Below are 57,671 nucleotides of genomic sequence, written 5' to 3' on the forward strand. Positions count from 1 at the left end.
CTTCGTTGGGCCCGGGATCGGGGATGGTGATCGTCTCGATGGAGACGGGCTCGCCCTTGCTCTTGGCGACGACGGCGCGGACCTGCTGCGGCATGTGTTCCTCCACTGTAAATCGGGTGTTTCGTGCTCTGTTCAGCCTTGCACAACGCATCAGCACGTGGCGACATCTGCATGGGTTCGATGCACCGAATCGCGGAGTTCACAAGGTTGTGACCGGGCGGGCACGCAGTCTTTGCGTACGAGCGGTACCTATGACGAATGTCTGAACCCATGGAGTACGACCTGGTGGTCATCGGCTCCGGCCCCGGTGGCCAGAAGGCGGCCATTGCGGCTGCGAAGCTCGGCAAGCGGGTGGCGATCGTGGAGAAGGGCCACATGCTCGGCGGGGTCTGTGTCAACACCGGCACCATTCCGTCCAAGACACTGCGCGAGGCCGTTCTGTATCTCACGGGCATGAATCAACGTGAGCTGTACGGGGCGAGTTACCGAGTGAAGGCCGATATCACTCCGGCCGATCTGCTGGCCCGAACCCAGCACGTGATCGGCAAGGAGATCGAGGTGGTGCGTTCGCAACTGCTGCGCAACCGCATCGAGTTGATCACCGGCGTCGGCAAGTTCCTCGACGCGCACACCATCGTGATCGAAGACGAGATGCGGGGAGAACGCATCACGGTCAAGGCCGCCAACGTGGTGATCGCCACCGGCACCGCTCCCGCCCGTCCGGCCGACATCGCGTTCGACGACTATCGAGTGCTCGACTCGGACGGAATCCTCAACCTCGAGTTCATTCCGGCATCCATGGTGGTCGTGGGGGCCGGTGTCATCGGAATCGAGTACGCATCGATGTTCGCTGCCCTGGGCACGAAGGTCACCGTCGTCGAGAAGCGTGATTCGATGCTCGACTTCTGCGATCGCGAGATCATCGAATCGTTGCAGTTCCACCTCCGCGATCTCGCGGTGACGTTCCGATTCGGGGAGGCGGTGACCGCTGTCGACGTCGGCCCGAACGGAACGGTGACGACGCTTGCCAGTGGCAAGCGGATCCCTGCGGAGACGGTGATGTACTCGGCCGGGCGTCAGGGGTTGACGACTGCACTCGATCTCGAGAACGCCGGTCTCGAGGCCGACGCGCGAGGCCGCATCTTCGTCGACGAGCATTTCCAGACCAAGGTCGATCACATCTACGCGGTCGGCGATGTCATCGGCTTTCCGGCGTTGGCCGCGACGTCGATGGACCAGGGCAGGTTGGCGGCGTACCACGCGTTCGGCGAGTCCAGCGCCAAGCTGACCGACGTGCAGCCCATCGGCATCTACTCCATTCCCGAGGTCTCGTACGTCGGAGCCACGGAGGTCGACCTGACGAAGGGATCGGTCCCCTACGAGGTCGGGGTGTCGAGGTACCGCGAACTCGCCAGGGGTCAGATCGCCGGCGACTCGTACGGAATGTTGAAGTTGCTCGTCTCCACCGAGGACCGCTCCATTCTGGGCGTGCACATCTTCGGGTCGGGTGCGACGGATCTGGTGCACATCGGTCAGGCGGTGATGGGGTGCGGCGGCACCGTCGACTACCTCGTCGATGCCGTGTTCAACTACCCGACGCTGTCCGAGGCCTACAAGGTCGCAGCTCTCGACGTCACCAACAAGATCCGCGCGCTGGCGAACTTCGACCGCTGATCGTCTCGGTGTCACCGAGCAGCGACGCGACGGCAGCTCGAACGACCGTCGGGGAATGAACCGCGGGCAACCGGTTGTTCTTCTCGGGTAGTGATTCGCCACGTTCGACGTCGGCGCGTACACGGCGCGAGCCGAGGGTCGGCGTATTCTGGCTCGAATCTCGCGTCGAGGTACCGACGAGTCGATCCGAAAGGGGCCCGGCCATGACCGAACAGTCGAAGATGTACGAGCTGGAGTTTCCGGCACCGCAAACGTTCTCCGACGACGGCGTCGGACCCGTCCTCGTGCACGGCCTGGAGGGCTTCTCCGACGCAGGTCACGCGGTCAAGTTGGCGACGACTCATCTGCGCGAGAGCTTGGAATCGGAGCTGGTCGCGTCGTTCGACGTCGACGAGTTGATCGACTACCGGTCCCGACGGCCCACGATGACGTTCAAGTCCGACCATTTCTCGGACTACGACGCTCCCGAGCTGAACCTCTATGCCGTCAAGGACCGAACCGGCACCCCGTTCCTGTTGCTGGCCGGTATGGAGCCGGATCTGCGGTGGGAGAAGTTCACCACCGCTGTGCGCCTGCTGGCCGAGCAGCTCGGAGTCCGTCGGACCATCGGCCTCGGCTCGATCCCGATGGCCATTCCGCACACCCGGCCACTCGGTGTGACGGCCCACGCCAGCGACAAGGAGCTGGTCAAAGAGGGCAACAGCTGGGCAGGCGACTTGCAGGTTCCCGGCAGCGCCTCCTCCCTGCTCGAGCTTCGGATGGCGCAGCACGGTCACGAGTCGATGGGCTTCTCGGTGCACGTCCCGCACTACCTCGCCCAGACGGACTACCCCGGTGCAGCCGAGACGTTGCTCGAGAACGTCAGTGAGGCCGCCGAGTTGGATCTCCCGCTGGCCGCGTTGGGTGAGGCCGCGGCGCGAGTCCGGGAACAGGTGAACGAGCACATCACCGGAAACGAGGAAGTGCAGTCGGTGGTGCAGGCGCTCGAGCGTCAGTACGACACCTACGTTGCCGCGCAGGAGCAGCAGTCGACGTTGTTGGCCAGTGACGAACCACTGCCCAGCGGCGACGAGCTCGGCGCAGAGTTCGAGCGCTTCCTCGCCGAGCAGGCAGGTCTCGACGAGGGAGAGGACACCACCGAGCGGTAACAGTGTGAGTGGTCACAGAACTCGATCGCTTCGGCGGGCATATCGGACAGCCCGGGCCGATCGAAACATACCTGTAACCGCAAATACGCTCGATGTTCTGCCCCGAGCGCGATCTCGTGCAAGAGTCGTAGCAACACGTACTCCGGTACGTACGTCTACACACTCGTGCACGGCGTCGCCGTTCTGTGCCGCCGCGCGCGGTGCACCAGGGAATTTCAGGAGGCGCAGGTGAGCACCAATCCGCGCAGTCGCAAGCTCCGCCCGGTTCCCGACGAAGAACCACGGCTGATCTTCCGGACCATTCACGGATACCGGCGGGCATTCCGCATGGCCGGCGAAGGTCCCGTTCTGCTGTTGATCCACGGTATCGGCGACAACTCCGAGACGTGGAACGAAGTCATCCCACACCTGGCGAAGAACTACACCGTCATCGCTCCGGATCTGTTGGGGCACGGTCGCTCGGACAAGCCGCGTGCGGATTACTCCGTCGCCGCGTACGCCAACGGGATGCGTGACCTGCTCTCGGTGTTGGGCATCGAGCACGTCACCGTCGTCGGGCACTCACTGGGCGGCGGCGTCGCCATGCAGTTCGCCTACCAGTTCCCGGGCATGGTCGACAGGTTGGCTCTGGTGTCCTCCGGTGGCGTCACCAAGGACGTACACCCCATTCTTCGACTGGCGTCCATGCCGTTCCTGAGCGAGGCGGTCAAACTGCTCCGCCTGCCCGGCGCGATCCCCGCGGTGAAGTTGGCAGGCGGCCTCCTGAGCAAACTGCACAGCTCTCCCCTACGGCCCGGTTCGCTTCTGCACGACACTCCGGATCTGATCCGAGTGCTGAGCGAGCTCCCGGCCCCGACGACGTACGAGGCGTATCTGCGGACCCTGCGCGCCGTCGTGGACTGGCGTGGCCAGGTGGTCACGATGCTGGATCGGTGTTATCTCACCGAGAACCTTCCCGTCCTGCTCGTCTGGGGTGATCAGGACTCGGTGATCCCGGTCAGTCATGCTCGCCTCGCGCACTCGGCCATGCCCGGTTCCACGTTGGAGGTGTTCGAGAATTCCGGACACTTCCCGTTCCGGGACGATCCGATGCGCTTCTTGCAGGTCGTCGAGGACTTCATCGATTCCACACCGTCGCTTACCTTCGACGAGGTGCGGTGGCGCAACCTGCTCATCACCGGTGTCGGTGAGGACATGATCACCGGAAGCGCCAGTACCCGGATGGCCGTTCTCGGTGCGATGGGTTCGGACGAGCGCAGCGCCACCTGACGCGTCGACTCGGCACCGGACGCTCGGTGTCGATGCGGGTCCGGCCGTCCATTCCACATAGCCTGTAGAGGTGCTTCTCACCGAACTGATTCCCGATGCCTCCGCCGATCGGTCCGACGGCGTGGACCCGGATGTCCTGTTCGACACGTTCACCACCTGGACTGCCGATCGCGGTCTCACCCTGTATCCCGCACAGGAGGAAGCTCTCATCGAGCTGGTCTCCGGCTCCAACGTCATCCTGGCGACGCCGACGGGATCGGGCAAGTCGATGGTGGCCATCGGAGCCCATTACGCCGCGATGGCCGCAGGCATTCGTAGTTTCTACACCGCGCCGATCAAGGCACTCGTCAGCGAGAAGTTCTTCGCCCTGTGCGAGATCTTCGGTGCGCAGAACGTCGGCATGATGACCGGCGACGCGTCGGTCAATTCCGGTGCCCCGATCATCTGCGCCACCGCCGAGATCGTCGCGAACCTCGCCCTGCGTCAGGGTGCCGGCTCCGACATCGGCCAGGTGATCATGGACGAGTTCCACTACTACTCCGAGCCCGATCGAGGGTGGGCCTGGCAGGTGCCGTTGATCGAGCTGCCACAGGCCCAGTTCCTGCTGATGTCTGCGACCCTGGGCGATGTCTCGTTCTTCCGCGACGATCTGACCCGACGCACCGGACGGACGACCACTGTCGTCTCGGGCACCGAGCGTCCGGTTCCGCTGATGTTCTCGTATGTCACCACTCCGATCAGCGAGACCATCGAAGAACTGGTGGAAACGCATCTCGCGCCGGTGTACGTCGTGCATTTCACGCAGGCCGCGGCACTCGAACGAGCGCAGGCGCTGACGAGCGTCAACGTCGCGTCCAAGCAGGAGAAGGCCGAGATAGCCGAGGCCATCGGCAACTTCCGCTTCACCACCGGTTTCGGCAAGACGCTTTCGAGGTTGGTTCGGCACGGCATCGGCGTGCACCACGCGGGCATGCTGCCCAAATATCGACGGTTGGTGGAGAAGCTGGCGCAGGACGGACTGCTGAAGGTGATCTGTGGAACGGACACCCTCGGTGTGGGAATCAACGTCCCGATTCGCACCGTGCTGTTCACCGGACTGACCAAGTACGACGGCATTCGCACTCGCAAGCTACGGGCCCGCGAGTTCCATCAGATCGCCGGTCGTGCGGGACGGGCCGGCTACGACACACTCGGGACCGTGGTGGTCGAGGCCCCCGAACACGACATCGAGAACGCGCGTCTGGTGGCCAAGGCCGGGGACGATCCGAAGAAGCTCAAGCGCGTGCAGCGCAAGAAGGCACCCGACGGTTTCGTCTCGTGGGGCGAGCCGACGTTCGAGCGGATCATCGCCGCGAGTCCGGAGCCGCTCACGTCCCGATTCTCGGTGAGCAACGCCATGCTGCTCAATGTCATTGCCCGGCCCGGCAATTGCTTCCATGCCATGCGCCACCTGCTCGAGGACAACCACGAGACCCGGCCCGCTCAGCGCAAGCACATCCTGCGAGCACTCTCGCTCTACCGCGGTCTCGTCGATGCGGGCATCGTCGAGCAACTCGACGAGCCGGACGCCGACGGTCGACATGCTCGACTGACGGTGGACCTGCAACCGGACTTCGCGCTCAATCAGCCGCTGTCGACGTTCGCGGTCGCGTCCTTCGATCTGCTCGACGCCGAATCACCGACCCACGCCCTCGATGTGGTGTCGATCATCGAGTCGACCCTCGACGATCCGCGTCAGATCCTGATGGCGCAGCAGCACGCCGCGCGCGGCGAAGCGGTCTCGCAGATGAAGGCCGACGGCATCGAGTACGACGAGAGAATGGAATTGCTAGAGGAGGTCACGTGGCCGAAACCTCTTGCAGAGCTGCTCGTTCCGGCGTTCGAGATCTATCGTGGCACCCATCCGTGGCTCTCCGAGGTCGGCCTCTCCCCCAAGTCCGTGGTACGAGACATGGTCGAGCGCGCGATGACGTTCGCAGAGTTGATCAGCCACTACGGCCTGATGCGGTCCGAGGGACTCGTCCTGCGTTATCTCGCCGACGCCTATCGCACACTGCGCCAGACGGTTCCGCCCGAGTCTCGAACCGAAGAGGTACAGGACATCACCGAGTGGCTGGGTGAACTCGTCCGGCAGGTGGATTCGAGCCTGCTCGACGAGTGGGAGAACCTGACGGACCCCGGTGCCGAGCCGGAAGCGCTCGTGGAGGCGTACGGATCCGATGTGCCACGTCCGATCTCGGCCAACCCGCGGGCCTTCCGAATTCTCGCGCGCAACGCGATCTTCCGCCGAGTGGACCTGGCGGCGCGCCGACAGTGGAATACTCTCGACGAACTCGACGACGGCCCCGACTGGGAGGCGGAACTGGAACCGTTCTTCGCCGAGTACGGCTCGATCGGAACGGGCCCGTCGGCCCGGGGCCCTGCGTTGTTCACCCTGAGCGTCGGTGCGGAGTCCACCACGGTGCGTCAGGTGTTGGAAGATCCCGACGGTGACCACGGCTGGTCGCTCGACGCAGTCGTCGATGTGCCGGAGTCCGACGCGGCAGGCGAGATCGTGTTCGACGAGATCGTGATCACGCCCGGCTGAGACCACCTGCGTTGTCGGTGAGAACCTCTGCGGCGAGAAGACCTGCCAGCGCACTGTATTCGGCCGAGCGCGCACTCGAGGCTCGGTACACGAGACCGATGGTGCGGCCGGGAGCAGGGTGTGCGAACTCGGCGGTGGACAGGCCCGCGCGAGCGACCTCGACATCGACGGCGCGGCGCGGCAGCAACGTCAGGCCCAGCCCTCCTGCAACGCACTGCACCACCGTGGTCAACGACGTTGCCCGCGTATCGCTCGCATCGGGCGCGATGTCGACCGAGCGGCACAGGTCCAGGGTCTGCTCGCGCAGGCAGTGCCCCTCGTCGAGCAGGAGCAGAGGGAGGCCGCGGAGGTCGGCGACCGACAGATCCCGACGCCCGGAGAGGGGATGCTCGGCAGGTAGCGCGAGCACGAAATCCTCGGTGTACATGGATATTTCGATCATTCCCGGATCGGCGATGGGGAGAGCGAGAACGGCGACGTCGATCGCACCGGACCGGAGTGCGTCGAGCAGTCTGGCCGTGTGATCCTCGACGATTCGGGGCACGAGGTCCGGAAACTCGGCCCGCATGGCAGGAAGCACCGTCGGCAACACGTACGGTGCCACCGTCGGAATGATCCCGAGCCGCAGGCCACCGGTCAGACGGCCGCCCAATCCCGCTGCGGCAGCGACCAATCCGTCCACGGCGTCGAGTGCCGCAGTCGCACGACCGAGCAACTGACTGCCGGCCGACGTCAGCAACACCCTGCGGGTGCTGCGTTCGATCAACTGCACCCCCAGCCCCTGCTCGAGCGCAGCGAGGGCCTGCGACAGAGACGGCTGACTGATGTTCGATCGTGTTGCCGCAGTGCCGAAATGGCGATGTCGGGCGATCGCCACGAAGGCCCGCAGATGCGACAGGGTCGGCTGATAGCTTCGATCGGTCACGCCTATCAGTCTAGTGCCACTCATCACGTTTACCTTTCACGACATTTTTGGCACACTCGTACCGGTCGGCCGGGCCCGCGCGGCTGTTCACACGCCACCGGACCGCCCACATACGAAACCGACACAGTCATTCGACACGAGGAGAACACATGGCACTGCTGACAATTGGCGATCAGTTCCCTTCATACAACCTCACCGCCGTCATCGGCGGAGATCTGTCCAAGGTGAACGCACAGCAGCCCGACGACTACTTCACCACCGTCACCAGTGACGATCACGCAGGCAAGTGGCGCATCGTCTTCTTCTGGCCCAAGGACTTCACGTTCGTCTGCCCCACCGAGATCGCCGCGTTCGGCAAGCTGAACGAGGAGTTCGAGGACCGCGATGCACAGGTCCTCGGCGCGTCCGTCGACAACGAGTTCGTTCACTTCCAGTGGCGGGCACAGCACGACGAGCTCAAGACGCTCCCCTTCCCCATGCTGTCCGATCTCAAGCGCGAATTGGCTGCTGCCACGGGCGTTCTCAATGCCGACGGCGTTGCCGATCGCGCCACGTTCATCGTCGACCCCAACAACGAGATCCAGTTCGTGTCGGTCACGGCAGGATCGGTGGGGCGCAACGTGGACGAGGTCCTGCGAGTTCTCGATGCCCTGCAGTCCGACGAGCTGTGCGCCTGCAACTGGAAGAAGGGTGATCCCACCATCGACGCAGGCGAACTGCTGACGGCGAGCGTCTGACATGACGATCGACAACCTGAAGAACGCCGTACCCGAGTACGCCAAGGACCTCAAGCTCAATCTCGGTTCCATCGCCCGTTCCACGGTGCTCAGCGAGCAGCAGCTGTGGGGCACCCTGCTGTCGGTGGCCGCAGCGTCGAAGTCCGCGACGACGTTGAAGGAGATCGCCGAGGACGCAGCCGATTCGCTGTCGGCCGAGGCGTACAACGCGGCCCTCGGTGCCGCGTCGATCATGGGCATGAACAACGTCTTCTACCGAACCAAGGGATACCTGGACGGCAAGTACGACGACCTTCGCGCCGGTCTGCGCATGAACATCATCGGCAACCCCGGTGTGGACAAGGCCGACTTCGAGCTGTGGTCGCTCGCGGTGTCGGCCGTCAACGGGTGCAACCACTGCTTGGAGGCACACGAGAAGACTCTGCGCGCCGAGGGCGTCGACCGCGAGAAGATCTTCGAGGCCATCCGCGCCGCGTCGATCGTCGCGGGTGTCGCGCAGGCGATCGAAGCAGGACGAATCCTCGACGGTGCCGCCGTCTGAGCGTCGACTCGACCTGTACGTCGAACGAGGGATTCGCGGTCGCGGGTCCCTCGTTCGGCGTTTGGTAGCGTCCGGGCATGGCTACCGACGTGTCCGTCGTCCGAGTGTTCACCGATGCCGAAGGCAGATTCGGCAACCCCCTCGGCATCGTGACCGCGGATGACGTCGACGAGGCGGACAGGCAGCAGTTCGCCGCCGAGCTCGGCTTCAGCGAGACGGTGTTCGTCGATCGCAGCGAATCCGGTACGGCCTCGGCATCCATCTACACCCCCGCCGTCGAGCTGCCCTTCGCCGGGCATCCCACGGTCGGACTCTCGTGGTGGCTGCGCGAGCAGGGACACCCGGTCGATGTCCTCACCGTCCCTGCCGCACCGCTGGACATCCGCTACGACGAGGACCACACCTGGGTTCGCGCCCGCGCCGAGTGGACTCCGCACTTCACCTTCCATCAGGTCCGCGATGCGGCCGAGGTGGCGGCAGCAGACCCGAGTGCGTACGACAGCGGGCACCACTACGTCTGGGCCTGGACCGACGAAGAGCACGGCGCGCTGCGATCGCGCATGTTCGCACCGATGATGGGTATCGTCGAGGACGAAGCGACCGGTGCTGCCGCCGTCCGGCTGACCGGCGAACTCGGTCGGAGCCTGAACATCGTGCAGGGAGCCGGATCTCGATTGCGCACCACCATCGACGGCGACTGGGTTGAATTGGGCGGACGCACCGCGGCGGACGCGTCGATCAGCTTGTGACGGGCACGTCCACTTCGATCTCCTCGCCCAGACGCACACCGGCGGCGAGTGGGAGCCGGTCGCCGCTCCAGAACTTTCCCGGGTCGAACCAGTTGGCTTTCTTGTTGCCCGTGAGCAGACCCATCGCGTCGTAGGTCATGGCGACCACCTCAGCGCAGTAGGCGGTTTCAAGGGCTGCTTCCTCGCGTTCGCTGCGCCGCAGTGCGGGGACTCGGCCCCGGAACCATCGACCGGCGAGCGCCGCCGTCGTCGGAAAGGCTGTTCCGTCCATGCGGGCGATGGTGCGCAGCAAGGCGTCTTCCTGCTCCTTCGTCACTGCCGGAGCGGAGCCTGCGGAACGATCCAGGTCTCCGCCCAATTGCCGCAGCCAACAACGCTGTTGGTACTTCGTGGACCACTGGGTGACGGCCGCACGCAGGTCGTGGAGCTGCACGCCGCGCTGGAAGTTTCCGGTCCACATGTCCTGCAACGACTTTCCCAGTTCGGCGTGCCACATCAGCGGCGGCAGGTCGTCGATCACGACGGCCATTCCGACGTGATTGACAGGACTGTTGGTCAGTGCCTGGATTGCCCGATCGGAGCTCGACTTGCCGCGGAAGATCCAGATGTCGCCCGTTCTGGTGGCCTCGACTGCGGTATCGAGGCTGATTCGCGACGGATTCATGGTCCACACCCTAGATCTCGTGACGGTACGGTGGCCGGATGAACGTGTGGAAGGCTCTCGGTCTCGCCGGGATGGTCGGTGTCGCGGCCACCGGGGCGTTGGTGGTTCGATCTGAGCGCAAGCGTCGTGCCTATGCGCCCGAGGAAGTCCGCGAGCAGTTGCATCGACGTTTCGCAGCCGTCTCCGACGAGCCCGTACCGGCACCTGCTCCCCCGCCCTCGCGGGGGAAGCAGCTGCTCGGCAGACTTCGGTTCAGCCGAGCGCGCTGAGGATCCGCGCGGCCAGCTCTTCGATCTCGGCGTCCGTCATGACGAATGCCGGCGAGATCTGCATCGCACCCTGACCGGCCGCGCGGCCGGAGACCCCGTGTGCTCGCAGCGTTTTGACGAAGGGTAGTGCCTCGGCCGGATCGGCGAGCTGCACGGCGGCAACAGCACCGATCCCGCTGCGAATCTCCGAGACTCGTTCGTGTGCGGCCAAGGGCGCGAGGTGGGTGTGCAACGCCGCTTCGATGCGCTTGGAGTGAGAGAGCAACTCCTCGCGCTCGATGATGTCGAGGTTTGCCATCGCCGCGGCGGCCGCGCCTGCGTGACCGCCGTAGGTGTACCCGTGCCGCCACCACACGCCGCCCGCGAAGAACGGCTCGGCGATCTTCGGGGCGATGAACACGGCACCCATCGGTACGTATCCGGACGTCAGGCCCTTGGCGGTCGTCATCAGGTCGGGTTCGAGCTCGAATCGGGTGGAGGCGAACCAGCTGCCGCCGATGCGGCCGAATCCGGTGACGACCTCGTCCGCGACGAACAGCACGTCGTTGTCGCGGCAGATCTGCCGAACCTCGCGCAGGTAGCCCTCCGGCGGCAGGTAGATTCCGCCTGCTCCGATCACCGGCTCGCAGAAGAAGGCAGCCACGTTCTCTGCACCGACCTCCTCGATCAGCGCCAGCAGTGACTTCGCGTCGTCCCACGCCACTGTCCTGGCGTCGGGCATCAGCTCGCCGTAGTTCTCCTTGTTCACCGGGATACCGGCCAGCGCGGTGCCGGCGACGTGCATGCCGTGGTAGGCCTTCTGCCGGCCGACGATCATCTTCTTGGCCGGTTGTCCCATTTCGACCCAGTAGCGGCGCGCGAGCTTCGCGGCGGTGTCGATGGAGTCCGAACCACCCGAGGTGAAGAAGATCTTGCTGCCCGGCACCGGCGCGATGGCGGCGAGACGATCGGCCAAGGCCAGCGTGGTCTCGGGAACGAAGTCGCCGAAGTTCGAGTAGTGGGCGAGCGAGCTCAGCTGTGTGGCAACGGCATCGGCGATCTCGCGGCGGCCGTGACCGACGTTGGTGAACCACAGACCGGCGGTCGCGTCGAGATACTTCGTTCCCTCGTTGTCGAAGATGTACGCGCCCTCGCCTCGCGAGACGACGAACGGGCCACTGGCGGTGACGGCGCCCATGTCGGCGAAGCCGTGCCACAGCGCGGAGGAGTGTGTGGTGGCGGCTGGATCCAGGTCGGAAGACATGCGCTACACAGTAGTGGAGTCCGATTCGATCGAGTCCGATCCGTACCTCCACCGTCCTGCGAGCCGTCCGAGAGCATTGACTGCCAGCGCCATCAGCGCGAAAGCGACGGTCAGCACGACCAGACCGATGACGAGCGCGAGGTATCCCTGCGAACGTGGATCGAGGAACGGGTAGGGGTACCAGTCGACGACGGGTCCGCGGATCAGGGTGTAGGTCCCGTAGAGCAGTGGGAAGAGCAACCACGTCAGGCTGCGCGACTCCGAGATGTGCCGCCGCGGTGGAGCGAGGATCCAGTCGAGCAGAAGGACCACGGGCATGATGCGATGCACCACGTTGTTGGTCCACGGATCCGCCACACCGACATCGATGTTCGAGAGCAACACCGCGTAGATGATCCCGGTGATCACCATGTAGAGCGTCACCGCTCCACGGAAGAGTTGCAATCCCGAAGACCGCGGATCGATCACGCCGCCGATCGTGAGCACGAGCACCGTCAGGACGTTGCTGATCACGGTGAAGTAGCTGAAGTAGTTGACCAACGAGAACGTCGGGGTGGCAAGTCCGTCCACGACGATCGATACGAGCGCCGCGGCGGTGAGCGCAGCGAACAGCACCCGCAGCGTCCTGATCGGTGCCGGCGTACGCGGTTCGACAGTGACATCGTGCGAGATGCTCATTCGCCGATCCTGGCACAGTCGCGGCCGGCATTCACGACGGTTGCGTCGATACGGATATCCTGATGTGAGTATGTCTACCTCGAATCCGTCCGGTCAGCGAAAATCTCTCGCCACACGTCTGGCAGACGTCACCATCCGCGACGAGAACCGGCTACGGCGGCGACTGGACAAGGCCCGCACCGACGACGCGTTCGCCGCCCTCGAACGCGATGTCGCCCGCGCCGAGACGGTTGTGGCCAACCGCCGGGCCGCGGTGCCGACCCTCGAGTTTCCCGAGTCGCTTCCGGTCAGTCTCCGCAAGGACGACATCGCTGCCGCCATCGCCGAACATCAGGTCGTCATCGTCGCCGGTGAGACCGGCTCGGGTAAGACCACTCAGATTCCGAAGATCTGTCTCGCACTCGGTCGCGGAATTCGCGGGTCGATCGGTCACACCCAACCGCGCCGGCTCGCAGCGCGCACGGTGGCCGAGCGCATCGCCGAGGAGGTCGGCGAGCCCCTGGGTGAATCCATCGGCTACAAGGTGAGATTCACCGATCAGTCCTCGGATTCGACGCTCGTCAAGCTGATGACCGACGGCATCCTCCTGGCGGAGATCCAGCGAGACAGACTGCTGCGCCAGTACGACACCCTGATCATCGACGAGGCCCACGAGCGCAGCCTCAACATCGATTTCATCCTGGGCTACCTCGCGCAGCTTCTCCCCCGACGTCCTGACCTGAAGATCGTCATCACCTCGGCGACGATCGATCCCGAACGGTTCGCCCAACATTTCGCGCGGGACGGCGTGCCCGCGCCGATCATCGAGGTCTCGGGCCGCACGTTCCCGGTCGAAATGCGCTATCGACCACTGACCGTCGACGCCGGGGACACGACGATCGATCTCGACCCCGTCGACGCGACCTGTCAGGCGGTCGACGAACTCATGGCCGAGGGCGACGGGGACATTCTGGTCTTCCTGTCCGGTGAACGCGAGATTCGCGACACCGCCGATGCTCTGAACGACCGCAACCTCCGCAACACCGAGATCGTTCCGCTGTACGCGAGACTCTCTGCGGCCGAACAGCATCGAGTGTTCTCACCACACTCGGGCCGACGCGTGGTGCTCTCGACGAACGTTGCGGAAACATCGCTGACGGTCCCCGGCATCCGCTACGTGGTGGACCCGGGTACGGCCCGAATCTCGCGATACTCGTTGCGCACCAAGGTTCAACGCCTCCCCATCGAGCCGATCTCACAGGCATCGGCGCGGCAGCGGGCCGGCCGCTGTGGCCGCGTCGCCGACGGCATCTGCATCCGGTTGTATTCCGAGGAGGATTTCGAGTCGCGGCCGCAGTTCACCGAGCCGGAGATTCTGCGTACCAACCTGGCGTCGGTCATCCTGCAGATGACCGCCCTCGGGCTGGGCAAGATCGACGCGTTCCCGTTCGTCGAACCGCCCGATCCGCGCAGCATCAGAGACGGCATCGGACTGCTGGAAGAACTCGGGGCGCTGAAGCCGGCCACCAAGGAGGGCACTGCAGAACTGACCCCGATCGGCCGGGAGCTCTCGGCGCTGCCGGTCGATCCGCGGATGGCTCGGATGCTGGTCGAGGCCAACGGCAACGGCTCTCTTCGCGACGCGCTGGTGGTCGTGGCGGCGCTGTCCATTCAGGATGTTCGGGAGCGACCCGCCGAGCATCAGCAGGCGGCGGACGAAAAGCATGCGCGTTTCGCGGTGGAGAACTCCGACTTCCTCGCGTACGTGAAGCTGTGGACCTATCTGCGCGAGCAACGGAACGAGTTGTCCTCCAACCAGTTCCGACGCATGTGCCGAACAGAGTTCCTGCACTACCTTCGTATTCGTGAGTGGCAGGATCTGCACGGCCAACTGCGTCAGATCACCCGCGGGCTCGGGTGGACGGTGCCCGACGCCGATTCCACCGAGACCGCCCTGCATCAGTCGCTGCTGTCCGGATTGCTCTCGCACGTCGGGCTCAGGGAGGGTGACAAGCGCGAGTTCCTCGGCGCGCGCGGTGCGCATTTCGCGATCTTCCCGGGCTCGGGTCTGTTCAAGAAGCCGCCGCGCTGGGTCATGGCCGCCGAACTGGTCGAGACCGGTCGACTGTGGGGCCGCATGGCCGCCCGCATCGAACCGGAATGGGCCGAACGACTCGCACCCCACCTGGTCAAGCGGACCTACTCGGAACCGCATTGGTCGATCAAGCGTGAATCGGCGATGGCCTACGAACGAGTGACGCTGTACGGCATTCCCCTGGTGACGCAACGCCCGGTGAATTACCACCGCATCGACCCCGAGGCGTCGCGGGAGTTGTTCATCAGACACGCGCTGGTGGAGGGCGAATGGAAGACCCAGCATGCCTTCTTCCACAAGAACCGGGCACTGCTCGACGACGTCGGCGAACTCGAGCATCGCGCTCGACGGCGCGACATCGTCGTCGACGACGACGCTCTGTTCGACTTCTACGACGCCCGCATCGCCCCGGAGGCCGTCTCGGCACGGCACTTCGACACCTGGTGGAAGAAGGCCCGCAGACAGGACCCGCACCTGCTCGACTTCACCACCGACACCGTCGTCAACTCCGACGCGGCCTCTGTCCTCACCGGTGCATATCCCGACGCATGGCGACAGGGCGAGATCCAATTCCCCCTGACCTATCAGTTCGAGCCCGGCACTGCGGCCGACGGTGTCACCGCGCGGATTCCGATTGCCCTCCTCGCTCAGGTACAGCCGGTGGGTTTCGACTGGCTGGTTCCCGGGATGCGACTGGAGCTGGTCACGGCACTGATCAAGACACTGCCGAAAGCTTTGCGGCGCAATGTCGTTCCGGCACCGGACTTCGCCGCCGCGGCGTTGGCCGTCATGAAGCCTCGCGCGGAAACCCTGATGACGGCCCTGGCACGTGAACTCTCGCGGGCTGCGCAGTGCCACATCACTGCGAAGGACTTCGATGGTGCGGCACTGCCCGAGCACCTGAAGATGACGTTCGCGGCCGTCGATCCGTCCGGAAAGGTGTTGGGCAGCAACAAAGATCTCGCTGCTCTACGCACCGGATTGTCCGGGGAGGTCGGTCGCCAGGTCGCGAGCGCGGTCGGTGACGCGGAGCGTGCGCCGTCCCTGGCATGGACCTCGAGCACTCTGGGGCGGTTGGAGTCGACCGTCACCCGTGATGTGGGCGGACAGAAGGTCACCGGGTACCCGGCATTGGTGCCGGAAGGACCGGGCGTCGCGGTTCGAGTCCTGAGCACCCCCGCCCAACAGCGAGCAGCGATGAGGTCGGGAACCAGAGCTCTGCTGCTGTCGACGGCACCGAAGGGAACCAAGGCACTGCTGGCCGGGCTGCCGACCGCCGAACGTCTTGCTCTCGGCCAGAATCCGTACGGCGGAGTCGATCCGCTCCTCGAGGAATGCCGGGTTCTCGCGGTCGAGGAGGCAATGGATGCACACGGTGGACCGGTTCGAGATCCCGAGGCTTTCGACAAGCTCAGGGCGCTCGTCCACGCGGAGGTTCCGCAGCGCACCGCCGCGGTGCTCGCCCTGGTTCGCCCTGTGCTGACCGCTGCCCTGGCACTGTCCGCGCAACTCCAGTCCTCCTCGGGTGAGCCGGCCGACGATGTTCGGGAACAGCTCGACGGCTTGATCTTTCGCGGGTTCGTCACCGAGTTCGGTTCTCGCAGATTGGCAGACCTACCGCGCTACCTCGCGGCTGCGACGAAGCGTTTGGCAACCCTGCCGAGCAGCGCGGGCCGTGATGCGGCGGCGATGGATGTACTCGATCGGGTGTATGCGTCGTACGGACGACTGTTGGATTCGCTTCCGGAAAGCAGAAAGAACAGTTCCGGGGTACAGGAACTGTTCTGGATGATCGAGGAGTTGCGGGTGGGATTGTTCGCCCAAGGGATTCGTACGGCGTATCCGGTCTCGGAGAAGCGCATCGAGAAGGCGATCTCGGACCAGAGTCGCTGACGGGCGGAACTGTCAGTCGATGTCGGCGGACTCGCGGTGCTTGCGCAGTTCGTGGATCTCTTTCTCGAAGTCCTCGGCCGAACTGAACGAGCGGTAGACCGAAGCAAAGCGCAGGTAGGCCACTTCGTCGAGATCACGGAGCGGACCGAGAATGGCCAACCCCACTTCGTTGCTGGGGATCTCCGCGGATCCCGCGGCACGGATGGCGTCCTCGACCTGCTGCGCCAGCAGGTTCAGCGCGTCGTTGTCGACGTCTCTGCCCTGGCAGGCGCGTCGGACTCCTTTGACGACCTTTTCGCGGCTGAACGGCTCGGTCACGCCGCTGCGCTTCACGACCGCGAGCACTGCGGCCTCGACGGTGGTGAATCGACGGCCGCACTCCGGGCAGGAGCGACGACGCCGGATTGCTTGGCCCTCGTCCATCTCACGCGAGTCGACCACGCGTGAGTCGGGATGCCTGCAGAACGGGCAATGCATGAGGGGTCCTCCGTCGTAGCCGATGCTCCGACGACGAGCACGCACATCGGGGCAGTCTGTCGAGGATACTCAGTCCTCGCGAACCCGACGGGGCCGGTGGTCATCTGCCGGGCGTGTACTCGACGAGAGCTTCGTCGTGCACTTCCACCACACCGACCGGCTGCGCACCTGCATCGGGAGCAGCCGCCCGCAGGTTCGCGATGCCGATCAGGCCACCTGCGACGACCAGGACCGCCAACACCGTCAGCACGAGCGATCGCAGCCGAACCGGCTGGCCCGCGAAGTGCGCGGAGGTCGCGTCGAACTCGCGATCGGCGTCCTCACGATCGGTGACGTCGGTCCACGACGGATCGAGGACCGGAAGGCACGGTGCGCTCTGCGTACGGGGTGCCGTGACGCCGTGCATCCCGATGGGACTCTGCAGAACGGGACGCGCCCGGCGACGACGCTCGACGACAGTGGACCGGGCACGGACACCGGCGGCGGTGGGGCGATCGGTGATGATGGTCATCGGAACCTCGACTTCGCTCGTTGGATCGATTGTTCGATCAGGCGTTCGATGGACGCTTGTTCGAAGTTCTATCACGAGCCTCCGACAAAGTCTGCAGAAAACGCGACACGAGTCGAACAGATGTTTGATTCAACAGCTGATACACGCTAGATTCGTGTCAGAAACCACACGCCACACGAGTCGACACCATCAACTCCAGTCCGCGCAGACCTACCACGCAGACCGGATCCCAGGACACCAGCAGGAGGCCGACAGCATGAAGGACGAGACCTCGACGAGGTCGACCACGCGTTCCACGACGACGGGTTCCAGGACGACCGGAGCCAAGGCCACCGCCACCAAGTCCGCGGCGGGAAAGCCGGCCGCGGAACCGACCTCCAAGGCCATGGAGGTCGGCACCGATATCAGTGCGGGTCTGACCGAGCGGCAGCGGAAGGTACTCGAGGTCATTCGCGCGTCGGTCACCGAGCGCGGCTACCCGCCGAGCATCCGGGAGATCGGAGACGCGGTCGGTCTGACCTCGACCTCCTCCGTTGCCCACCAGCTGCGCACCCTCGAACGCAAGGGCTTCCTCAGGCGCGACGCCAACCGTCCCCGAGCCGTCGACGTCCGCGGTCTCGACGAGGTGCAGGCCGATCAGGCTGCCGCCGCGGTCGACGGTTCGTCGGCGTCCGAGGAACAGGATCGGTTGCCGACCCCGACGTTCGTTCCGGTACTGGGCCGGATCGCCGCAGGCGGTCCCATCCTGGCCGAGGAAGCCGTCGAGGACGTGTTCCCACTCCCCCGCGAGCTGGTCGGTCAGGGTTCGCTGTTTCTGCTGAAGGTGGTCGGCGAGTCGATGATCGATGCGGCCATCTGCGACGGTGACTGGGTGGTGGTTCGTCAGCAGTCCGTGGCCGACAACGGCGACATCGTCGCTGCGATGATCGACGGCGAGGCCACCGTCAAGACGTTCAAGCGGTCCAAGGGCGAGGTGTGGCTGCTGCCGCACAACCCGCTGTTCGAGCCGATTCCGGGCAACAACGCCGCGATCCTCGGCAAGGTCGTCACCGTGATGCGCAAGCTGTAGGGATCGTCACCGAAGACACACGCGAAGGGCCGCAGCACAGTGTGCTGCGGCCCTTCGCGTGTTCTTCGGATCAGCGGATCACAGATTCAATCCGCGGCCGATGATCTCCTTCATGATTTCTGTGGTGCCGCCGTAGATGGTCTGCACACGAGAATCCATGTACGCCTTGGCGATCGGGTATTCCTTCATGTAGCCGTAGCCGCCGTGCAGCTGCAGGCACCGGTCGATCAGTTTGACCTGATTCTCGGTGGTCCACCATTTCGCCATCGCGGCTTCCTGGACGGTCAGGGTGCCCGCGTTGAGCAGTTCGATGAACTTGTCCACCATGATGCGGGTGGCGGTGGTCTCGGTCGCCAACTCCGCCAACACGAATCGGGTGTTCTGGAACTTGCCGATCGACTTTCCGAAGGCCTTGCGATCGCGGCAGTACCGGATCGTCATGTCCAGCGCAGATTCCATGGCCGCAGCGGCGACAACAGCGATCGAGAGCCGTTCCTGAGGAAGATTCTGCATGAGGTAGATGAAGCCCATGCCTTCTTCACCGAGCAGGTTGGCCGCGGGCACGCGAACGTCGGTGAAGCTGAGTTCGGCTGTGTCCTGGGCCTTCATACCGATCTTGTCGAGATTGCGGCCACGCTCGAAACCGGGCATGTCGCGCTCGACGACCAGCAGGCTGAAGCCCTGGGCACCCTTCTCGGGGTCGGTGCAGGCTACGACGATGATCAGATCGGCGTTGATTCCGTTGGTGATGAACGTCTTCGAGCCGTTCAATACCCAGTCGTCGCCGTCGCGAACGGCCTTGGTCTTGATGCCCTGCAGGTCGCTTCCGGTACCCGGCTCGGTCATGGCGATCGCGGTGATCAGCTCACCCGAACAGAATCCGGGGAGCCAACGCTGCTTCTGCTCGTCGTTGGCCAGCTCGATCAGGTACGGCGCGACGACGTCGTTGTGCAGGGTGAAGCCGATGCCGCTGTAGCCGCCGCGAGTGGTTTCCTCGGTGACGATGGCGTTGTAGCGAAAGTCCTTGACTCCGCCGCCGCCGAATTCCTCGGGCGCTGCCGTTCCGAGGAAGCCCTGCTTACCGGCCTCGACCCAGACACCGCGATCGACGATGTTCTGCTCTTCCCACTTCGCGTGGTTCGGTGCCACGTGCTGATCGAGAAATTTCCGGTACGACTCCCGGAACAGCTCGTGCTCGGGCTCGAAAAGTGTGCGTTCCACGAATGTCTCCTTGTTCGGTGCATACCGACAGCGACCACGCGAAATCTCTACGGATCTCGGTCGCCGGTACGACTGACGTCACAGGCAAACACTACGTCCGCGGTGTCGAGGCGGTCGATGACCAAAACGCGCGCGATCCGTGACCGACCCCGCTAACGACCTCGTTTGCCTGCACTCCTCGCGAGCGCCGAGACGATCGGGTAGCCGACGAGGATGCCGACCGAACCCCACGCGATACCGCCGAGCTCGACCGATCCGACAGCCAGTGTCAGGTCACCGATGCCGGCGACGAGCGCCGCAGCAACGACCATGAGATTGACCGGATCGGTGAAGTCGACCTTCGCGTCGGTCCAGATACGAACGCCCAGTAGCCCGATGAGTCCGTACAGCACCAGGGTTGCTCCCCCGATGACGCCGTCGGGCACGGTGAAGATCAGGGCTCCGAACTTGGGCGAGAACGCGAGCACTATCGCAGTGATGGCCGCGACCCAGTACGCGGCCGTCGAATAGACGCGGGTGGCGGCCATGACCCCGATGTTCTCGGCGTACGTGGTGGTGCCCGAGCCACCGGCGGCTCCGGCCAGGGTGGTCGCCAACCCGTCGGCGATCAGTGCGTCACCGGCCACGTCGTCGAGGTTCTTGCCGGTCATCGCCGCGACGGCCTTGACGTGTCCGACGTTCTCGGCGACCAGGACGATCACCACCGGTAGCGCTACCAGGATCACCGACAGCTCGAACGACGGTCCACGGAACTCGGGCAGGCCGATCCAGCTCGCCGCACTCAGCGCGTCGAGGCGTGGTTGCGCGATTCCGCCGGTGACAGCGGCGAACACCCAACCGACGACGACACCGACCAGAATTCCCAGTCGCCCGAGCAGTCCGGGTCCGATCGCCGTGGCCAACAGGATGGCGACCAGCGTGACTGCGGCGATGAGCGGCTGCGCCTCGAACGACGTCGTCGCGGCCGGGGCCAGATTCAGCCCGATCAACACGACCACGGCACCGGTCACCACGGGCGGCATGGCGGCGTCGAGTACGCGCCGACCGGCGAATTTCACCACGAAGCCGATGGCCGCCAGCACGACACCGACGCACAGGACGGCACCGAGCTGCGCGGCCGGGCCGTTGGCCTGCGTGGCACCGAGCGGAGCCAGGAATGCGAAGGACGACCCCAGATAGCTGGGCACCCGCCCCCGGGTGATGAGCAGGAACAGCACCGTCCCGAGGCCCGAGAACAGCAGAGTCGTCGACACCGGGAAGCCGGTGATCGTCGGAACGAGCAACGTGGCACCGAACATGGCGACGACGTGCTGCATCCCGATGCCGACGGTGCGCGGCCACGTCAATCGCTCGTCCGGTGCCACCACCGCTCCGGCCTCGACGGTCTTTCCGTTTCCGTGCAGCGTCCAACCCAGATTTCTCATGATGGGAAAAAGACTATTGCGTCAGCCGAGGATCGCGCTCACTGCCTCACGGGCAGCGGCGGTGCTGTCCGTTTTCAGCGCGGCGGCGGCCGCTGCCTTGCACTGAGCAAGCGTGACCGTGGCCAATTTGGAACCCACATGCGCGACGGCGGCCGACGCTGCAGACAGAGAGGTGATGCCGAGCCCGACCAACACACAGGCCAGCAGTGGATCGGCAGCGGCCTCGCCGCAGACTCCGACCGGCTTGCCTGCCTTGGCACCCGCGGCAGCGGTGTGGGCCACCAAAGCCAGCACGGCCGGCTGCCACGGATCGGTGAGACCGGCGAGCTGTGCAGACATGCGGTCGGCGGCCATCGTGTACTGCGCCAGGTCGTTGGTGCCTATGGACAGGAAGTCCACGTGCTCGAGGATGTGCTCGGCGAGGAGCGCGGCTGCGGGCACCTCGATCATGACGCCGGGCGTCAGTCCTCGTTCACGGACGTCGGCGGCGAAATCCTTCGCCTCCAGCGCGGTTGCGATCATCGGAGCCATCACCCACGGGGAGGAATCGGTCGCCTTCGCGGCTGCTGCGATGCCGTCGAGTTGGCGGTACAGAATCCCGCGGTCGGCCTCGGCGATACGGATGCCGCGAATGCCGAGGGCCGGATTGGCCTCGTCGGGATGGGTTGCGAACCTCAGCGGCTTGTCCGAGCCGGCGTCGAGAGTCCGCACGACGACCTTCTTGCCTGCGAACGCGTCGAGTACCTGGGCATAGATCTCGGCCTGCTCGTCGACGGTGGGTTCGGAGTCGCGGTCGAGGAAGCACAGTTCGGTACGAAACAGTCCGACGCCGTCCGCTGCGCTGGACCGCGCTGCGCGAGCACCGGCACCGTCCTGGACGTTGGCGAGAATGTCGACTGCATGGCCGTCGGCGGTGGTACCGGGACCGACCCACTGCGATACCCGGTCGAGCTCGTCGCGGGCAGACACGACGGCAGCGCGGGCCGAGTCGGCATCGGGTTCGAGGTCGATGCGGCCGCTGGTTCCGTCGACCGATGCGTTCGTACCGGCAGCGATGTCGTCGAGCCCTACCACGGCGACGATGCACGGGATGCCGAGCTGGCGGGCGATGATCGCGGTGTGGCTGGTCGGACCTCCGAGCGAGGTCGCCAGTCCGACGATCAGGGTGGGGTCGAGGCCCGCGGTGTCGGCCGGCGCAAGGTCGTCCGCGAACAGGATCGACGGTTCGTCAGGCACGGGAACACCGGGCTCCGGAACACCCAGGATCTCGGCGATGACGCGGTCGCGGATGTCGCGTAGGTCTGTCACTCGCTCGGCCATCAGACCGCCGAGCTGGGTGAACATGGCAGCGAATTTTTCGGTGGCCGCAGCGGTTGCGGTGACGGCAGAACTGCCCTTGGCGATCGAGGAGCGAGCGGCACCGAGCCACCCGCGATCGGTTGCCATCGCGGCGTTGGCGGACAGAACCTCCGAAGCAGCGCCGGTCGCGAGTTCTGCTCGGCCGCGCAATCGGGTGGCGACGGCGTTTGCCGCGGCATCGAACACAGCCTTCTCCGACTCCCGATCGGCCTCGGCAACCTCGCCGGTATCGGCGGGAATGGACGGACGGGCACCGGGACGAATGACGGGACCGTATCCGACACCGGGCACGACGGGCGTGCCGCGCAGTGTCGTCTGCGCTGATCCGGTCCCGGCAGCGTCGACTGTCGTGTCTGCGTGTCCGGTCGACGCGGTGCTAACCGATCCCGTCATGTGGTCCTCCTCGAATCCTGCGTGAACAAAAGGTCATCGCATCTGTTCTGCGAGCTGTGGCGCACTCAATCGCTTGCCTGTGTTGTGACCGAGATTACTCCAAAGCCTTGACATGTCAACACACACGGGCGTAAAACAACATAAAGCAACATCAACCGGGAAGGAGACGCAGGTGTACGCCGAAGAACGACAGCACGCGATTGCCGAACTGATCAGTACGCACGGCCGCGTCTCCGTCAACGATCTGTCCGCCACGTACGGCGTCACCACCGAAACCGTGCGGCGCGACCTCGCCACTCTCGACCGAATGGGAGTCGTCCGTCGCGTCCACGGTGGAGCAGTACCCGCATCCGCACTGACCACACTCGAGCCCGGCGTCTCGGAGCGAGAGTTCACCCGCGCGGATCAGAAGGACGCGATCGCAGCCGCGGCGTTGTCCTTCCTGCCTCCCGTCGGCGGTAGCGCCGTGTTCGATGCCGGCACCACAACGGGCAGGCTCGCCGGTTTGCTTCCCCACGATCGTGAGCTGACGTTGGTGACGAACTCGGTCCCGATCGCCGCTCGCGCCGCGACGATGTCGAACGTCAGCCTGCGATTGCTCGGCGGGCGTGTACGCGGTACCACCCAGGCCGCCGTCGGCGACGAAGCTCTGAGCGCCCTCGAATGGCTCCGCGTGGACGTGGCGTTCATCGGCACCAATGCCATCAGCGTCGGACACGGATTGTCCACACCCGACAGTGACGAGGCAGCAGTGAAACGCGCCATGGTCGAAGCGGCCAACCATGTTGTGGTGCTTGCAGATTCGTCGAAGATCGGCCGCGAGCATCTGGTGAGCTTCGCCCGAGTTGGATCCATCGACGTCATCGTCACCGACAGCGACATCTCGACAAACGACCGTAAGAATCTCAGCGACAAAGGAATCGAGGTGGTGATCGCATGATGGTCACACTCACGGCCAACCCGAGCATGGACCGCACGGTCACACTCGACGCACCGCTCGTCCGCGGTGGAGTACACCGCGCATCGACGTCGGCCACCGACCCGGGCGGCAAGGGCGTCAACGTCGCTCGCGTCCTCGGTGGATCGGGAGTCGAGGCGTTGGCCGTTCTCCCTGCCAACGTCGGCGACCCCCTGCTCGACGCGATGGCCGCGAAGGGAGTGCGGTATTCCGCGGTTCCGACGTCGGGGCCGGCACGGACCAACATCACGGTGAGCGAGGTCGGTGGCACCACCACCAAGATCAACGAGCCCGGTGCGACGGTGTCGGAACAGACCCGCGCCGAGCTGCGGGAGCGAATCCTTTCTCTCGCAGTCGATGCCGAATGGGTGGTGCTCTCCGGTTCGCTTCCGCCCGGTCTGCCCCTCGACTGGTACGCCGAGCTCGTCGTTGCACTGCGGGCCACCTCTGCGAAGGTCGCCGTCGACACCTCCGACGAGCCGCTCCTCGCTCTCGCGTCGGCGTTCCCGGCATCTGCTCCGGACTTGATGAAACCCAATTCCGAGGAACTTGCCCAACTGACCGGCTACGATTCCGAGGAGCTGGAAAGCGCTGCAGCACAGGGTGACCCCACTGCCGCAATCGCCGCCAGCACAATCCTTCTCGGCCGAGGCGTCGGCGCGGTACTGGCCACTCTCGGCAGTGCCGGAGCCGTACTGGTCACCGAGGACGGTTCCTGGTACGCCAGCCCGCCCCCGATCACCGCGGTCAGCACGGTCGGCGCAGGCGATTCCTCGCTCGCCGGCTACATCCTCGCCGATGCCGAGAACTGCTCCGACGCAGACAAACTTCGCCGCGCCGTCGCCTACGGAACGGCAGCCACCGCGCTTCCAGGCACCACGCTTCCACTGCCCGAGCAGACCCACCCGAATTCGGTGACGGTCCGTGCGCTCGACATCCCCACGTCCGTCACCCCATCCACGCTCTCCCCTTCTTCGAATCGTCTCTAGGAGTCTGCAATGTCCACCCCCACCGAAGATCAGCAGATCATCGCCGAGGATCTGATCCTCCTCGACGCCGATCTCGGCGAATCCAAGGAAGCCGTCATCGAACGCCTCGCAGGCGTTCTGGCTTCCGCGGGTCGCGCAACCGAGACCGATGCTCTGCGCGACGCCGCTCTGGCCCGCGAAGCGCAGTCGGCAACAGGCCTGCCCGGCGGAATCGCCATCCCGCACTGCCGCTCCGAAGCGGTCACGAGCGCTTCGCTCGGCTTCGCCCGCCTGAACCCCAAGGTCGATTTCGGTGCCCCCGACGGCCCCGCCGACCTCGTCTTCCTCATCGCAGCGCCGGCCGGTGCCGGTTCGGCCCACATGAAGCTGCTCTCGAGCCTGGCGCGCGCACTGGTCAAGCCGGAGTTCGTCACCTCGCTGCGCAACGCGTCGTCGGCAGCCGAGATCGTCTCGCTCGTCGACGGCGTCATCAACCCCGCTGCGAAGCCCGCCGCGACGGCTCCGGCAGCAGCAGCCCCTGTGTCCACCGCCAAGCACAGCGCTGCCGCCACCCCGGCCGAGGCGTCGGCGTCGACTGCCCCCAAGCACATCGTCGCAGTCACCGCCTGCCCCACCGGAATTGCGCACACCTACATGGCTGCCGACTCGCTCGTCGCCGCAGGCGAGCGCGCCGGAGTCACCGTTCACGTCGAGACCCAGGGCTCGAGCGGCAGCACGCCGCTGGACCCCTCGATCATCGCCGGAGCCGAAGCAGTCATCTTCGCCACCGACGTGGGCGTCAAGGGCCGCGAGCGTTTCGCCGGCAAGCCCGTGATCTCCTCCGGCGTCAAGCGCGCCATCAACGAGCCCGACGTCATGCTCACCGAAGCCCTGCGCGCTGCACTGAACCCGGACGCAGCTCGCGTCGGAGGTACCGCAGTGGCCGCCGGCTCGAACGACTCCGCAGGTGAACTCGGCTGGGGCACTCGCATCCGCCAGATCCTGCTCACCGGCGTCAGCTACATGATCCCGTTCGTCGCTGCCGGTGGTCTGCTGATCGCTCTCGGCTTCCTGCTCGGCGGATACGAGATCTCCGGAGTTGCCGAGGACATCGTCGTCAACAACTCCATCACCTCGCTGCCCGAAGGTGGAATCGCCGCCTACCTCGGTGCCGTGCTCTTCCAGATCGGCGCTCTGTCCTTCAGCTTCCTGGTGCCCGCACTGGCCGGCTACATCTCCTACGCCATTGCCGACAGACCGGGTCTGGCACCAGGATTCACCGCAGGAGCGGTGGCCGTTCTGGTGGGTGCAGGCTTCATCGGCGGTCTCGTCGGTGGTCTGATCGCCGGCTTCGTCGCACTCTGGATCAGCAAGTGGAAGATCCCCGCAGTTCTGCGCGGCCTCATGCCGGTCGTCATCATTCCGCTGTTCGCCACACTCATCGTCGGCGCAATCATGTTCCTGCTGCTCGGCAAGCCCCTCGCCGCGATCACCAGTGGACTCACCGACTGGCTCAACGGCCTCAGCGGTTCCTCGGTCATCATCCTCGGCATCATTCTCGGCCTGATGATGTGCTTCGACCTCGGCGGACCGGTCAACAAGGCAGCCTATGCATTCGCAACGGCAGGCCTGTCGGTCACCGACACCGCATCGCTCCGCATCATGGCAGCGGTCATGGCCGCAGGAATGGTGCCGCCACTGGCCATGGCACTCGCCTCGACCGTTCGCGCACGCCTGTTCACCGAAGCCGAGCGCGAGAACGGCAAGGCTGCATGGTTCCTGGGAGCTGCATTCATCTCCGAGGGCGCAATCCCGTTCGCCGCGGCCGATCCGTTCCGCGTCATCCCCTCGATGATGGCCGGCGGCGCCGTGACCGGCGCGATGATCATGGCGTTCGACGTCACCCTCAGCGCACCCCACGGCGGAATCTTCGTGTTCTTCGCGATCGGCAACATCCTGTGGTTCGTCCTTTCGCTGGCAGCGGGCACCATCGTCTCCGCGTTCCTGGTCGTCTCGGCCAAGCAGTTCGTCAAGGGTAAGAACGCCCCGTCGGACGCCGAACTCGATCCCGCACTCGCCACCGTCTGACACTCGCTACGATCGCAACAACCCCACTACGAAGGAGCACCATGCCCAGCACCACAGTCGCCGTCGGATCCTCGATCGGTCTGCACGCCCGCCCCGCAGCACTGATCGCCGACGCCGTCGCCGAAGCCGGAGTAGACGTCACCCTCGCAGTGGCCGACTCGGAGCCGGTGGATGCAGGTTCGGCCCTGATGATCATGACGCTCGGAGCCACCAAGGGCACCGAAGTCACGGTCACCAGCGACGACCAGGCAGCACTCGACAAAGTGGTCGCACTCGTCGAAGCAGACTTGGACGCCTAACGAGAACGCATCGATCGCCGGACGGTGAATCCCACCGCTCCGACGATCAGCACCACCCCGGCAGCGACGGCCGCTCGGAATCCCCATTCCGAGTAGTCCGTCGCTGTCGGCGTCTGCGCCGGCTGTTCGGGAACTACGGTCGGCGATACCGGAACCACGGCAGCGGGTTCGGGGGCGGACATATCGAGTGCTACCGCGTCGGGGATCCTCAGAATGGGCGGAAGCGCAGCCTCTGTGGGGCCGAATCCTGCCTCGGATGCGATCAGCAAGGAACCGTCGTCGGTGAACACCACTGCCTCGCCCTGCGGCTGATCGGGCAGTGGCACCACGGCACGAGACGCTGTCGGATCGACCAATGCCGACGCGATGTCCCCGTCCGACGGGCGGAACAGGTAGGCGTCGGTGTAGGTGCGCACCGCGGCGACGGTGCCGTCGGCGCTCACCGCTCCCCCGGTCGCCAGAATCGAGCCGACCACGAACGGCGGCCCACCGACCGTGTCCGTTGCGGTGAACGCCAGATCTCCGACCTTGCGCATCGGCGTCGGCCCGGGGCTGTCCAGATCGGCGACGGATTCGTCGCCGGCAGGTACGTACACCCCGCTCACGCCCGAGAGCTCCTTGGTGACGATCACCGGCCTACCACCGGGCTCGATCAGTATCGTCTCGGCGTCGTGCGGGCCGTCGGGGTAGGTCAGTCGGTACAGCTCGCCCGCACCCGATGCCGGGTCCATCCGCGTCAGTGCCACTGTGTCGCGGCGCATCTGATTGTCGCCGATGTCGGCCAACCACAGCGAGCCGTCGTACGAAGTCAGGTCCTCCACGTCGTACGGGTCGACGGGAACGTCGATCCATCGCTCGACGGCGCAGTCGGCACCGAGCACAGCGACCCGATCATCGGCTCCGCTGTCTCCGATTGCGTAGAGGACCCCGTCGATCGAGGTCAGCCCCGACAACTCGGCGAGGCCAGGATCGGTTGGTCGACAGTACGTTTCGGTCTCGATCGGCGCAGCGAAGGCAGTTCCCGAGAACGCGATCGTCGTAGCGACCGCAGCCGCGACCGCTCCGCACACCACCAGCCGTGGCCCCACCGAGTTCAGACGCTGGGAACGGTCGCCGTGAACTCGACGAGCGCTGCCGCAAGCGATTGCGGCACACGAGCTTCCACGCGCGTGCCCTCTTCCTCATGGGTCGATTTCACGATCCGGCCGTCGGTGTGGATTCGCGCGACCAGATCACCACGCGTGTAGGGCACGAGGACGTCGACCAGCACGTCCGGCTCGGAGAGGATCTCGGCCAGGTGATCGCGCAGGGCGTCGATTCCCTCGCCGGTCTTGGCCGAGACGAACCGCGCGCCGTCGAGCAGTCCGCGCAGCTGGGTCAGCTGCACCGGATCGGCAGCGTCGATCTTGTTGACCACCAACAACTCCGGCGGCATCTTCGCATCCTGCTCGCGGACCACCTCGGTGATCACCTCGCGCACGGCCTTGATCTGATCGATAGGAAGAGGATCCGATCCGTCGACCACGTGCAGCAGCAGATCTGCGTCGGTGACTTCCTCGAGCGTCGAGCGGAACGCTTCGACCAACTGAGTCGGAAGATGCCGAACGAAGCCGACGGTGTCGGTCAGCACGATCTCGCGGCCGTCTTCGAGCGTCGACTTGCGCGTGGTGGGATCGAGGGTGGCGAACAATGCGTTCTGAACCAACACTCCGGATCCGGTCAGCGCATTCAACAGACTGGATTTGCCTGCGTTCGTGTACCCCACGATCGCGATGGACGGCACCGTACCGCTCAGGCGCTGTTCGCGTTTGGTGTCGCGGGCCTGCTTCATGCCCTTGATCTCGCGGCGCAGCTTGGCCATTCGCTCACGGATGCGTCGACGGTCGGTCTCGATCTTCGTCTCACCCGGTCCGCGCAGACCCACACCACCGTTGCTGCCTGCGCGTCCACCGGCCTGCCGCGACATGGATTCGCCCCAGCCGCGAAGCCTGGGCAACATGTATTCCATCTGCGCGAAGGCGACCTGCGCCTTGCCTTCTCGCGAGGTCGCGTGCTGGGCGAAGATGTCGAGGATCAGCGCGGTGCGGTCGATGACCTTGACCTTGACCACCTTCTCCAGCGCATTGAGCTGAGCAGGCGTCAGTTCACCGTCGCAGATCACCGTGTCGGCACCGGTCGCGAGGACGATGTCGCGTACCTCCTTGGCCTTACCGGAACCGATGTACGTCGCAGCATCGGGCTTGTCGCGTCGCTGCATCAGCGCTTCGAGTACCTCCGAGCCGGCGGTCTCGGCCAGAGCAGCCAATTCGGTCATGCTGGACTCGGCCTGCGCGGCCGTGCCGGTCGTCCAGACTCCGACCAATACGACGCGTTCGAGGCGCAACTGCCGGTACTCGACCTCGGTGACGTCGGTGAGCTCGGTGGACAGTCCGGCGACTCGACGTAGCGCGGTGCGGTCTTCGAGCTGCATGTCGCCGGAGGATGGCGAGTTCTCGTCGTTCAGCGGAGACCGAGCCAGTCGCCTCGACCACGCGTCGGACTCTTCGCGTGTCCAGGCGGATTCGGTATCGGGAGCACCGTCGACCTCGTCGCGACTGTCGTCGACCGGTTCGCCCGCAGGGGATGTTTCATGTGAGTTCGTCATACGAGCTCCATGATCCACGAAAACCCCAGCGTATGCACGCGGGTTTCGGTCCACGCCGAGACCGAGGTCCGTGCGATCGTCAGGACTGCGCCTTCAGCCACCGGTCGTCGATCTCACCGCGGGCCAGCAGCACCGATGGTCCGCGCAGGGTGGCCCCGACGTGATCGATGTTCACACGTACCCGACCGCCGAGCACACCGACACTCACCTCACCGGTCTCGAGGCCCTCGAAGGACAGAGCGGCCGCGGCCGCCGCCACTGTTCCGGTGCCACACGATCGCGTCTCCCCGACACCGCGCTCGAACACGCGCATCTCGACGCCGCCGTCGTCGAGCCTGGTCAGGATCTCGACGTTCGCGCCGTGGGGAAAGAATTCGGAGTCCAGTGTCGGCGGCGCGGACAAGTCGAGAGCGCGGAGAGATTCGCGCGTCAACGCACCGTCGACACAGGCCAGATGAGGATTCCCGACGTCGATGCCGACGCCCTCGTACGTTCCGCCTGCAAGCGTCACCGAGCTCGAGCCCATCAGCGTGACGTCGCCCATCGCCACGGTGACATCGGCGTCGGTGTCGTCGAACGAGTGGACGGTCACAGCGCGTGCGCCGGCCCGTGAACCCACCACGAACTGGTCGCGTTGTTCGAGATCGTGCACCCGAAGGTAGTGCGCGAACACACGGACACCGTTACCGCACATCTCGGCGATGGTGCCGTCGCCGTTGCGGTAGTCCATGAACCAGTCGTCGGGCTCGACACCCGACGGAATTCGATCGAGTACGCCTGCATCTCGGAGCACACCGGCCCGCGCGACGCGCAGAATGCCGTCGGCACCGAGACCCTGGCGTCGATCGCACAACACCGAGACCGCCGACCTGGTGAGTTCGAGCTCGGCTGCCGGATCCGGCAGTACGACGAAGTCGTTCTGCGTTCCGTGGCCTTTGGCGAATTCCATGGCCGCGAGTCTACGTGGGCTCGGCTACGAGGGGTCGATCGCGGACAGGGCGTCCGACATCAGCGTGGGCGAGGTGCCGTCGAGCCAACGGACGCGTTCGTCGCGGCGAAACCACGATCGTTGGCGTCGCACGTAGCGTCTGGTTCCGATGAACGTCCGTTCGCGAGCGAACTCGACGTCGTACTCCCCCGCCAGCACATCGAGAGCCTGCGCGTACCCGATCGCGCGCGACGCGGTGACGCCCTCACGCAGTCCCAGGGCGAGCAGCCCGTCCACCTCGTCGAGCAGTCCGGTCTCGAACATCAGCCGAGTGCGCTCGGCGATCCGCTCGTCCAGTTCGACGGTGTCGCGATCGACACCCAATATCACTGTGCCCCAACGTGGTTCACCGATCTTCGGTGCCGACGCCGCGAACGGCTGCCCCGTCAGCTCCACCACCTCCAGCGCGCGGACCATGCGACGACCGTCGGTGGGCAGAATGGACGCGGCGGCTTCGGGGTCGGCCGCCGTCAACGCGCGATGGATCTCCTCGACACCGTCGCGTTCGAGGACTGCTTCCCATTTCGCTCGGACGACGGGGTCGGTGGCCGGAAAGGCCCACTCGTCGAGCAGCGATTGCACGTACATCATCGATCCGCCGACGACGATCGGTCGCAATCCGCGCGATCTGATGTCCTCGACGTCGGCGACCGCAGCTTCTTGATACCGCGCGACGGTAGCGATGTCGGTGACCTCGAGCACATCGAGTTGATGGTGCGGAATTCCTCGCCGCTCCGCGACGGGCAGTTTCGCGGTGCCGATGTCCATCCCCCGGTACTGCTGCATCGCGTCGATGTTGACGATTTCGCCGCCGAATTCCTCGGCCAGATCGAGAGCCAGATCGGATTTTCCCGTGGCCGTCGGCCCGATGATCGCGATCGGAGTCGTGGCACGATCGCTCGCCCCGTCAGTCACGAGACCAGGTCCCCACGAAGTATCCGACCCCGAAGGGCGCACCGCGGTAGAGCTCGGTCGTCGTGGTCGCATCGGTTCCGGCGAGCGCTGCCAGCACCTGCCACGCCGCTCGGCCGCCGACACCGAGCGATGCGCACAGGTCCACATCCAGACCCGCCAGAGTATCGACGTCGGCCGTCGCGAGGGCATCGTCGATGCTGCGCTGGAGCTCCTCCGCGCGCTCGTCGAACGATCCGGGGGCCTTCGGAGTCAGGGTGTTCGCCCCGTCTGCCAGCACCAGAACGCCCCAGCTCTCCGCAGATGCGTCGAGCTCTCGGCGCAGCTCCTCGCCGAACTCGGCGCACCACCCGGTACTCGCATCGGCCGGGATCGTGCGGACCTCGACCGCATCGTCGGGCGCAGCCACTCCTCGTAGCCACCCGGCGATCAGAACGGCCAGCGGCAGATCCGGGTCTGCTGCAGTCCGCGCTGTGCCGCCCGACAGTCCCACCACCACGTCGACTCCGAAGCCCCGCAACGTGCCGACCGTGGCCTCGCCGTACGTGGAGGACGTGCGATCGACGCCGACTGCCATCCAGCGGTCGACCGTCGACGCCAGGTGTGTCGTCGCGCCGACGGCGGCGGTCCGAAGATCGGCTGTTTCGGCCGCCCTCGCGCCCATCAATTCGGGGACCAGCAACGGTGGAGAGGGCACCAGGGCCGCGACACGAAACACGAGCACCACGCTAGTCGGTGACGCGACTTGGCCGGACGAGTCCACCTCGAGTCGTCTGAGCTGTTTCAATGGTCCGATCGGTCGTCACCTAGTTCAATGGTGTCCAGATCGCGATTGAGGCAGCCGTGACGCGCGGCAGAGATGAGGAACAATGACCGACCCGAACGCCGGCACCCCCACCACCCCCGAGGCTGCACCCTCGGATGCACCCGCCCAGAACCCCGGTGCCACCGCGCCCGATGCGGTGAGCCACGGCGGACCAAGGCCCGGAGGTGGCCCCAAGCCGGGCGGTGGACCGAAGCCAGGTGGTGGACCCAAGCCCGGTGGCCCTGGTGCAGGTGCTCCGCGTCCCGGTGGTTCGGCCGGTGCCAAACCTCACCCGACCCCCTCGCACGTCCCCACCGCGATCCCGACGGTCGCGCCGGTGAGTGATCCCAGCAAGTTCGGCCGAGTCGACGACGACGGCACCGCGTGGGTGACCACCTCAGACGGCGAACGTCAGATCGGGTCCTGGCAGGCCGGAGACGCAGCGGAAGGACTCGCACATTTCGGTCGGCGCTACGACGATCTGGCCACCGAGGTCGGTCTGCTCGAAGCCCGATTGACCTCCGGTACGGGCGATGCCAAGAAGACCAAGGCCGCAGCGTCCGCACTCCTCGAGAGCCTGCCCACTGCGGCGGTGATCGGCGACCTCGATCTGCTCGCCAGGCGACTCGACGCGGTCGTCGAGCATTCGGACGCTGCAGCAGCGGTGGCCAAGCACGAGAAGGAGCTCGAACGCGCCGAGCACACTGCACGCAAGGAAGCACTTGCAGTCGAAGCCGAGCAGATCGGCAGCGAATCGACCCAGTGGAAGCACGCGGGAGATCGACTGCGCGAAATCCTCGACGAGTGGAAGACGATCCGCGGGGTCGACCGCAAGATCGACGACGCTCTGTGGAAGCGCTACTCCAAGGCACGGGAGAACTTCAACCGTCGCCGCGGCGCACACTTCGCCGATCTCGATCGTGAGCGCGGTGCGGCCAAGACCCGCAAGGAAGAACTGGTCGAGCGGGCCAAGGCCTTGTCGTCGTCCACGGATTGGGGTCCCACCGCAGCCGCGTTCCGCGATCTACTGGTGGAGTGGAAGGCATCCGGTCGTGCCCCACGCGATGCCGACGACGCTCTGTGGAAGAACTTCAAGGCCGCGCAGGACGTGTTCTTCGCTGCCCGCAACGCTGCGGCGTCCGAGCGGGACGCCGAGTTCGAGTCCAACGCCGAGGCCAAGGAAGCTCTGCTGGCCAAGACTCACATCGATCCGAGCAAGGACCTCGATGCTGCTCGTTCGGCACTGCGCGACCTGCAGGACAAGTGGGATGCCATCGGCAAGGTTCCACGCGAGAAGATGCAGGAACTCGAAGGCAAGCTGAGGGCGATCGAGAAGTCCGTCCACGACGCGGTGGAGTCGCAGTGGCGTCGTTCCGACCCCGAGGCCGTCGCCCGCGCCGCGCAGTTCCGCGAGCGGGTGGCTCAGTTCGAGGATCAGGCCGCGAAGGCGACTGCAGCAGGCAAGACCAAGGACGCCGAGCGTGCGCTTGCACAGGCGCAGCAGTGGCGCGAGTGGGCCGACGCAGCCGAGAGCGCCGTCGACGAGTTGTGATTCGCCGGCGGCCTCGATTCGGCCGGAGTCGTTTCGCTGACTCCACTCCTGGCCGGGGGCGGCCGTTCGGGCCTACGGGGCCGAGTGGCCGTCCCACAGTCGCAACTTCTGCTCACCCGACGCGGCGGCGATGCGCCGCTGCTCCTGAGCGGCGAGCTGGGCGTTAGTCTTGTTCCACACGGCCTTGAGCCAGTGGAACGTCAGTGCGATGACGGCGATCCACGCGATGATCAGGCCGATCCCCGGTCCGGCACCCTGCAGGTTGTCCGGCACGGTCTGCCGCGTCCAGATCGAGAACATTCCGTACACCGACGACACCGCACACCCAGCGAGGGCGGCCCAGGCCAGCGCCCATATACGGGTGACGAGCGCGAGCACCGACATCACCACGCCGAACGTCAGCACCAGCATCACGAAGACGCGCGACGGCAGCGCGATGGATTCCGCAACTGCGGCATCGCTGCCCGTGAGCACGTCGAACCCGCTGGCCGATCCGGTGTGCGGCAACGCGAACGTGACCAGCAGGACCAGCACCAGCCCGGCCACGACCATGGCCCGGGCTCCCGGGTCCAGCTCGGTCATCACCGCTCTTTCCGTTCGTCCGAGTTCCTCTGCGGATCGAGAGGGTACGACGCGATCGGGTCCGTCTGTGTTGGTCATGCGGTGCATCCTGTCTCTACCGGTAGCGGCGCCGGTGCGCCGATCGAGGGAAGTCCGAGGCCGACGCCGATCGGTGCCGTCTTGGGCATCACTCCGCGTTCGTGGGCGTCTCCTGCTGCCGTGCGGCGGTGGGTGAGCACGCCGGCATCGGCGATGAGGTGGTACGGAGCGGCGGCCGTCAGCGTGGTCGTGACGACGTCACCTGGGCGAATCCCGCTCGCCCTGTCGGCGTCGACGGCGAAGTGCACGAGTCGACCGTCCCGTGCTCGGCCGCTCATCCGATGCGTTGCCGCGTTCTTCCGGCCTTCACCGGTGGCGACGAGCAGTTCGACCTCGGTACCGATCAGCGCCTGGTTGGCAGCGAGAACGATCTCTTCCTGCAACGCGATCAGGCGTAGATACCGTTCCTGCACAACCTCTTTGGGTACCTGGTCGGGCATGTCGGCGGCCGGGGTGCCCGGACGCTTGGAGTACTGGAAGGTGTAGGCGTTGGCGAACTTCGCTCGGCGCACCACGTCGAGGGTCTGCTGGAAGTCCTCTTCGGTCTCGCCCGGGAAGCCGACGATGATGTCGGTGGTGACGGCCGCGTGCGGCATGGCCTCGCGGACCTTGTCGATGATGCCCATGAACTTGCTCTGCCGGTAGGACCTACGCATCGCCTTGAGGATTCGGTCCGATCCGGACTGCAGCGGCATGTGCAGGGTGGGGCAGATGTTCGGGGTCGACGCCATCGCCTCGATGACGTCGTCGGTGAACTCGGCCGGGTGCGGAGACGTGAAGCGCACGCGCTCGAGACCTTCGATCGAACCGCATGCGGTCAGCAGCGAGGCGAACGCGCCGCGATCACGGGGCATGTCCGGATCGGCGAACGAGGCACCGTATGCATTGACGTTCTGGCCGAGCAGCGTCACCTCGAGCACGCCCTGATCCACCAATGCCTGTACCTCGGCCAGGATGTCGCCCGGCCTGCGGTCGATTTCCTTGCCGCGCAGGGCCGGAACGATACAGAACGTGCAGGTGTTGTTGCAGCCCACCGAGATCGACACCCAACCCGCGTATGTCGATTCTCGTTTCGCGGGCAGGGTGGACGGGAAGGCCTCGAGGGATTCGAGAATCTCGACCTGCGCCTGTTCGTTGTGCCGGGCGCGCTCGAGCAGTACCGGCAGCGACCCGATGTTGTGGGTACCGAAGACGACGTCGACCCACGGTGCCTTCTCCACGACGGTGTTGCGGTCCTTCTGCGCCAGGCAACCGCCCACGGCGATCTGCATGTTGGGGTTCCGCGTCTTCGCGGGCCGCAACATACCGAGGTTGCCGTACAGCTTGTTGTCGGCGTTCTCGCGCACCGCGCACGTGTTGAACACGACCAGATCTGCGTCGGTCCCTGCGTCCGCAGGAACGTAGCCGGCTTCCTCGAGCAACCCGGACAACCGCTCCGAATCGTGGACGTTCATCTGGCAACCGTGCGTACGCACCTCGTAGCTGCGGGGACTCGTCGACGACCCGTCGGTGAACGGTACGGGCTCGGACACCCCGTGCTCGGTCACGTCCACGGTCGGAAAAACACTCGTTTGCACCCCTCCAGGGTACGTCCATCGCACCGACCGACACGCCGGGGTCGAGGGCCCCACCGGAGACTGTCCAGGGCCGATGCAGACCGTCAGTAAAGTTTCCATTACATAATCGAAGATGACGGGCGAAAACACCGGTCAGCGAGGAAACTACGCATAGGGTTTCGATCTATGACGCACGCCACCGACGCGCCGGCATCGACACCCCCGCCGGGCGCACCCTCGATGATCTCGCTCAAATCCGTCGACAAACATTTCGGTGATCTGCACGTCCTCAAGGACATCAACCTGGAAGTGCCGGCCGGACAGGTCGTCATCGTCGTTGGTCCTTCCGGATCGGGCAAGTCGACCCTGTGCCGGACGATCAACCGGTTGGAGCCGATCGACTCCGGTGCCATCGAAGTCGACGGAGACCTGCTCCCCGCCGAGGGCAAGGCCCTGGCCGCACTGCGTGCCGACGTGGGCATGGTGTTCCAGTCGTTCAACCTGTTCGCGCACAAGACCATTCTGCAGAACGTCATGCTCGCGCCGATGAAGGTGCGCAAGCAGAAGAAGGACGAGGCAGAGAAGAGCGCCCTGGCCCTCCTCGAACGCGTGGGCATCGCCAACCAGGCAGACAAGTATCCCGCTCAGCTGTCTGGTGGTCAGCAGCAGCGTGTCGCCATCGCGCGATCACTCGCCATGAATCCCAAGGTGATGCTCTTCGACGAGCCCACCTCGGCACTCGACCCCGAAATGGTCAACGAGGTACTCGACGTGATGACCTCGCTCGCCAAGGAGGGCATGACGATGCTCGTCGTCACCCACGAGATGGGCTTCGCCCGCAAGGCAGGCGACCGCGTCATCTTCATGGCCGACGGAGCCGTCGTCGAGGACACCGATCCGGAGACGTTCTTCAAATCCCCCAAGTCCGAGCGAGCCAAGGACTTCCTGGGCAAGATCCTCGGCCACTGACCCGATTCACCGCTCGTCCCCGCACGCACGACTCAACCGAAGGACATCCACTGTGAGAATCACCCGACCGCTTCGCTTCGGTGTCGCCATCGCCGCTCTCTCCATCGTCGCCACTGCCTGCGGCGGCGGCGAGGAAGCACGCACCATCTCGACCAGCGCCGAATCCGGCAACCTCATCGTCGGCATCAAATTCGACCAGCCCGGCCTCGGTCTCCGTAATCCGGACGGCACGTTCAGCGGATTCGACGTCGAGGTGGCCAAGTACGTCGCCGGTCAGCTCGGTGTCGACGAGGCCAACATCGAATTCAAGGAGTCTCCCTCCGCTCAGCGCGAGACCCTGATCGAAAACGGTGAGGTCGACTACATCGTCGCCACCTACTCGATCACCGATACGCGCAAGGAAAAGGTCGGTTTCGCCGGACCGTACTTCGTAGCGGGCCAGTCGCTGCTGGTCAGCCAGGACAACACCGACATCACCGGTGCCGATTCGCTCGAGGGCAAGCGACTGTGCTCCGTCACCGGCTCCACCCCGGCCCAGAACATCGCCGACGAGTACCCGGGCGTTCAGCTCCAGCCGTTCGACACCTACTCCGCCTGCGTGGAAGCACTGCGCAACGGCACTGTCGACGCCGTCACCACGGACGACATCATCCTCGCGGGCTACGCCGCGCAGTCTCCGGGTCAGTTCAAGGTGGTCGGCGAGCCGTTCACGACCGAGAACTACGGTATCGGCCTGAACAAGGACGACACCGACGGACGCAACAAGATCAACGACGCCATCGAAGAGATGGTCTCGAGCGGTGCCTGGGAGCAGGCGTTCAACGACACCGTGGGCGCGTCGGGCTACCCGCTGCCGACCCCGCCCACCGTCGACCGCTACTGATCGACCCTGTCGTCGTGTTCCGCGTGCGCGTGCACGCGGAACACGACGGTTCGATCTCGCCGAGCCGTGAGGATCAACAAGCACCGTGAACCTATTGAGCAAGTACGGCGATCAATTGATCGACGCGTTCCTCTCGACCATCTACCTGACGTTGGCCTCCCTCGTCGGCGCGCTGGTCATCGGAACGATCGTTGCCGCGATGCGGGTGTCTCCCATCCCGATCGCACGTGGCATAGCCGCGACGTACGTCACCATCTTTCGTAACACCCCGTTGACCCTGGTCATCCTCTTCACCTCGTTCGGCCTGTTCCAGACGATGGGTGTCTCTCTGGCATCTCAGTCGTCCCCGACGGGCCTCGACGACAACAACTTTCGTCTGGCAGTCCTCGGTCTGAGCATCTACACCGCATCGTTCGTCGCCGAATCTCTGCGGTCGGGAATCAACACCGTCCCGGTCGGTCAGGCCGAAGCGGGCCGATCGCTGGGCATGACGTTCACCCAGAACATCTCCATCGTCGTTCTTCCACAGGCATTCCGAGCCGTGGTCGGACCTCTCGGCAGCGTCGTGATCGCGTTGACCAAGAACACGACCATCGCCTCGGTCATCGGCGTCGCCGAGGCGTCGTTCCTGATGAAGAACATGATCGAGAACGAGGCCGCGATCTTCGTGGTCGGCGGCATCTTCGCGCTCGGTTTCATGATCCTGACGCTCCCGACCGGGTTGCTGTTCGGCTACATCAGCAAGCGATTGGCGGTGTCATGATGAGTGATGCAGTAGCAGTTCTGTACGACGTTCCGGGACCGAAAGCAGTACTGCGGTACCGCATTCTGACCGTGGTCGTTGCAGTCGTCTCGCTGGGAATCGCGTTTCTGATCTACCGGGCACTCGATTCCAAAGGGCAGTTGACCGCGGAGAAGTGGGATCCGTTCCTCGAATCGACCACGTGGACAACGTATCTGTTGCCCGGCATTCAGGGAACTCTCGTCGCGGCCGCGCTGTCGATCGTGTTCGCTTTGATTCTCGGTGCTGTCCTCGGCATCGGCCGCCTCTCGGATCACCGCGCGGTACGCATCGTCAGCGGCGCGATCGTCGAATTGTTCCGCGCTGTCCCCGTGCTGATTCTGATGATCTTCCTGTACGCGGTGTACGCCGATTACGAGGTCTTCAAGGTCAAGTACTTGGCCTTGGCGGCAGTGGTCACCGGCCTGACGCTGTACAACGGTTCCGTCATCGCAGAGATCGTGCGTGCCGGTGTCAATTCGTTGCCCAAGGGTCAGCGGGAAGCAGCGTCGGCTCTCGGAATGCGCAAGAGCCAGGTCATGTTGCTGGTTCTGCTCCCCCAGGCCGTCACCGCGATGTTGCCTGCGATCATCTCGCAAATGGTGGTCGCGCTGAAGGACTCGGCGTTGGGCTACGTGATCGGTTACGTCGAAGTGGTGCGGTCGGGTCAACAGGTGGGTGCGTTCTACAGCAACTACCTGCCGTCGCTGATCATCGTCGCCGTGATCATGATCATCATCAACTCTGCGTTGACCAAGTTGGCAACTGTGGTCGAGCGACGCCTGCGTTCTCGTAAGCGCAAGGCGGGGGCGACTGCTGTTGTGCCGGCTCTCGACGGTGGTCAGGCAGCCTGACCTCGCGTCGGCGGCAACTGAGTAAGCCTTCGACGAGTAAGGCCCGCAACACCGATGGTGTTGCGGGCCTTACTGTTTCTCGACGGCACCGGCTCGAGGTGGACGATCACATCGTGTCGGGGCCGTCGAAGTCTTCGGTGTCGGCACCTGCGCGGTCGAGTTCTTCTTTGACCACCGCAAATGCCATTCCTTGCGAGTAGCCACGGCGCGCGAGCATACCGACCAATTTTCGGACCACCTTGTCCCGCTCGGTGCGGGCATCCGGCCCACTCGGGTCCGGCAGCTGCAGCGTGCGGAATCGCTTGCGTACCAGCTCACCTGCACGGTGGCGCTCGTCGTCGGCATCGATCAGATCGAGTGCGTGCACTGCGAGTTCGTTGCTGACTCCCTTGTTGCGGAGCTCCATGCTCAGTGCACGTTTTCCCTTGCCGGAGTACTTGTGCCGAGATTGGACCCACTGCTGCGCGAACGACTCGTCGTCGACCAATTTGGCCTTCTCGAGCCGGTCGAGAACGGCGTTCGCGATCTCGGTGGTGAATCCCTTCTTGGCCAGGCTGGCTTCGAGTTCGTGTCTGCTACGCGCTCGGTCGGTCAGCAACCGAAGGCAGACATCTTTCGCCTGCGCCTCGGTGCCGCCGCCTTCGTCTCGCTGCTGCACAGCGACGACGGGCTAGAAGTCGACCGGAGCAGCTGCGGGCTCTTCCGCGGTGACGTCCGCGCCGATCTGCAGCTTCTCCATGATCTTCTTCTCGATCTCGTCCCGCACATCGGGGTTCTCGAGCATGAACTTGCGAGCGTTCTCCTTGCCCTGGCCGAGCTGGTCACCTTCGTAGGTGAACCACGAACCCGACTTACGGATGAAGCCGTGCTCGACGCCCATGTCGATCAACGAGCCTTCGCGGCTGATGCCCTTGCCGTAGATGATGTCGAACTCGGCCTGCTTGAACGGCGGCGCGACCTTGTTCTTGACCACCTTGACACGGGTGCGGTTACCGATGGCGTCGGTTCCGTCCTTCAGGGTCTCGATGCGGCGGATGTCGAGGCGAACCGAGGCGTAGAACTTCAATGCCTTACCACCGGTGGTGGTTTCGGGAGAGCCGAACATGACGCCGATCTTCTCGCGCAGCTGGTTGATGAAGATCACGGTGGTACCGGAGTTGCTCATCGCGCCGGTGATCTTGCGCAGCGCCTGGCTCATCAGGCGAGCCTGCAGACCCACGTGACTGTCACCCATCTCGCCTTCGATCTCGGCGCGCGGTACGAGTGCGGCCACCGAGTCGATCACGAGGATATCGAGTGCGCCCGAACGGATCAGCATGTCGGCAATTTCGAGGGCTTGCTCGCCGGTATCGGGCTGTGAAACCAGCAGTGCATCGGTGTCGACACCGAGCTTCTTCGCGTAGTCCGGATCCAGTGCGTGCTCCGCGTCGATGAAGGCAGCGATGCCGCCTGCCCGCTGAGCACTGGCCACCGCGTGCAAGGCAACGGTGGTCTTACCCGAGGACTCCGGGCCGTAGACCTCGATGACACGTCCACGCGGCAACCCTCCGATGCCGAGTGCCACATCGAGCGCGATCGATCCTGTGGGGATGACGGCGATGGGCTGGCGGACTTCGTCACCGAGGCGCATCACCGAACCCTTGCCGAAGTTCTTGTCGATCTGCGCGAGTGCGAGATCGAGCGCTTTGTCGCGATCGTATGCAGCCATCGTGAGCTCCCTGTGTCGTGTCGTTCAGCTGTGTCGTGTCGATCAGCTTTGTCGTCGGTAACGCTAGAACGGGGTACCGACAAGAAGTTTCTCTGGACCGCTCAGCAACCGTTGACACCAGCATAGGGGAACACGTGTTCGAGTCAACTACCGCGGCGTTCGACACGCCGATCGAACTCGATCCGACCTACGGAGCTACCAGCGTTCTTTCGGAACGTCGAACTCGTAGCAGATCGAGCGCCATACTTCTCTCGGGTCGACGCCCTCCTCGATGGCCTGAGCCCCGGTCCGTCCGATCCCGGACAGCACATGATCGGTCAGCAAGGAATTGCCTCGAACGGAGCCGAACTCCTCGGTGAGCAGTTCACGAAATTCGGTCAGACGCACAACGACAACCCTAACGCCCGCGCCCTGGAGTGCTGCGGGCGAGCACCCGATGACAGACGGACACCGGATCCTCGACGGACTTCGCCCCGTCCGACGCCGTCGCCGCCGCCCTGGAGAAGCGGGGATCGGACAGTACGGTGGCCACCGCGTCGGCGATCGAGGTCGGCGTCGGGGGCCGCACGATGACGGCACTCCCCTGCCGGGCAGCCCGATTCGCCAGCTCCCACTGATCACCACCGCCGGGCACGGTCACCACCGGAACACCGTGAATGAGCGCCTTGGCCAGCATGCCGTGACCACCGCCGCACACCACCACATCGGCACGGCGCAGCAGTTCGTCCTGCCGGCCCAGACCTGCGTTCGCCCAGCTCGGGAGTACGTCGGGGCCGCCGTCGAGAACGGAGGCAACGACCCGGACTCCCCTGCCGTCCAACCCTTTCAACGCCATCTCGAGCATTCCTTCCGCTCCGGTGAACGCTGTCGACGGCGCGACCATCACCAGCGGTGACGAGCCGTCCGGAGTATCGAGCAGGTCGTCCGTCGGTTCCCACAGCAGAGGGCCGACCACGTGTGCGTCCTTCGGCCAGTCGGGGCGGTGCACCTCGAGCGCCGGAATCGTGGCGACGAGCCGAGCCGCCGGGCCCGGATCCTCGGCAGGCAGTCCGATGCTCGTCCGCGCTGTGGACCGCTGAGCTCGCCCCTGAGCGATCGAGCGTGCCGTCAACGCACGCATCACGGTATCGCGCAGCCTGCCACGAACACCGGTACCCGGAGCCAGGCCACTTCCGATGGGAGGCAACCCTTTCGAGGGCGAATACAGTGGATGGGGCGAGAGCTCGACCCAGGGGATACCGAGCCGCTCGGCCGCCATGCCGCCCCCTGCGGTCAGGATGTCGGACACGACGAGATCGACGTTCTCCCGCTCGAGGTCGGGCAGCAACTCGGTCGAGACGAACGCCGCCCGTGAGTGGATACGTTGTCCGGCATCGAGATCGTCGTCTTCCGGCCGCGGCGCAAGACCACCCAAAGGAAGCGCACGTAGCCCCGCGGCGTGCGCGTCGGGTACCCACCGGCTACCGGTGAACAGGATCGGTTCGTCGCCCGCCGCACGGAAGAGCAGAGACAGCGCGATTGCCGGAAAGGCATGCCCCGGATCGGGCCCGGCCACCACTGCTACTCGCACGAACCCAGCGTGCCACACTCGAGCCGTCCTGCTCCACGTGTGCCGAGATCAGGTCGACGCAGCCTCGTTCACGCAGTCTCGGGCCGGAGGTAACTGTCCACTGCATACGCCATCTGGCGGGTCACCTCGCTACCGGAGACGCGCTCGGACACCATCTCCGCGGACTGCACCGCGGACTGCACCATCAGGAGCACCAGCGTGGCCAGCGTGGTGGGATCCCCTGCACGAATCGAGGAATCACGTTGTCCGGCAACGACCAAGGAAGACAGTGCGTCGATGATCAACGCCTGACTGGTTCCGAGTCGATGCAGAATGTAGGTGGCGAGTACGTCGGAATCGGAACGCAGAATCTTGACGAACAGCGGATGGAGCCGAATGCGGTCCGCTACTTCACCGACGGCAGTCACGAGCTGATCGCGAGCCGACGCGGTGGCGTCGAAACTCGGGATCAGGGCACCGATCTCACGAGTGAGCAGGCTCGACACCACTGCTCGTGTATCGGCCCATCTCCGGTACACGGTGGGCCTGCTGACCTTGGCGCGACGCGCGATCTCCGCCAAGGTCGTGCGCTTCACTCCGTGTTCGAGGATGCAGGACTTGGCCGCGTCGAGAACGGTGTCTTCGACCGATTTCTCGGGAGCATCGGTTCGGGAAGACGATTGGGGGGGCTCGGACGAGGCAAGACTCGACACCGGCTGCTCGATCACGTGCCACCCTTCGCAATTCGGACAAAAGTACTGAACTTCAAGCGACAACAGTCTCTTTCGTTACAGTACCTCACGGTTACACGCACATTCGGCCCGAAAGTCACCGATATCACGCATGCGCGATGCACGCCGGAGGCATTCGGCCACGAATCGCCTCGGTCACCACCACGGCAATCGTCAACCCTGGCAAGCTGATCGATGTGACAGACGAATCGGTGCGGCCATGACCCGATCGGTGACGGTGTTGACCAATCCGATGGCCGGCGGTGGGCGGGCAGGGCACGCCGGACGGAGCGCCGTGGCGCGCCTGCGGGAGCGGGAACTGCACGTGACGACCATCGAGGGCCGCACCCCCGGGGACGCGTTGACATTGTTGGAGAAGGCCGTCGGCAGCGGTACGGAGGCCGTGGTCGCGGTCGGCGGCGACGGGCTCGTCAATCTCGTCGTTCAAGTGCTCGCCGACACCGATGTCCCGATGGGCCTGATCCCGGCCGGCACCGGCAACGATCTGGCACGAACCCTGGGACTGCCTCTCGACGATCCTGCTCGCGCAGCCGACATCGTCGCCGACAATGCCACGCGCGCAATCGATCTCGGACGAACAGGCGAACGCTGGTTCGCCACCGTCCTCTCCAGTGGTTTCGACTCGCTGGTCACCGAGAGGGCCATTCGACTGCGCTGGCCGCGTGGACCTCTCCGGTACAACGCGGCCATGATGCTGCAGCTGGCGTCACTCCGAAAGCTCCCGTACGTCATCGAACTGGACGATGCCGAGCTTCGTCTGGACGCCACCTTGGTGGCGGTCGGAAACGGCAGGAGTTACGGAGGCGGCATGGTCGTGTGCCCTGCCGCGCGGGTGGACGACGGTCTGCTCGATGTCACCGTCGTTCGCGGGGTGAGTCGGACGCGACTGCTCACTCTGTCGCCGACTCTCTATCGGGGAACACACATCGACCTGCCCGAGGTCGATACATACACCTCGACGCAGGTCACCCTGCGGTGCGACGGAATCATCGCCTACGCGGACGGTGAGCGCGTCGCCGAACTACCTGTCACCGCTCGCTGCGTACCGCGGGCACTTCGAGTGTTCGTCGATCGGGGTTCTGTACCTCGAAGGTGAACCTGACCGCTGGGTCAGAACTTCAGCGACGAACGGTCGTCGTTCGAGGAAATCGCCTTGTACAGCCACACCAGCCCCAACACGATCGCGCCTGCAACCACGAGCCAGAAGACGCCCTTGATGATGGTGCCCAGAAGCGCAAGCGCAATCCAGATCAGAACGATGAATCCCAGTACTTTCCAGAACATGAGTGCTCCTACCGTGTCGCCGCGCACCGTGTCGTATCGCGTACTTCGATACTGGCACCCGAGCGCGACGAGCACATCGGGGGTGAACCCTGAATTGTCTCAGCGGTGTCGGGCCCGGATAGCGTCGATCTCGGTGAGCGCCTCGGCCCATCCCTGCAATCGATCCGTCGCCGACAGCAGCTCGCGTCGATGCGATTCCACGACCGTAGCCGACACCGATCCGGCCGGTCCGGTCATCCGCGCGGCCGCAGCGACGAGCTGCTCGTACTGATCGACCCCGGTGGCGAGTTCGGCTGCAGCCGAGGCTATCCCGCCGCGCAGATGCTCGCGGGTCACTGCGCTCGCTGCCCCCGCACGTTCCAGAGCGGCGATGTCCACGGCCACTCCTTCGAGACCGCGGGCTGCATCGGACGTCACACCGATCATCTCCTCGACGTCGTCGGCACCGATCGTCTCGGACCTCGCCAGGATCCCCAACAACTCGAACAGACTCTGCTCGGCACCGGCCAGTCGAGTCATCGACTCGTACGCGGCGGATCCGCGCTGCGGCGACACACGCTTGGTCGGTAGGCCAACGGGGACCGGTTGGGCTCGAAGACGCCGCAACCGCGTCACCGCGAATGCCGCAGGCACGGCCATCAGGGCAGCGCTACCGCCGCCCACGAACAAAGTCCACTCCGGGGCCGACAGCACGGCCATCCCCGCAGTTCCCACCGCGGTCGTCGTGGACGCGGCACCGAACCTGATTCCGCGTCGTCTGGCGCGGCGAATCTTCTTCAGATGCTTGACGCGCGGGTCTCTTCGACGTCCGGCGGCGTCGAGAATCGAGGTACCGACACTACGAGCGGATTCCGCCAGAGACCTCACCACCGCGCCGGACTCGGTGACGGCTGAGGTCACGGCCTCTCGATCGAGCGAAACGGCCGGCCGCTTACGCGACCGGCCGGATTCGTGTTCTCTTCTACCCATGTCGACGCTCTTGTCGGACGACCGAGCTGTTCGTCAGGTCGATCTACGCCTGAGCCGGAGGCTCGGGCGTCGCGTCCGGGGACTTTGCAATCGAGGGCTTCGCCGCGGCGTTGCCGGACGGCAGCGAGTCGCCTGCCATCGAAGCGCGGATCTGCTCCAGGCGGCTGTGGCCCGCCATCTGCACGGAAGCCTGCTGGACCTCCATCATGCGACCGGAGACCGAGTTCTGAGCCAGCTCCGCCGATCCAAGGGCATCGGCGTAGCGACGCTCGATCTTGTCGCGTACGGCGTCGAGGCTCGGGGTGTTTCCGGGCGCGGACAGGGTGCTGTCCATCGACCGCAGGGACTCGCTGACCTTCTCCTGCATCTTCGCCTGCTCGAGCTGGCTGAGCAGCTTGGTGCGTTCTGCGACCTTCGACTGCAGAGCCATGGCGTTCTGCTCGACGGCCTTCTTGGCCTGAGTGGCCGCCTGCAGAGACTGGTCGTGCAGGACCTTCAGGTCCTCGACGCTCTGCTCGGCGGTCACCAACTGCGCGGCGAAGGCCTCGGCTGCGTTCGTGTACTGCGTGGCCTTTTCGATGTCGCCCGCGGTGGCGGCCTGATCGGCCAGCGTCACCGCTTGCCGTGCGTTGGCGTTGAGCTTCTCGACCTCGTCCAGCTGCCTGCTGAGCTTCATCTCGAGCTGGCGCTGATTACCGATGACGGACGCGGCCTGCTGGGACAGTGCCTGATGCTGCCGCTGCGCGTCTTCGATCGCCTGCTGAATCTGAACTTTGGGGTCGGCCTTCTCGTCGATCTTGGAATTGAAGAGCGCCATCATGTACTTCCAGGCTTTGACGAAAGGATTAGCCATGGGGTGGTCCTGCCTCCATCTGTTGCGCCGCGGTGGCCGCGTACGGGTCGGCTGCTCTCGCAGTGACCGAAATGAACCTGTCCGTGCTGTGAAAGTCGGGTGCGTGGTCTGGGTCAGGAGTGGAAACTGAGTACTTTTCCGATCTTAGGCGGCGGCGAGAGCTCTGGCAGCAGGTGCCGGAATCACGACGCGAGTATCGCCGTCGATGCGGGTGGCGACCGCCGCCTCGTCGAGCCGCGCGGCGGCGGTGGAGGCGTCGGACAGTGTCACACTGACATCGCTCATGACGTCCGAGAGCGGGACGGCGAGGGCGTCGCAGATCGCGGCGAGGAGTTCACTCGACGCCTCCTTGCGACCGCGTTCCACCTCGGAGAGGTATCCGAGGCTGACGCGTGCGGTGTTCGAGACTTCACGCAGGGTTCGGCTCTGTGCGACGCGAGTACGCCGCAAACTGTCGCCGAGTGCTTCACGCAATAGCAGCGCCATCTCGCTCCTCCTCGTTGGTGTTCGTGCCGACGTCTGTGCCGTCGAGACGACAACGTTCATATCTCGTTCGTCCGGAGCCGTCACGATGTTCAACGTCCCAGCCGGTCCGATTGGTTCCCGACCCTATATGCCCGTTCACTCCAACACGCGCCGAAGTTGCTCCGACACGGCTGCCAAGACTGTATCTCGCCGAATCGTCGGTCTGCTCGCTCCCGTTCGACATGGCCGCTGTCGAGGTCACGTCGGAACGATTCACGTCGAGGTCACGCCTCGGCGCAGGCGAACGGCCTGCACCACGTAGTCCAGGCCGGTGTACACCGTGAGCAGTACCGCGAGCGCCATCAACGCAACCGCCACCGGGTCCACGACGCTCGGCAGCGGGCACAGGTACACCCCTATCGCGAACGTCTGCACCAGAGTCTTCACCTTGCCGCCGCGGCCTGCGGGGATGACGCCGTGCCGGATGACGGCGAACCTCACGGCGGTGATACCGATCTCCCGCACCCCGATGATCACCGTCACCCACCACGACAGATCGCCCAACATCGACAGTCCGACGAGCGCGGCACCGATCAGCGCCTTGTCCGCGATGGGGTCGGCCATCTTCCCGAAATCGGTGACGAGACCGTACTTGCGGGCCAACTGACCGTCGATCCGGTCGGTGATGGCAGCAGCGGCGAAGATCGCGGTTGCCGCCAGTCGCCACGACGTGTCCTGGCCGTCGCCGACGAACAGCGCTGCGAGAAAAACCGGAACCAGTGCGATTCGGAGCACCGTGAGAACGTTCGCGATGTTGAGCAACGGCACTTCGTCCGGTCCACCGGAGACGGCATTGCCGTGGGGCAGCCCCGACTTGCGCGGAGTCTCCCCTGTGCCGGAGGCGCGATCGTTCGGGATCTCACCACTGGATGGAACGCCGTGACCAGGCGCAACCGGCCCACTCATCGGCACACCCGCGAACCGTCGAAGACGTACCGGTCGGTGTGTCGGCTTTTGCGCAGCACCGATCCGCCGAGACGGGGACACAGCTCACGAAGCGACACACGAAAAGTTTATCGGTTGAGGTACTGACTACTGTTCACCCCATGACTTCTGGGCCGAATCGGGCGAGTCGCGACATCGCAGACCCCGAATCCGACGTGCATTCCGACATCGCGGACCGTGGCTCCGCCGGCGACGGCACCCTCGTCGTGCGTCGCGCCAGGACCTCCGACATCCCCGAGATCAAGCGTTTGATCGACATCTACGCCGGACGCATTCTGCTCGAGAAGAATCTCGTCACCCTGTACGAGGCGGTGCAGGAGTTCTGGATCGCCGAGCGTGACGGCGAGATCATCGGCTGCGGTGCGTTGCACGTGCTGTGGGCCGATCTCGGCGAGGTTCGCACGGTCGCGGTCGATCCCGCCGCGAAGGGGCACGGTGCAGGCCACCTGATCGTCGCCAAACTGATCGAGGTCGCTCGTGATCTGGCGCTGCAGAAGGTGTTCGTGCTGACGTTCGAGGTGGACTTCTTCTCTCGACACGGGTTTGCCGAGATCGACGGAACCCCCGTGACGGCCGAGGTCTACGCGGAGATGTGCCGTTCGTACGACACCGGCGTGGCGGAGTTCCTCGACCTGAGTTACGTCAAACCGAACACTCTGGGCAACACGCGGATGCTGCTGTCGCTCTGACAGAATTCTTGGATCACCCCTCGAATCCGGAAGAGAGCTCCATGCCCCTGATCGCCGTCAGCTACACCTACTCACCCGCCACCACGGACGGACGCGACACCCATCGCGCAGCCCACCGCGCCTGGCTGGCCGATCTGCTCGAGCAGAAGACCCTGGTGTCGAGCGGACCGTACGCCGACGGCAGCGGGGCGCTGCTGCTGGTGGACGGCCCGGATGCCGCCACCGTCGAAACGCTGTTCGCACAGGACCCGTTCGCGGTGGAGAACCTGATCGAGTCGGCGACGTTCCACGAGTGGACGCCCGTCATGGGCACCTTCACGTCCTGATCTTTCCGATCACCCGGTTCGCGTGAATGGACCACTGCACCGCCGAGACGGCTGCAATGGTCCATTCACCCCGACCGGGAGCGTCAGAACTCGTCCGACGCGGGCTGCTCGTCCGGGTCGCCGCCCTTGATCGACCACAGCAGACCGTCGAGCTCGTCCGGTTTGACGAGCACCTCGCGGGCCTTCGATCCCTCACTCGGGCCGACGACTCCGCGATTCTCCATCAGGTCCATCAATCGCCCGGCCTTGGCGAAGCCGACTCGAAGCTTGCGTTGCAGCATCGACGTCGAACCGAACTGGCTCGTCACGACCAGCTCGACCGCCTGCAACAGCACGTCGAGGTCGTCGCCGATGTCGGGGTCGACGTCCTTCTTGTCCGAGACCTTCGCTGCGGTGACGGTGTCGTTGTACTCGGGCTCGGCCTGGTTCTTGGCGAAGTCGACGACGGCAGCGATTTCCTCGTCGGTGATGAACGCACCCTGCAGACGCGTCGGCTTACCGGCACCCATCGGCAGGAAGAGCGCGTCGCCCATGCCGATCAGCTTCTCCGCGCCCGGCTGGTCCAGGATGACGCGGGAGTCGGTCAGCGACGAGGTGGCGAAGGCCAGACGCGACGGCACGTTCGTCTTGATCAGACCGGTCACGACGTCGACCGAGGGTCGCTGGGTGGCGAGCACCAGGTGGATACCGGCGGCGCGAGCCTTCTGCGTGATCCGCACGATTGCTTCCTCGACGTCGCGCGGGGCGGTCATCATCAGGTCGGCGAGCTCGTCGACGATCGCGAGGATGTACGGGTAGGGCCGGTAGACGCGTTCACTGCCCAGGGGTGCGGTGATCTCGCCCGAGCGCACCTTCTTGTTGAAGTCGTCGATGTGACGGACCTTGTTGATCTGCATGTCCTGGTAGCGCTGCTCCATCTCCTCGACGAGCCACGCCAGCGCCGCGGCAGCCTTCTTGGGCTGCGTGATGATCGGGGTGATGAGGTGCGGAATGCCCTCGTAGGGCGTCAGCTCCACCATCTTCGGGTCGATCAGGATCATCCGAACCTCGTCCGGCGTCGCCCGTGCGAGCAGCGAGACGAGCATCGAGTTCACGAAGCTCGACTTACCGGAACCGGTGGATCCGGCCACCAGCAAGTGAGGCATCTTCGCGAGGTTGGCACTGACGAAGTCGCCCTCGATGTCCTTACCGAGTCCGATCACCAACGGATGGTGATCCTTTCGCGTCGACGGCGCAGTCAGCACGTCCGCCAGGCGGACCATCTCACGGTCCGAGTTGGGCACCTCGATACCGACCGCAGACTTCCCCGGGATCGGTGCCAACAGGCGCACGTTGTCGGTCGCGACCGCATAGGCGATGTTGCGTGCGAGTGCGGTGATCTTCTCGACCTTGACGCCGGGACCCAGCTCCACCTCGTAGCGAGTGACCGTGGGCCCGCGGGTGAAACCGGTGACCGCGGCATCGATCTTGAACTGCTCGAGTACCTCGGAGATGGCCTCGATCATGGCGTCGTTGGCCTGGCTGCGGGTCTTGGGCGGGTCGCCGTCGATCAGTAGCGACAGCGACGGAAGCGTGTAATCCCCGTCGACGACGCGATCGACGACGATCTTGTCGTCCTCGGCTGCCTGCTTCGGTTCGGCTGCCTTCACGATGGGCTTCGGCTTGGGCCGCGGGGCCGCGACCGGCTCGGGGGCAGGTGTGGGAACGGCCGCGGCAGGCGTGATGACCTCGGTGGCGGCCTCGGGTGGCGGGGTCTTGCGCGCGCGTGGCGGCTTGGCGACCGGGATGTATTCCTCGGTCGGATAGTTGTCGTACGGATCCGCGCCGCCGTGGACGGGATAGCCGTCGGCGTCGAAGTTGCTGTCGTAGTCGCCGTAGCCCTCGTCACCGAACTCGGAGCCGAAGTCGGCCGGGTCGTACTCGTCGTATTCGTCGCCGCGACTGTCGGTGCCGAACAGTGCACGCATCCGATCGGGTACGTCGCGGACGGTGGTACCGGTGAGCAGAAGTACTCCGAACAGCCCGGCGAGCAGCAACAACGGTACGGCCAGCCATACGGTGAGGCCGTCGGCGATGGGCCCACCCGCCACGTATCCGACGAAGCCTGCACCCTCGGATCGGCCGGCGGCATCGGTCGGTGAACCAGCGGCCATGTGCCACAGTCCGAGGATCGGCAGGCCGAGCAGAATTGATCCCAGGACCAGGCGCGGCCGTACCTCGGGATGTGGTTCGGAGCGCATCAGAACGACAGCGATTGCGACACCGAGCACGGGCGCGACGTAACCGGCTTCACCGATGACGGCGCGGATGCCCACCTCGATCCATTCGCCGACCGGTCCCCCGGCGCTCAGCCACACACTCGCGGCGACGACAACACTGACGGCGATGAGTCCGAGGGCAATTCCGTCCCGCCGGTGGCCGTGTTCGATGTCGGCGGCCTTGCTCACCGTCCGAGTCGTGGCACCGACTCCGCGCGCCGCCATCGACCAGGTGGACGCGATGCCCCGCCCGATCGCGTCGAGGGCACCGCGTGACTTCTTCTTCGCCGCAGGCCGCCGAGCCGTCGACGCGCCCCTGGCGGGGGCCTTGCCACGCGAGGATGCGTTCGCGCGGGACGTCGCCGGGTTGCGCGGCGCGGTGGGCTTCTTCGGCGTCGTGACGGTGCGCGCGGTACGGCCGCCGCCGGATTTACGGGCGGTGCCGGACGCGCGCGCGGAGCCGGATCCGCTGGACCCGGCCCTGGCGGTGGAGGTGCTGGTCTTTCCTGCCATGCCCCCAGGCTAGTCGCAACAGCCCCGTCGAAACCATCCGCAACACCAGTAACAGCGGAGGTGAATGTGTCAGAAGCTCAGATCGAGCGCCTTCACAGCAGCGACGTCGTCTGCCGAACCCTCGTACAACACCTCGATCCGGTCGCGTCCGAACGCGTAGAGCAGTAGTTCCGACGGCTCCCCCACCACGGTCACGCCGGGACCCGAGCCGCCCTTGAACGTCGCCCGTCGGCCATCGGGAGTGCGCACGTGGACAGGTACGGGCGAGGAGCGGTGACCGCCCCGACCCACCAGACGAACCTGTGGCCAGAGCCGGGTCTCCACCGCACTGGGCAACACTCGCCGAGTCCAGTTCTCGCCTGCCCGGCGCAGATCCTCGTGATGAACGAACATCTCGCCGAGATTGATCAGCGGATCCAGCAGTGCGAACGGCGACCAGATAGGCGGCCCCGTCCGCACGTCCTCCACCACTGTCGTGAACGGCTTGTTCGCCACGGAACGCTGGACGCGTTCCGTGTACCCCGCGAGCGGAGAAAGAAAAATGCCAGGCGATGCGTCCAGGCGTCGCTCGCGGACGACGAGATGCGCTGCGAGATCTGCCGCTGTCCACTCACCGCAGAGCGTCGGCGCATCGGGACCCACGTCGAGAAGGGTCTGGACCAGCTGAGAACGTTCATCCTGGGCAAGGCTCACACCGACCACGGTACGTCCCGAGCCGACCGACGGCATCCCGCCGGCCCCACACTCCCCGATGTTCGACGCGCCCGAGGCGTCGGTAGCCTCCCAACAGTGCCGGTATCGGAAATTCTCGTCATCCTGCTCGCCGGACTCGGAGCCGGAGCAATCAACGCCGTCGTCGGTTCCGGGACGCTGATCACGTTTCCGACGTTGGTCGCATTCGGCTACCCGCCGGTGGTCGCCACCATGTCCAACGCCGTGGGACTGGTCGCGGGAAGCGTCTCGGGCACGTGGGGCTATCGCCGCGAACTGCGCGGACAGTGGCATCGACTTCGGTGGCAGTTGCCCGCCTCGTTCTTCGGAGCGCTCGGCGGGGCCTGGCTGCTGTTGCATCTACCCGAAACCGTCTTCGCCGCAGTGGTTCCGGTGTTGCTCATCGGTGCGCTGATTCTCGTTGTCGCACAACCGAGAATCCAGGCCTGGGCCAAGCGGCGATCGGAGGCCGCCGGCAAGGCCGCGAACCACATCAGCCGGACCAGGATGGCCTTGGTCACCGGCGGCACTCTGCTGGTGGGAATCTACGGCGGCTATTTCACTGCAGCACAGGGCATTCTGCTCATCGGGGTGATGGGGGCACTGCTCCCCGAAACGATGCAGCGGATGAACGCAGCCAAGAATCTGTTGTCGCTGGTCGTCAATGTCGTTGCAGCGGTGACGTACACGATCTTTCGATTCGACGACATCAGCTGGCAGGCAGCCGGACTGATCGCGGTCGGCTCCCTGATCGGTGGAGCCGTCGGAGCACGCTACGGCCGCCGGCTCTCGCCGGCGGCCCTGCGTGGTGCCATCGTCGTTCTCGGTCTGATCGGACTCTGGCGACTACTCGTCTAGACGATCGCGTCCAGTTCGGCTGCGGGCACGCCTAGTTCGACTGCGGTTGCGGCTTGACCGCGATGATCGTCGGAACGATCATCGGCTTGCGGCGATACTTGTCCGCCACCCACCGACCGACGACACGACGCACTGCCTGCGCGATGCGGTGCGTATCGGACACGCCGTCGGATGCCAGACGCTGCAACTCCGACTCGACGAGCTGACCGGCTTCCTTGAGTGCGGCCGGATCGTCGGAGAATCCGCGACCGGACACCTCGGGTGCGGTCACTGCACGTCCGGTGGCCGAATCGACGGCGACGCTGATCGCGATGAATCCGCCCTCGCCCAGTACGAGTCGATCGGACAGCGTCGAATCACCGACGTCACCGACCGAGAGGCCGTCGACGTACACATGCCCCACGGGCACCTGTCCGACGATCTCGGCGAGACCGTCGACCATGTCGACGACCACGCCGTCCTCGGCCAGCACCACACGCTCCTCGGGGACACCGGTCGCCTTGGCCAGTGCCGCGTTGGCGCGCAGGTGACGCCACTCGCCGTGTACCGGCATGGCATTGGTGGGTCGAACCGCGTTGTACAGGTACAGCAGCTCACCGGCCGAGGCATGGCCCGAGACGTGAACCTTCGCATTCTGTTGCGTCACGACGGTCGCACCACGCTTGGCGAGGCCGTTCACCACAGCGAACACCGAGTTCTCGTTGCCGGGGATGAGCGAGGACGCCAGCACCACGAGATCGTTCGCCTTGACGTTGATCTGGCGATGCTCGCCGCGAGCCATACGGGACAGCGCCGACAGCGGCTCGCCCTGCGAACCGGTGGAGATCAGTACCAACCGGTCGTCGGGAAGCGTTGCGGCAGTGTCGACATTGACCTCGAGGCCGTCGGGCACACGCAGATAGCCGAGATCCTGAGCGATCTGCATGTTGCGGACCATCGACCGACCGACGAATGCCACCCGACGGTTGTACCGCTCGGCGACATCGATGACCTGCTGGATGCGATGCACGTGACTGGCGAACGACGCGACGATGACGCGCTGCTTCGCCTTGCCGATGACGGTGTCGAGCACTCCGCCGATCTCACGTTCGGGCGTGACGAATCCGGGCACCTCGGCATTGGTGGAGTCGACCAGAAACAGGTCGACACCCTCGTCGCCGAGCCGCGAGAAGCCGGCCAGGTCCGTCAGCCGGCCGTCGAGCGGCAGCTGATCGAGCTTGATGTCACCCGTGTGCAGCACCAGACCGGCGTCGGTTCTGATGGCGATGGCGAGCGCGTCGGGAATCGAGTGGTTCACCGCGAAGTACTCGCAGTCGAACGGTCCGTGCTGCGTGTGCTGACCTTCGATGACCTCGACGAGGTTCGGCCGCAACCGGTGCTCACGGCACTTGGCCGCGACGAGCGCGAGGGTGAACTTGGATCCGACGACGGGCAGGTCGGGACGCAGTCGAAGCAGGAACGGGACAGCACCGATGTGGTCCTCGTGACCGTGTGTCAGAACCACGGCCTCGACGTCGGCCATGCGGTTCTCGATGTGCCGGAAGTCGGGCAGGATCAGGTCGACACCCGGCTGCTGGTCCTCGGGGAAGAGCACGCCGCAGTCGATGATCAGCATTTTGCCCTGATGCTCGAACACCGTCATGTTGCGACCGATTTCGCCGATACCGCCGAGCGCGACCACTCGCAGGCCCTTGAACGGGGCCTTCGGAGGTGTACCCAGACGCTCCGTCGGGTCGAATTCACGACGTTTGTCGGGACGCTGAGTGCGCGCCGAGTTCTGCACCATCGGCTTGCCCTGCCTGGCCCCTGCCGGTTGGCCCTGCTTCGGGGCCGGACGCTCGGAGGGGGGTCCGGCGTTTCGGGTTGCGCGTCCGCGCGATCTGTTCGGTCGTGTCATACAAGAACTCCTGCCGCCCGCAGCTCTGCTGCGAGCAATTCGATGTGGTCGATGCTCGGAGGCACCTGGGGAAGTCGTGGTTCGCCGACATCGATTCCGATGAGGCGAAGGCCGGCCTTCGATGCGCTGACGCCACCGAGGCGCGCGACCGAACGAATGACCGGAATGAGGCTGACGTTGATCGCCTGTGCACGCGCGATATCGCCCATCATGAACGCGGTGTGCAGCTCACGGAGACGAGCCGGAACGAGGTGGCCGATGACACTGACGAAGCCGGTTGCCCCGACCGACAGCCAGGGCAGGTTCAGCGGGTCGTCGCCGGAGTAGAACTGCAATCCGGTCGACGCGATCAGTTCGGCACCGGCGTTCAGATCGCCCTTGGCGTCCTTGACCGCGAGGATCCGCGGATGCTCGGCCAGCCGACGCAACGTCTCGGTCTCGATGGGGACTACCGACCGCGGCGGAATGTCGTAGAGCATCACGGGCAGGTCGGTGGCGTTCGCGACCGCGGTGAAGTGTGCATACAAGCCGGCCTGCGGTGGCCGGGAGTAGTACGGGGTGACCACCAAGAGACCGTGTGCGCCTGCACGGGCGGCGTCACGAGCGAGTTCGACGCTGTGCGCGGTGTCGTTGCTGCCGGCCCCCGCGATGATGCGAGCTCGATGGCCGACCGCAGCGATCACCGCGCGGAGCAGTTCGAGCTTCTCGTTCTCGGTGGTGGTGGGCGATTCGCCCGTCGTTCCGGCCAGAACCAAGCCGTCGTTGCCCTGCTCGACGAGATGATGTGCCAGCCGAACGCCCGCATCGATATCCAGCTTACCGTCCGCTGTGAACGGGGTCACCATGGCGGTGAGCACCGTACCGAACACAGGCGCAACGGAAGGAGCGGCGTCACCGTAGGTCATGGCAGCAGATTACCCGGTGCTTTACGCACTCTCGCGCAGCGGGACTCCCCGCCGACACTCGCCACGTGTACCCGGTCTCGGCCGCAACCGAACCTCGCCGTCAGACCTCGGTCACGAACGGGCTGCGGGCCACTTCCGTGCCGTCCGGCAGCGTCGAGATCTCGAAGTCGCCGAACACGTCCGGAGCCACTCCCACGAGCTTACGCAGACATTCGACGGCAACACGGCGAATTTCCACGTCTGCGTGCTCCGAGGCACGCATCGACACGAAATGCCGCCATGCACGGTAGTTTCCGCTCACCACCACGCGCGTCTCGGTCGCGTTCGGCAACACCGACCGGGCCGCCTGCCGCGCCTGTTTGCCCCGCAGGGCGGCATTGGTGACCGATTCCAGCTTTCCCTCCAGCGCACCGAGCAGCTCGGTGTACGCCGCCCGGCTCGCCTCGGTCGCCGACGCGAACAACGCCTCGAGCTCGGGATCACCCTCGACAGCCGGCGGAAGAACCACGTTGGCGTCGTGCTCGGGAACGAATCGCTGCGAGAGCTGCGAGTAGGAGAAGTGCCGGTGCCTGATCAGCTCGTGCGTGCACGATCGCGAGATTCCGGTGATGTAGAAGCTCACGCTCGCGTGTTCGAGAACCGAGAGGTGTCCGACATCGAGCAGATGACGCAGATACGAGGCATTGGTCGCGGTCCGGGGGTTGGGCTTGGACCAGCTCTGATAGCAGGCACGTCCGGCGAACTCGACCAACGCCTGCCCGCCGTCCGCATCGGTTTCCCAGGGAATGTCGACCGGCGGAACGAACTCGGTTCGGGCAACCAGTTGCACTCTCAGCGCAACCGTCCGCGGCACAGCTCTACCTTCGTTTTCTGCTGACACCGCACAACCCTAAACGCGGCACCGATGCCCGGCGAACGATGACGTCATGACGCTGCCGCATGACGTCACCAGGGGTGCTTGACCGACGTCAACTATGACGCCACACTGGCGTCATGGAACTGGACAAGTACACCGCGTCGCTACGCACGGATCTACTCGCGGCGGCCGCTCTGGGAGACGAGCACACCCGTACGACGGCCGAAGCACTCGGCAAGACGGCGGAAGCC

The 57,671-nt window shown here is 65.2% G+C and carries 55 protein-coding genes (1 of these 55 running past the window's edge); 24 read left to right on the forward strand and 31 right to left on the reverse strand.

All coding sequences use genetic code 11. The features are described from left to right. Window positions 1-258: 258 nt before the first annotated feature. From sthA to ABZ677_RS10905, 4 genes are all read left to right on the forward strand, one after another. Window positions 259-1,674 (forward strand): Si-specific NAD(P)(+) transhydrogenase, encoded by a 1,416-nt coding sequence (sthA, locus tag ABZ677_RS10890; protein ID WP_037189486.1) that lies wholly within the window; start codon window positions 259-261, stop codon window positions 1,672-1,674. 203 nt (window positions 1,675-1,877) lie between these two features. Then, window positions 1,878-2,822: a PAC2 family protein gene (locus ABZ677_RS10895; protein ID WP_037190100.1), complete on the forward strand. Its 945-nt coding sequence runs from the start codon at window positions 1,878-1,880 to the stop codon at window positions 2,820-2,822. Between the two features lie 285 nt (window positions 2,823-3,107). After that, a complete protein-coding gene (locus tag ABZ677_RS10900) occupies window positions 3,108-4,091 on the forward strand; it encodes an alpha/beta hydrolase (protein WP_082323615.1) in 984 nt (327 codons plus the stop codon). A 70-nt stretch (window positions 4,092-4,161) separates the two neighbouring features. After that, a complete protein-coding gene (locus ABZ677_RS10905; RefSeq protein ID WP_358369195.1) occupies window positions 4,162-6,678 on the forward strand; it encodes a DUF3516 domain-containing protein in 2,517 nt (838 codons plus the stop codon). On the opposite strand, the gene ABZ677_RS10910 is transcribed toward ABZ677_RS10905, so the two are convergent. Next, the gene (locus ABZ677_RS10910; protein ID WP_358369198.1) at window positions 6,665-7,603 is read right to left on the reverse strand and encodes a hydrogen peroxide-inducible genes activator; all 939 of its coding nucleotides are present in this window, start codon (window positions 7,601-7,603) and stop codon (window positions 6,665-6,667) included. The genes ABZ677_RS10905 and ABZ677_RS10910 overlap by 14 nt on opposite strands. 149 nt (window positions 7,604-7,752) lie before the next feature. Between ABZ677_RS10910 and ABZ677_RS10915 the strand changes: the two genes are divergently transcribed. The 3 genes from ABZ677_RS10915 (at window position 7,753) to ABZ677_RS10925 (ending at window position 9,630) form a co-directional block, all read left to right on the forward strand. After that, on the forward strand, window positions 7,753-8,340 hold the full coding sequence (locus tag ABZ677_RS10915) for a peroxiredoxin (protein WP_032397906.1): 588 nt from the start codon (window positions 7,753-7,755) through the stop codon (window positions 8,338-8,340). A gap of 1 nt (window position 8,341) precedes the next feature. After that, window positions 8,342-8,881 (forward strand): carboxymuconolactone decarboxylase family protein, encoded by a 540-nt coding sequence (locus ABZ677_RS10920; RefSeq protein WP_037189489.1) that lies wholly within the window; start codon window positions 8,342-8,344, stop codon window positions 8,879-8,881. Between the two features lie 77 nt (window positions 8,882-8,958). Next, entirely contained in the window at window positions 8,959-9,630 is a 672-nt protein-coding gene (locus ABZ677_RS10925; RefSeq protein ID WP_358369202.1) for a PhzF family phenazine biosynthesis protein, read from the forward strand. On the opposite strand, the gene ABZ677_RS10930 is transcribed toward ABZ677_RS10925, so the two are convergent. Then, window positions 9,620-10,294, reverse strand: a complete 675-nt coding sequence (locus tag ABZ677_RS10930; RefSeq protein ID WP_358369204.1) for a hypothetical protein — start codon at window positions 10,292-10,294, stop codon at window positions 9,620-9,622. The genes ABZ677_RS10925 and ABZ677_RS10930 overlap by 11 nt on opposite strands. A 38-nt stretch (window positions 10,295-10,332) precedes the next feature. On the opposite strand from ABZ677_RS10930, the gene ABZ677_RS10935 reads away from it, so the two are divergent. After that, window positions 10,333-10,563 (forward strand): hypothetical protein, encoded by a 231-nt coding sequence (locus ABZ677_RS10935; RefSeq protein WP_037189492.1) that lies wholly within the window; start codon window positions 10,333-10,335, stop codon window positions 10,561-10,563. On the opposite strand, the gene ABZ677_RS10940 is transcribed toward ABZ677_RS10935, so the two are convergent. Then, the gene (locus ABZ677_RS10940) at window positions 10,547-11,806 is read right to left on the reverse strand and encodes an aminotransferase class III-fold pyridoxal phosphate-dependent enzyme (protein WP_094634293.1); all 1,260 of its coding nucleotides are present in this window, start codon (window positions 11,804-11,806) and stop codon (window positions 10,547-10,549) included. The two genes, ABZ677_RS10935 and ABZ677_RS10940, sit on opposite strands and share 17 nt — an antisense overlap. Before the next feature lie 3 nt (window positions 11,807-11,809). Then, a complete protein-coding gene (locus tag ABZ677_RS10945) occupies window positions 11,810-12,484 on the reverse strand; it encodes a Pr6Pr family membrane protein (protein ID WP_358369208.1) in 675 nt (224 codons plus the stop codon). A gap of 70 nt (window positions 12,485-12,554) precedes the next feature. On the opposite strand from ABZ677_RS10945, the gene hrpA reads away from it, so the two are divergent. After that, window positions 12,555-16,451, forward strand: coding sequence for an ATP-dependent RNA helicase HrpA (hrpA, locus tag ABZ677_RS10950; protein WP_037189494.1), 3,897 nt, complete (start codon window positions 12,555-12,557; stop codon window positions 16,449-16,451). A 12-nt stretch (window positions 16,452-16,463) separates the two neighbouring features. Here the strand turns inward: hrpA and nrdR are convergent, their stop codons facing one another. Both nrdR and ABZ677_RS10960 read right to left on the reverse strand, forming a co-directional pair. Continuing rightward, complete coding sequence (gene nrdR, locus ABZ677_RS10955; RefSeq protein ID WP_008716872.1) at window positions 16,464-16,928, reverse strand: transcriptional regulator NrdR; 465 nt, start codon at window positions 16,926-16,928, stop codon at window positions 16,464-16,466. Between the two features lie 100 nt (window positions 16,929-17,028). Then, complete coding sequence (locus ABZ677_RS10960; RefSeq protein WP_358369211.1) at window positions 17,029-17,439, reverse strand: hypothetical protein; 411 nt, start codon at window positions 17,437-17,439, stop codon at window positions 17,029-17,031. A gap of 385 nt (window positions 17,440-17,824) precedes the next feature. Between ABZ677_RS10960 and lexA the strand changes: the two genes are divergently transcribed. Next, window positions 17,825-18,508: a transcriptional repressor LexA gene (lexA, locus tag ABZ677_RS10965; protein WP_037189497.1), complete on the forward strand. Its 684-nt coding sequence runs from the start codon at window positions 17,825-17,827 to the stop codon at window positions 18,506-18,508. Window positions 18,509-18,586: 78 nt separating this feature from the next. Here the strand turns inward: lexA and ABZ677_RS10970 are convergent, their stop codons facing one another. The 3 genes from ABZ677_RS10970 to ptsP form a co-directional block, all read right to left on the reverse strand. Further along, on the reverse strand, window positions 18,587-19,729 hold the full coding sequence (locus tag ABZ677_RS10970; RefSeq protein ID WP_358369214.1) for an acyl-CoA dehydrogenase family protein: 1,143 nt from the start codon (window positions 19,727-19,729) through the stop codon (window positions 18,587-18,589). 152 nt (window positions 19,730-19,881) lie between these two features. Next, on the reverse strand, window positions 19,882-21,153 hold the full coding sequence (locus ABZ677_RS10975; protein WP_358369217.1) for a solute carrier family 23 protein: 1,272 nt from the start codon (window positions 21,151-21,153) through the stop codon (window positions 19,882-19,884). Window positions 21,154-21,174: 21 nt separating this feature from the next. Continuing rightward, window positions 21,175-22,905: a phosphoenolpyruvate--protein phosphotransferase gene (gene ptsP / locus ABZ677_RS10980; protein WP_358369220.1), complete on the reverse strand. Its 1,731-nt coding sequence runs from the start codon at window positions 22,903-22,905 to the stop codon at window positions 21,175-21,177. A 172-nt stretch (window positions 22,906-23,077) separates the two neighbouring features. Here ptsP and ABZ677_RS10985 point away from each other — a divergent pair, with 172 nt between their 5' ends. From ABZ677_RS10985 to ABZ677_RS11000, 4 genes are read left to right on the forward strand one after another with little or no spacing between them, the layout of a single operon-like run. Then, window positions 23,078-23,845 (forward strand): DeoR/GlpR family DNA-binding transcription regulator, encoded by a 768-nt coding sequence (locus ABZ677_RS10985; protein ID WP_037189503.1) that lies wholly within the window; start codon window positions 23,078-23,080, stop codon window positions 23,843-23,845. Further along, window positions 23,842-24,852: a 1-phosphofructokinase family hexose kinase gene (locus ABZ677_RS10990; protein ID WP_358369223.1), complete on the forward strand. Its 1,011-nt coding sequence runs from the start codon at window positions 23,842-23,844 to the stop codon at window positions 24,850-24,852. The genes ABZ677_RS10985 and ABZ677_RS10990 overlap by 4 nt, the downstream gene beginning before the upstream one ends. A gap of 9 nt (window positions 24,853-24,861) precedes the next feature. Beyond that, complete coding sequence (locus ABZ677_RS10995) at window positions 24,862-26,919, forward strand: fructose-specific PTS transporter subunit EIIC (protein ID WP_358369225.1); 2,058 nt, start codon at window positions 24,862-24,864, stop codon at window positions 26,917-26,919. Window positions 26,920-26,960: 41 nt separating this feature from the next. Then, window positions 26,961-27,218, forward strand: a complete 258-nt coding sequence (locus ABZ677_RS11000) for an HPr family phosphocarrier protein (RefSeq protein WP_032377711.1) — start codon at window positions 26,961-26,963, stop codon at window positions 27,216-27,218. Here ABZ677_RS11000 and ABZ677_RS11005 read toward each other — a convergent pair. The 5 genes from ABZ677_RS11005 to ABZ677_RS11025 form a co-directional block, all read right to left on the reverse strand. After that, entirely contained in the window at window positions 27,215-28,306 is a 1,092-nt protein-coding gene (locus ABZ677_RS11005; RefSeq protein ID WP_358369228.1) for a hypothetical protein, read from the reverse strand. The two genes, ABZ677_RS11000 and ABZ677_RS11005, sit on opposite strands and share 4 nt — an antisense overlap. Before the next feature lie 5 nt (window positions 28,307-28,311). Then, a complete protein-coding gene (gene hflX, locus ABZ677_RS11010) occupies window positions 28,312-29,688 on the reverse strand; it encodes a GTPase HflX (RefSeq protein ID WP_230596240.1) in 1,377 nt (458 codons plus the stop codon). Window positions 29,689-29,941: 253 nt separating this feature from the next. Further along, on the reverse strand, window positions 29,942-30,811 hold the full coding sequence (gene dapF, locus ABZ677_RS11015; protein ID WP_094634282.1) for a diaminopimelate epimerase: 870 nt from the start codon (window positions 30,809-30,811) through the stop codon (window positions 29,942-29,944). Window positions 30,812-30,835: 24 nt separating this feature from the next. Next, on the reverse strand, window positions 30,836-31,765 hold the full coding sequence (miaA, locus tag ABZ677_RS11020) for a tRNA (adenosine(37)-N6)-dimethylallyltransferase MiaA (RefSeq protein ID WP_037189517.1): 930 nt from the start codon (window positions 31,763-31,765) through the stop codon (window positions 30,836-30,838). Continuing rightward, window positions 31,758-32,480 carry a class III extradiol dioxygenase subunit B-like domain-containing protein gene (locus ABZ677_RS11025; RefSeq protein ID WP_358369231.1) on the reverse strand — a complete coding sequence of 241 codons (723 nt, stop codon included), beginning with the start codon at window positions 32,478-32,480 and terminating at the stop codon, window positions 31,758-31,760. Before ABZ677_RS11025 ends, miaA begins: the two co-directional genes overlap by 8 nt. 151 nt (window positions 32,481-32,631) lie before the next feature. Between ABZ677_RS11025 and ABZ677_RS11030 the strand changes: the two genes are divergently transcribed. After that, a complete protein-coding gene (locus ABZ677_RS11030) occupies window positions 32,632-34,119 on the forward strand; it encodes a DUF349 domain-containing protein (protein ID WP_358369234.1) in 1,488 nt (495 codons plus the stop codon). Between the two features lie 72 nt (window positions 34,120-34,191). Here ABZ677_RS11030 and ABZ677_RS11035 read toward each other — a convergent pair whose 3' ends face one another. Together ABZ677_RS11035 and miaB are read right to left on the reverse strand one after the other, a co-directional pair. Continuing rightward, window positions 34,192-34,779, reverse strand: a complete 588-nt coding sequence (locus tag ABZ677_RS11035) for a hypothetical protein (protein ID WP_037190114.1) — start codon at window positions 34,777-34,779, stop codon at window positions 34,192-34,194. Beyond that, window positions 34,776-36,311: a tRNA (N6-isopentenyl adenosine(37)-C2)-methylthiotransferase MiaB gene (gene miaB / locus ABZ677_RS11040; protein WP_358369660.1), complete on the reverse strand. Its 1,536-nt coding sequence runs from the start codon at window positions 36,309-36,311 to the stop codon at window positions 34,776-34,778. Before miaB ends, ABZ677_RS11035 begins: the two co-directional genes overlap by 4 nt. A gap of 264 nt (window positions 36,312-36,575) precedes the next feature. Here miaB and ABZ677_RS11045 point away from each other — a divergent pair, with 264 nt between their 5' ends. The 4 genes from ABZ677_RS11045 to ABZ677_RS11060 all read left to right on the forward strand — a co-directional run bounded on the left by ABZ677_RS11045 (window position 36,576) and on the right by ABZ677_RS11060 (window position 39,822). Then, entirely contained in the window at window positions 36,576-37,304 is a 729-nt protein-coding gene (locus ABZ677_RS11045) for an amino acid ABC transporter ATP-binding protein (protein WP_170944851.1), read from the forward strand. A gap of 52 nt (window positions 37,305-37,356) precedes the next feature. Beyond that, the gene (locus tag ABZ677_RS11050; RefSeq protein WP_094742029.1) at window positions 37,357-38,187 is read left to right on the forward strand and encodes a glutamate ABC transporter substrate-binding protein; all 831 of its coding nucleotides are present in this window, start codon (window positions 37,357-37,359) and stop codon (window positions 38,185-38,187) included. Between the two features lie 85 nt (window positions 38,188-38,272). Then, complete coding sequence (locus ABZ677_RS11055; RefSeq protein WP_094649903.1) at window positions 38,273-38,950, forward strand: amino acid ABC transporter permease; 678 nt, start codon at window positions 38,273-38,275, stop codon at window positions 38,948-38,950. After that, on the forward strand, window positions 38,950-39,822 hold the full coding sequence (locus tag ABZ677_RS11060) for an amino acid ABC transporter permease (RefSeq protein ID WP_094742030.1): 873 nt from the start codon (window positions 38,950-38,952) through the stop codon (window positions 39,820-39,822). Before ABZ677_RS11055 ends, ABZ677_RS11060 begins: the two co-directional genes overlap by 1 nt. Before the next feature lie 106 nt (window positions 39,823-39,928). On the opposite strand, the gene ABZ677_RS11065 is transcribed toward ABZ677_RS11060, so the two are convergent. From ABZ677_RS11065 to ABZ677_RS11085, 5 genes are all read right to left on the reverse strand, one after another. Continuing rightward, window positions 39,929-40,480: a regulatory protein RecX gene (locus tag ABZ677_RS11065; protein WP_358369239.1), complete on the reverse strand. Its 552-nt coding sequence runs from the start codon at window positions 40,478-40,480 to the stop codon at window positions 39,929-39,931. A 12-nt stretch (window positions 40,481-40,492) separates the two neighbouring features. Next, a complete protein-coding gene (gene recA / locus ABZ677_RS11070) occupies window positions 40,493-41,530 on the reverse strand; it encodes a recombinase RecA (protein WP_008716921.1) in 1,038 nt (345 codons plus the stop codon). Between the two features lie 195 nt (window positions 41,531-41,725). Then, window positions 41,726-41,917 carry a DUF3046 domain-containing protein gene (locus tag ABZ677_RS11075; RefSeq protein ID WP_037189524.1) on the reverse strand — a complete coding sequence of 64 codons (192 nt, stop codon included), beginning with the start codon at window positions 41,915-41,917 and terminating at the stop codon, window positions 41,726-41,728. 10 nt (window positions 41,918-41,927) lie between these two features. After that, window positions 41,928-43,100 (reverse strand): nucleotide disphospho-sugar-binding domain-containing protein, encoded by a 1,173-nt coding sequence (locus tag ABZ677_RS11080; protein ID WP_358369244.1) that lies wholly within the window; start codon window positions 43,098-43,100, stop codon window positions 41,928-41,930. 68 nt (window positions 43,101-43,168) lie between these two features. Beyond that, entirely contained in the window at window positions 43,169-43,807 is a 639-nt protein-coding gene (locus ABZ677_RS11085; protein WP_230596218.1) for a TetR/AcrR family transcriptional regulator, read from the reverse strand. A gap of 223 nt (window positions 43,808-44,030) precedes the next feature. Here ABZ677_RS11085 and ABZ677_RS11090 point away from each other — a divergent pair, with 223 nt between their 5' ends. After that, a complete protein-coding gene (locus ABZ677_RS11090) occupies window positions 44,031-44,927 on the forward strand; it encodes a diacylglycerol kinase (RefSeq protein ID WP_358369248.1) in 897 nt (298 codons plus the stop codon). Between the two features lie 14 nt (window positions 44,928-44,941). Here the strand turns inward: ABZ677_RS11090 and ABZ677_RS11095 are convergent, their stop codons facing one another. The 5 genes from ABZ677_RS11095 to pgsA all read right to left on the reverse strand — a co-directional run bounded on the left by ABZ677_RS11095 (window position 44,942) and on the right by pgsA (window position 48,269). Next, window positions 44,942-45,115 carry a hypothetical protein gene (locus ABZ677_RS11095; protein WP_037190120.1) on the reverse strand — a complete coding sequence of 58 codons (174 nt, stop codon included), beginning with the start codon at window positions 45,113-45,115 and terminating at the stop codon, window positions 44,942-44,944. Window positions 45,116-45,214: 99 nt separating this feature from the next. Next, window positions 45,215-46,015, reverse strand: a complete 801-nt coding sequence (locus tag ABZ677_RS11100; RefSeq protein WP_179274655.1) for a hypothetical protein — start codon at window positions 46,013-46,015, stop codon at window positions 45,215-45,217. Window positions 46,016-46,127: 112 nt separating this feature from the next. After that, window positions 46,128-46,937 (reverse strand): PspA/IM30 family protein, encoded by an 810-nt coding sequence (locus ABZ677_RS11105; protein WP_037189526.1) that lies wholly within the window; start codon window positions 46,935-46,937, stop codon window positions 46,128-46,130. A 144-nt stretch (window positions 46,938-47,081) separates the two neighbouring features. Further along, on the reverse strand, window positions 47,082-47,423 hold the full coding sequence (locus ABZ677_RS11110; protein WP_032397883.1) for a helix-turn-helix transcriptional regulator: 342 nt from the start codon (window positions 47,421-47,423) through the stop codon (window positions 47,082-47,084). A 252-nt stretch (window positions 47,424-47,675) separates the two neighbouring features. Beyond that, on the reverse strand, window positions 47,676-48,269 hold the full coding sequence (pgsA, locus tag ABZ677_RS11115; protein WP_094634559.1) for a CDP-diacylglycerol--glycerol-3-phosphate 3-phosphatidyltransferase: 594 nt from the start codon (window positions 48,267-48,269) through the stop codon (window positions 47,676-47,678). A 239-nt stretch (window positions 48,270-48,508) separates the two neighbouring features. Between pgsA and ABZ677_RS11120 the strand changes: the two genes are divergently transcribed. Continuing rightward, entirely contained in the window at window positions 48,509-49,096 is a 588-nt protein-coding gene (locus ABZ677_RS11120) for an amino-acid N-acetyltransferase (RefSeq protein ID WP_230596219.1), read from the forward strand. Window positions 49,097-49,137: 41 nt separating this feature from the next. Further along, the gene (locus ABZ677_RS11125; RefSeq protein WP_094634276.1) at window positions 49,138-49,422 is read left to right on the forward strand and encodes a YciI family protein; all 285 of its coding nucleotides are present in this window, start codon (window positions 49,138-49,140) and stop codon (window positions 49,420-49,422) included. An 83-nt stretch (window positions 49,423-49,505) separates the two neighbouring features. On the opposite strand, the gene ABZ677_RS11130 is transcribed toward ABZ677_RS11125, so the two are convergent. Together ABZ677_RS11130 and ABZ677_RS11135 are read right to left on the reverse strand one after the other, a co-directional pair. Next, window positions 49,506-52,193 carry a DNA translocase FtsK gene (locus tag ABZ677_RS11130; protein ID WP_358369253.1) on the reverse strand — a complete coding sequence of 896 codons (2,688 nt, stop codon included), beginning with the start codon at window positions 52,191-52,193 and terminating at the stop codon, window positions 49,506-49,508. 69 nt (window positions 52,194-52,262) lie between these two features. Then, window positions 52,263-52,886, reverse strand: a complete 624-nt coding sequence (locus tag ABZ677_RS11135; RefSeq protein WP_037190125.1) for a TIGR03085 family metal-binding protein — start codon at window positions 52,884-52,886, stop codon at window positions 52,263-52,265. 96 nt (window positions 52,887-52,982) lie between these two features. On the opposite strand from ABZ677_RS11135, the gene ABZ677_RS11140 reads away from it, so the two are divergent. Next, on the forward strand, window positions 52,983-53,762 hold the full coding sequence (locus ABZ677_RS11140; protein ID WP_037189530.1) for a sulfite exporter TauE/SafE family protein: 780 nt from the start codon (window positions 52,983-52,985) through the stop codon (window positions 53,760-53,762). Between the two features lie 31 nt (window positions 53,763-53,793). Here the strand turns inward: ABZ677_RS11140 and ABZ677_RS11145 are convergent, their stop codons facing one another. The 3 genes from ABZ677_RS11145 to thyX form a co-directional block, all read right to left on the reverse strand. After that, entirely contained in the window at window positions 53,794-55,548 is a 1,755-nt protein-coding gene (locus tag ABZ677_RS11145) for a ribonuclease J (RefSeq protein ID WP_037189531.1), read from the reverse strand. Between the two features lie 107 nt (window positions 55,549-55,655). Next, entirely contained in the window at window positions 55,656-56,564 is a 909-nt protein-coding gene (gene dapA / locus ABZ677_RS11150; RefSeq protein ID WP_032377140.1) for a 4-hydroxy-tetrahydrodipicolinate synthase, read from the reverse strand. Between the two features lie 100 nt (window positions 56,565-56,664). Continuing rightward, window positions 56,665-57,417, reverse strand: a complete 753-nt coding sequence (thyX, locus tag ABZ677_RS11155; protein ID WP_037189533.1) for an FAD-dependent thymidylate synthase — start codon at window positions 57,415-57,417, stop codon at window positions 56,665-56,667. Between the two features lie 140 nt (window positions 57,418-57,557). Between thyX and ABZ677_RS11160 the strand changes: the two genes are divergently transcribed. Next, window positions 57,558-57,671: the 5' portion of a hypothetical protein gene (locus ABZ677_RS11160; protein ID WP_358369259.1), read on the forward strand. 366 nt of this gene lie beyond the right edge of the window; only the first 114 of its 480 coding nucleotides appear in the window; the start codon lies at window positions 57,558-57,560; the stop codon falls past the right edge of the window.

It is taken from the genome of Rhodococcus sp. NPDC006774, assembly GCF_040636045.1.
GTDB lineage: Bacteria > Actinomycetota > Actinomycetes > Mycobacteriales > Mycobacteriaceae > Rhodococcoides.

Coding starts and splice junctions, on each gene's coding strand:
- ABZ677_RS10930 (WP_358369204.1), bottom strand. CDS start 10,294: ATGAATCCGTCGCGAATCAGCCTCGATACCGCAGTCGAGGCCACCAGA.
- ptsP (WP_358369220.1), bottom strand. CDS start 22,905: ATGACGGGATCGGTTAGCACCGCGTCGACCGGACACGCAGACACGACA.
- ABZ677_RS10940 (WP_094634293.1), bottom strand. CDS start 11,806: ATGTCTTCCGACCTGGATCCAGCCGCCACCACACACTCCTCCGCGCTG.
- dapF (WP_094634282.1), bottom strand. CDS start 30,811: ATGGAATTCGCCAAAGGCCACGGAACGCAGAACGACTTCGTCGTACTG.
- ABZ677_RS11130 (WP_358369253.1), bottom strand. CDS start 52,193: ATGGCAGGAAAGACCAGCACCTCCACCGCCAGGGCCGGGTCCAGCGGA.
- ABZ677_RS11095 (WP_037190120.1), bottom strand. CDS start 45,115: ATGTTCTGGAAAGTACTGGGATTCATCGTTCTGATCTGGATTGCGCTT.
- ABZ677_RS10990 (WP_358369223.1), top strand. CDS start 23,842: ATGATGGTCACACTCACGGCCAACCCGAGCATGGACCGCACGGTCACA.
- ABZ677_RS10915 (WP_032397906.1), top strand. CDS start 7,753: ATGGCACTGCTGACAATTGGCGATCAGTTCCCTTCATACAACCTCACC.
- ABZ677_RS10945 (WP_358369208.1), bottom strand. CDS start 12,484: ATGAGCATCTCGCACGATGTCACTGTCGAACCGCGTACGCCGGCACCG.
- ABZ677_RS11000 (WP_032377711.1), top strand. CDS start 26,961: ATGCCCAGCACCACAGTCGCCGTCGGATCCTCGATCGGTCTGCACGCC.
- ABZ677_RS11125 (WP_094634276.1), top strand. CDS start 49,138: ATGCCCCTGATCGCCGTCAGCTACACCTACTCACCCGCCACCACGGAC.
- ABZ677_RS10975 (WP_358369217.1), bottom strand. CDS start 21,153: ATGAGAAATCTGGGTTGGACGCTGCACGGAAACGGAAAGACCGTCGAG.
- ABZ677_RS11045 (WP_170944851.1), top strand. CDS start 36,576: ATGATCTCGCTCAAATCCGTCGACAAACATTTCGGTGATCTGCACGTC.
- ABZ677_RS11090 (WP_358369248.1), top strand. CDS start 44,031: ATGACCCGATCGGTGACGGTGTTGACCAATCCGATGGCCGGCGGTGGG.
- ABZ677_RS10895 (WP_037190100.1), top strand. CDS start 1,878: ATGACCGAACAGTCGAAGATGTACGAGCTGGAGTTTCCGGCACCGCAA.
- sthA (WP_037189486.1), top strand. CDS start 259: ATGTCTGAACCCATGGAGTACGACCTGGTGGTCATCGGCTCCGGCCCC.
- ABZ677_RS11030 (WP_358369234.1), top strand. CDS start 32,632: ATGACCGACCCGAACGCCGGCACCCCCACCACCCCCGAGGCTGCACCC.
- ABZ677_RS10920 (WP_037189489.1), top strand. CDS start 8,342: ATGACGATCGACAACCTGAAGAACGCCGTACCCGAGTACGCCAAGGAC.
- nrdR (WP_008716872.1), bottom strand. CDS start 16,928: ATGCATTGCCCGTTCTGCAGGCATCCCGACTCACGCGTGGTCGACTCG.
- recA (WP_008716921.1), bottom strand. CDS start 41,530: ATGGCTGCATACGATCGCGACAAAGCGCTCGATCTCGCACTCGCGCAG.
- ABZ677_RS11110 (WP_032397883.1), bottom strand. CDS start 47,423: ATGGCGCTGCTATTGCGTGAAGCACTCGGCGACAGTTTGCGGCGTACT.
- ABZ677_RS11145 (WP_037189531.1), bottom strand. CDS start 55,548: ATGGTGCAGAACTCGGCGCGCACTCAGCGTCCCGACAAACGTCGTGAA.
- hrpA (WP_037189494.1), top strand. CDS start 12,555: ATGTCTACCTCGAATCCGTCCGGTCAGCGAAAATCTCTCGCCACACGT.
- dapA (WP_032377140.1), bottom strand. CDS start 56,564: ATGACCTACGGTGACGCCGCTCCTTCCGTTGCGCCTGTGTTCGGTACG.
- ABZ677_RS10995 (WP_358369225.1), top strand. CDS start 24,862: ATGTCCACCCCCACCGAAGATCAGCAGATCATCGCCGAGGATCTGATC.
- lexA (WP_037189497.1), top strand. CDS start 17,825: ATGGAGGTCGGCACCGATATCAGTGCGGGTCTGACCGAGCGGCAGCGG.
- ABZ677_RS11105 (WP_037189526.1), bottom strand. CDS start 46,937: ATGGCTAATCCTTTCGTCAAAGCCTGGAAGTACATGATGGCGCTCTTC.
- ABZ677_RS11120 (WP_230596219.1), top strand. CDS start 48,509: ATGACTTCTGGGCCGAATCGGGCGAGTCGCGACATCGCAGACCCCGAA.
- ABZ677_RS11035 (WP_037190114.1), bottom strand. CDS start 34,779: ATGACCAACACAGACGGACCCGATCGCGTCGTACCCTCTCGATCCGCA.
- ABZ677_RS10925 (WP_358369202.1), top strand. CDS start 8,959: ATGGCTACCGACGTGTCCGTCGTCCGAGTGTTCACCGATGCCGAAGGC.
- ABZ677_RS10935 (WP_037189492.1), top strand. CDS start 10,333: ATGAACGTGTGGAAGGCTCTCGGTCTCGCCGGGATGGTCGGTGTCGCG.
- hflX (WP_230596240.1), bottom strand. CDS start 29,688: ATGCAGCTCGAAGACCGCACCGCGCTACGTCGAGTCGCCGGACTGTCC.
- ABZ677_RS10960 (WP_358369211.1), bottom strand. CDS start 17,439: ATGACCATCATCACCGATCGCCCCACCGCCGCCGGTGTCCGTGCCCGG.
- ABZ677_RS11060 (WP_094742030.1), top strand. CDS start 38,950: ATGAGTGATGCAGTAGCAGTTCTGTACGACGTTCCGGGACCGAAAGCA.